Annotated in this window: 46 protein-coding genes and 1 tRNA gene (1 of these 47 running past the window's edge); 30 read left to right on the top strand and 17 right to left on the bottom strand. The window is 58.8% G+C overall.

Translation table 11 applies throughout. The features are described 5' to 3' along the window. Positions 1-218 precede the first annotated feature (218 nt). From AC07UI_RS21960 to AC07UI_RS21930, 7 genes are all read left to right on the top strand, one after another. On the top strand, positions 219-497 hold the full coding sequence (locus AC07UI_RS21960) for a hypothetical protein (RefSeq protein WP_494994481.1): 279 nt from the start codon (positions 219-221) through the stop codon (positions 495-497). Between the two features lie 244 nt (positions 498-741). Continuing rightward, on the top strand, positions 742-1,170 hold the full coding sequence (locus AC07UI_RS21955; protein ID WP_494994480.1) for a MarR family winged helix-turn-helix transcriptional regulator: 429 nt from the start codon (positions 742-744) through the stop codon (positions 1,168-1,170). Further along, a complete protein-coding gene (locus tag AC07UI_RS21950) occupies positions 1,167-3,254 on the top strand; it encodes an FUSC family protein (protein ID WP_494994479.1) in 2,088 nt (695 codons plus the stop codon). Before AC07UI_RS21955 ends, AC07UI_RS21950 begins: the two co-directional genes overlap by 4 nt. Further along, complete coding sequence (locus AC07UI_RS21945; protein ID WP_030128598.1) at positions 3,251-3,460, top strand: DUF1656 domain-containing protein; 210 nt, start codon at positions 3,251-3,253, stop codon at positions 3,458-3,460. Before AC07UI_RS21950 ends, AC07UI_RS21945 begins: the two co-directional genes overlap by 4 nt. Beyond that, positions 3,457-4,347, top strand: a complete 891-nt coding sequence (locus tag AC07UI_RS21940; RefSeq protein ID WP_494994478.1) for an efflux RND transporter periplasmic adaptor subunit — start codon at positions 3,457-3,459, stop codon at positions 4,345-4,347. The genes AC07UI_RS21945 and AC07UI_RS21940 overlap by 4 nt, the downstream gene beginning before the upstream one ends. Then, positions 4,344-5,792 (top strand): efflux transporter outer membrane subunit, encoded by a 1,449-nt coding sequence (locus AC07UI_RS21935; RefSeq protein WP_494994477.1) that lies wholly within the window; start codon positions 4,344-4,346, stop codon positions 5,790-5,792. Before AC07UI_RS21940 ends, AC07UI_RS21935 begins: the two co-directional genes overlap by 4 nt. Before the next feature lie 92 nt (positions 5,793-5,884). After that, a complete protein-coding gene (locus tag AC07UI_RS21930) occupies positions 5,885-6,517 on the top strand; it encodes an NADH:ubiquinone oxidoreductase subunit N (protein ID WP_494994476.1) in 633 nt (210 codons plus the stop codon). A 131-nt stretch (positions 6,518-6,648) separates the two neighbouring features. On the opposite strand, the gene AC07UI_RS21925 is transcribed toward AC07UI_RS21930, so the two are convergent. After that, positions 6,649-7,305 carry a DUF2931 family protein gene (locus tag AC07UI_RS21925; RefSeq protein WP_494994475.1) on the bottom strand — a complete coding sequence of 219 codons (657 nt, stop codon included), beginning with the start codon at positions 7,303-7,305 and terminating at the stop codon, positions 6,649-6,651. A gap of 2 nt (positions 7,306-7,307) precedes the next feature. Further along, positions 7,308-8,927 (bottom strand): T6SS phospholipase effector Tle1-like catalytic domain-containing protein, encoded by a 1,620-nt coding sequence (locus tag AC07UI_RS21920; RefSeq protein WP_494994474.1) that lies wholly within the window; start codon positions 8,925-8,927, stop codon positions 7,308-7,310. Between the two features lie 643 nt (positions 8,928-9,570). On the opposite strand from AC07UI_RS21920, the gene AC07UI_RS21915 reads away from it, so the two are divergent. From AC07UI_RS21915 to mqo, 4 genes are all read left to right on the top strand, one after another. Further along, positions 9,571-11,082 carry a YdgA family protein gene (locus AC07UI_RS21915; protein ID WP_494994473.1) on the top strand — a complete coding sequence of 504 codons (1,512 nt, stop codon included), beginning with the start codon at positions 9,571-9,573 and terminating at the stop codon, positions 11,080-11,082. A 325-nt stretch (positions 11,083-11,407) separates the two neighbouring features. Continuing rightward, positions 11,408-11,965, top strand: a complete 558-nt coding sequence (locus AC07UI_RS21910; RefSeq protein ID WP_494994472.1) for a YbhB/YbcL family Raf kinase inhibitor-like protein — start codon at positions 11,408-11,410, stop codon at positions 11,963-11,965. A 32-nt stretch (positions 11,966-11,997) separates the two neighbouring features. Then, on the top strand, positions 11,998-12,195 hold the full coding sequence (locus AC07UI_RS21905; protein WP_494994471.1) for a hypothetical protein: 198 nt from the start codon (positions 11,998-12,000) through the stop codon (positions 12,193-12,195). A gap of 471 nt (positions 12,196-12,666) precedes the next feature. After that, complete coding sequence (mqo, locus tag AC07UI_RS21900) at positions 12,667-14,316, top strand: malate dehydrogenase (quinone) (protein ID WP_494994488.1); 1,650 nt, start codon at positions 12,667-12,669, stop codon at positions 14,314-14,316. 140 nt (positions 14,317-14,456) lie between these two features. Here mqo and AC07UI_RS21895 read toward each other — a convergent pair whose 3' ends face one another. Both AC07UI_RS21895 and AC07UI_RS21890 read right to left on the bottom strand, forming a co-directional pair. Then, entirely contained in the window at positions 14,457-14,675 is a 219-nt protein-coding gene (locus AC07UI_RS21895; protein ID WP_494994470.1) for a hypothetical protein, read from the bottom strand. Positions 14,676-14,726: 51 nt separating this feature from the next. Continuing rightward, positions 14,727-14,803, bottom strand: a tRNA-Arg gene (locus AC07UI_RS21890). 351 nt (positions 14,804-15,154) lie between these two features. Between AC07UI_RS21890 and gabD the strand changes: the two genes are divergently transcribed. The 3 genes from gabD to AC07UI_RS21875 all read left to right on the top strand — a co-directional run bounded on the left by gabD (position 15,155) and on the right by AC07UI_RS21875 (position 19,404). Further along, positions 15,155-16,597, top strand: a complete 1,443-nt coding sequence (gabD, locus tag AC07UI_RS21885) for an NADP-dependent succinate-semialdehyde dehydrogenase (RefSeq protein WP_494994469.1) — start codon at positions 15,155-15,157, stop codon at positions 16,595-16,597. A gap of 177 nt (positions 16,598-16,774) precedes the next feature. After that, complete coding sequence (gene gabT, locus AC07UI_RS21880; protein ID WP_494994468.1) at positions 16,775-18,052, top strand: 4-aminobutyrate--2-oxoglutarate transaminase; 1,278 nt, start codon at positions 16,775-16,777, stop codon at positions 18,050-18,052. 137 nt (positions 18,053-18,189) lie between these two features. Next, on the top strand, positions 18,190-19,404 hold the full coding sequence (locus tag AC07UI_RS21875) for an HDOD domain-containing protein (RefSeq protein WP_494994467.1): 1,215 nt from the start codon (positions 18,190-18,192) through the stop codon (positions 19,402-19,404). A gap of 216 nt (positions 19,405-19,620) precedes the next feature. Here AC07UI_RS21875 and desA read toward each other — a convergent pair whose 3' ends face one another. Then, positions 19,621-20,805: a delta-9 fatty acid desaturase DesA gene (desA, locus tag AC07UI_RS21870; RefSeq protein WP_494994466.1), complete on the bottom strand. Its 1,185-nt coding sequence runs from the start codon at positions 20,803-20,805 to the stop codon at positions 19,621-19,623. Between the two features lie 146 nt (positions 20,806-20,951). Here desA and dibA point away from each other — a divergent pair, with 146 nt between their 5' ends. The 6 genes from dibA (at position 20,952) to AC07UI_RS21840 (ending at position 27,243) form a co-directional block, all read left to right on the top strand. Then, positions 20,952-22,871 (top strand): phosphodiesterase DibA, encoded by a 1,920-nt coding sequence (gene dibA, locus AC07UI_RS21865; protein ID WP_494994465.1) that lies wholly within the window; start codon positions 20,952-20,954, stop codon positions 22,869-22,871. A 313-nt stretch (positions 22,872-23,184) separates the two neighbouring features. Next, positions 23,185-23,367: a sulfur starvation response protein OscA gene (gene oscA / locus AC07UI_RS21860; protein WP_099229308.1), complete on the top strand. Its 183-nt coding sequence runs from the start codon at positions 23,185-23,187 to the stop codon at positions 23,365-23,367. A 95-nt stretch (positions 23,368-23,462) separates the two neighbouring features. Then, a complete protein-coding gene (locus AC07UI_RS21855) occupies positions 23,463-24,473 on the top strand; it encodes a sulfate ABC transporter substrate-binding protein (RefSeq protein WP_494994464.1) in 1,011 nt (336 codons plus the stop codon). A 72-nt stretch (positions 24,474-24,545) separates the two neighbouring features. Beyond that, the gene (gene cysT / locus AC07UI_RS21850; protein ID WP_483840858.1) at positions 24,546-25,364 is read left to right on the top strand and encodes a sulfate ABC transporter permease subunit CysT; all 819 of its coding nucleotides are present in this window, start codon (positions 24,546-24,548) and stop codon (positions 25,362-25,364) included. Between the two features lie 13 nt (positions 25,365-25,377). Then, positions 25,378-26,250, top strand: coding sequence for a sulfate ABC transporter permease subunit CysW (gene cysW / locus AC07UI_RS21845; protein WP_494994463.1), 873 nt, complete (start codon positions 25,378-25,380; stop codon positions 26,248-26,250). A gap of 3 nt (positions 26,251-26,253) precedes the next feature. Further along, positions 26,254-27,243 carry a sulfate/molybdate ABC transporter ATP-binding protein gene (locus AC07UI_RS21840; RefSeq protein ID WP_494994462.1) on the top strand — a complete coding sequence of 330 codons (990 nt, stop codon included), beginning with the start codon at positions 26,254-26,256 and terminating at the stop codon, positions 27,241-27,243. Between the two features lie 162 nt (positions 27,244-27,405). Here AC07UI_RS21840 and AC07UI_RS21835 read toward each other — a convergent pair whose 3' ends face one another. Beyond that, positions 27,406-27,930, bottom strand: coding sequence for an Mpo1 family 2-hydroxy fatty acid dioxygenase (locus tag AC07UI_RS21835; protein ID WP_494994461.1), 525 nt, complete (start codon positions 27,928-27,930; stop codon positions 27,406-27,408). 86 nt (positions 27,931-28,016) lie between these two features. Between AC07UI_RS21835 and AC07UI_RS21830 the strand changes: the two genes are divergently transcribed. After that, positions 28,017-28,703 carry a Crp/Fnr family transcriptional regulator gene (locus tag AC07UI_RS21830; protein WP_494994460.1) on the top strand — a complete coding sequence of 229 codons (687 nt, stop codon included), beginning with the start codon at positions 28,017-28,019 and terminating at the stop codon, positions 28,701-28,703. A gap of 88 nt (positions 28,704-28,791) precedes the next feature. Further along, complete coding sequence (locus AC07UI_RS21825; RefSeq protein ID WP_494994459.1) at positions 28,792-29,166, top strand: response regulator transcription factor; 375 nt, start codon at positions 28,792-28,794, stop codon at positions 29,164-29,166. Between the two features lie 158 nt (positions 29,167-29,324). Here AC07UI_RS21825 and AC07UI_RS21820 read toward each other — a convergent pair whose 3' ends face one another. Beyond that, entirely contained in the window at positions 29,325-30,329 is a 1,005-nt protein-coding gene (locus AC07UI_RS21820; RefSeq protein ID WP_494994458.1) for an AraC family transcriptional regulator, read from the bottom strand. A gap of 100 nt (positions 30,330-30,429) precedes the next feature. Between AC07UI_RS21820 and AC07UI_RS21815 the strand changes: the two genes are divergently transcribed. From AC07UI_RS21815 to AC07UI_RS21780, 8 genes are all read left to right on the top strand, one after another. Beyond that, positions 30,430-31,053: a hypothetical protein gene (locus AC07UI_RS21815; protein WP_494994457.1), complete on the top strand. Its 624-nt coding sequence runs from the start codon at positions 30,430-30,432 to the stop codon at positions 31,051-31,053. Between the two features lie 160 nt (positions 31,054-31,213). After that, positions 31,214-31,795, top strand: a complete 582-nt coding sequence (locus tag AC07UI_RS21810) for an alpha/beta hydrolase (RefSeq protein ID WP_494994456.1) — start codon at positions 31,214-31,216, stop codon at positions 31,793-31,795. A 55-nt stretch (positions 31,796-31,850) separates the two neighbouring features. Beyond that, positions 31,851-32,786, top strand: coding sequence for a sigma 54-interacting transcriptional regulator (locus tag AC07UI_RS21805; RefSeq protein WP_494994455.1), 936 nt, complete (start codon positions 31,851-31,853; stop codon positions 32,784-32,786). Between the two features lie 180 nt (positions 32,787-32,966). Beyond that, on the top strand, positions 32,967-33,749 hold the full coding sequence (locus AC07UI_RS21800; RefSeq protein WP_494994454.1) for a MetQ/NlpA family ABC transporter substrate-binding protein: 783 nt from the start codon (positions 32,967-32,969) through the stop codon (positions 33,747-33,749). 318 nt (positions 33,750-34,067) lie between these two features. After that, positions 34,068-35,252 (top strand): RHS repeat-associated core domain-containing protein, encoded by a 1,185-nt coding sequence (locus AC07UI_RS21795; RefSeq protein WP_494994453.1) that lies wholly within the window; start codon positions 34,068-34,070, stop codon positions 35,250-35,252. 286 nt (positions 35,253-35,538) lie between these two features. Beyond that, a complete protein-coding gene (locus AC07UI_RS21790; RefSeq protein WP_494994452.1) occupies positions 35,539-36,648 on the top strand; it encodes an efflux RND transporter periplasmic adaptor subunit in 1,110 nt (369 codons plus the stop codon). Further along, on the top strand, positions 36,645-37,715 hold the full coding sequence (locus tag AC07UI_RS21785; protein ID WP_494994451.1) for an efflux RND transporter periplasmic adaptor subunit: 1,071 nt from the start codon (positions 36,645-36,647) through the stop codon (positions 37,713-37,715). Before AC07UI_RS21790 ends, AC07UI_RS21785 begins: the two co-directional genes overlap by 4 nt. Further along, positions 37,712-40,765, top strand: a complete 3,054-nt coding sequence (locus AC07UI_RS21780; protein ID WP_494994450.1) for an efflux RND transporter permease subunit — start codon at positions 37,712-37,714, stop codon at positions 40,763-40,765. Before AC07UI_RS21785 ends, AC07UI_RS21780 begins: the two co-directional genes overlap by 4 nt. A gap of 71 nt (positions 40,766-40,836) precedes the next feature. On the opposite strand, the gene AC07UI_RS21775 is transcribed toward AC07UI_RS21780, so the two are convergent. The 10 genes from AC07UI_RS21775 to tcyN all read right to left on the bottom strand — a co-directional run. Next, positions 40,837-41,463 carry a class I SAM-dependent methyltransferase gene (locus AC07UI_RS21775; protein WP_494994449.1) on the bottom strand — a complete coding sequence of 209 codons (627 nt, stop codon included), beginning with the start codon at positions 41,461-41,463 and terminating at the stop codon, positions 40,837-40,839. 172 nt (positions 41,464-41,635) lie between these two features. After that, positions 41,636-42,013: a DUF6124 family protein gene (locus AC07UI_RS21770; protein WP_494994448.1), complete on the bottom strand. Its 378-nt coding sequence runs from the start codon at positions 42,011-42,013 to the stop codon at positions 41,636-41,638. A gap of 523 nt (positions 42,014-42,536) precedes the next feature. Then, on the bottom strand, positions 42,537-43,181 hold the full coding sequence (locus AC07UI_RS21765) for a methionine ABC transporter permease (RefSeq protein ID WP_494994447.1): 645 nt from the start codon (positions 43,179-43,181) through the stop codon (positions 42,537-42,539). After that, complete coding sequence (locus AC07UI_RS21760; protein WP_494994446.1) at positions 43,171-44,295, bottom strand: methionine ABC transporter ATP-binding protein; 1,125 nt, start codon at positions 44,293-44,295, stop codon at positions 43,171-43,173. Before AC07UI_RS21760 ends, AC07UI_RS21765 begins: the two co-directional genes overlap by 11 nt. A 2-nt stretch (positions 44,296-44,297) precedes the next feature. Next, positions 44,298-45,107 (bottom strand): MetQ/NlpA family ABC transporter substrate-binding protein, encoded by an 810-nt coding sequence (locus tag AC07UI_RS21755; protein ID WP_494994445.1) that lies wholly within the window; start codon positions 45,105-45,107, stop codon positions 44,298-44,300. Positions 45,108-45,250: 143 nt separating this feature from the next. Next, on the bottom strand, positions 45,251-46,606 hold the full coding sequence (locus AC07UI_RS21750) for an LLM class flavin-dependent oxidoreductase (RefSeq protein ID WP_494994444.1): 1,356 nt from the start codon (positions 46,604-46,606) through the stop codon (positions 45,251-45,253). Then, positions 46,606-47,799 carry an SfnB family sulfur acquisition oxidoreductase gene (locus tag AC07UI_RS21745; RefSeq protein WP_494994443.1) on the bottom strand — a complete coding sequence of 398 codons (1,194 nt, stop codon included), beginning with the start codon at positions 47,797-47,799 and terminating at the stop codon, positions 46,606-46,608. The genes AC07UI_RS21750 and AC07UI_RS21745 overlap by 1 nt, the downstream gene beginning before the upstream one ends. Positions 47,800-47,837: 38 nt before the next feature. After that, positions 47,838-49,079: an SfnB family sulfur acquisition oxidoreductase gene (locus AC07UI_RS21740; protein WP_494994442.1), complete on the bottom strand. Its 1,242-nt coding sequence runs from the start codon at positions 49,077-49,079 to the stop codon at positions 47,838-47,840. A 262-nt stretch (positions 49,080-49,341) separates the two neighbouring features. After that, positions 49,342-50,106: a hypothetical protein gene (locus AC07UI_RS21735; RefSeq protein ID WP_494994441.1), complete on the bottom strand. Its 765-nt coding sequence runs from the start codon at positions 50,104-50,106 to the stop codon at positions 49,342-49,344. Positions 50,107-50,735: 629 nt separating this feature from the next. Next, positions 50,736-51,439, bottom strand: the 3' portion of a protein-coding gene (tcyN, locus tag AC07UI_RS21730; protein WP_494994440.1) for an L-cystine ABC transporter ATP-binding protein TcyN. Its footprint extends 49 nt past the window's final position; only the last 704 of its 753 coding nucleotides appear in the window; its start codon lies off the right edge, out of view — the gene reads right to left on this strand; the stop codon is at positions 50,736-50,738.

The following is a 51,439-nucleotide window of genomic DNA, read 5'->3' as shown; positions in this document are numbered from 1 at the left end:
GCCACCGACCGTTTACGAACGGGCGATGGCGTCGAAACCACCTATCGAGGTGTCTGGAATTAGTTGACCACTACACTATGGCGGCTGTGCGCGGGAGACCTTCGAGTCTGCCGGGTTTCGTAGATGACCGGTTCGCCAACCTGCGCACAGCTGCCACCCTTTTTCGTTTGGCGACGATGAATGGAGGCTCCCAAAAAACTATCTACGAGATATACCCAATGACTCCATATCGTCCCCTGACATCCAACCCCACCGCCGCCTCCGTTCTAGCCTTCAACACCCTCGCGGCGACTCATCTTCTGCACGAAACAGCCTGTAGCCGTGTGCGCATTGGCACCGATCTGCTGGAAACCCTCACCTCAGTCACCATCCGCGATATCGACGATCAGGATCTTTATCGCTTGGTCAACGCGGCGTTTGTGTCGTTGCGTGATGGCCTGGACATAATGGAAGAAGTGCAGCATCGCCTGACCGCCCAAGCGTTGAAGGCGACCTGACGTTACCTCTGATCGTTCCCACGCTCCCGCGTGGGAATGCAGCCCGTGACGCTCCGCGTCACTGCCGAAGTGGACGCAGAGCGTCCAATGAGGCATTCCCACGCAGAGCGTGGGAACGATCGGTCGGTCTGCTTTACCAATTTGTTTCAAAACTTGACTGAATTTATTCTTCGGGCCATATTGATAGTTAGCAAACTAACAGTATGCGAGTTTCCTTTTGTCAAAAAATCTCGACGCTCTCCAGATGAACATCAGCATTGGCATGGTGGTCGCTTCGCGGCATTGGCGGCGGATCTGTCAGACCACGCTGGTCAACTATGGCGTCTCCGAAGCCTGTGCCGTCCCGTTGTTGATGATCGGGCGCCTGGGTGAGGGCGTGCGTCAGGTAACGGTGGCCCAAGCGGTGGGGATGGAGAGTCCGTCTCTGGTGCGTTTGCTCGATCAGCTGTGCAAGGCCGGCTACGTTTGCCGCACTGAAGATGCCCATGATCGTCGCGCCAAATGCTTGAGCCTGACCCAGAGCGGTCGCGAACTGGTGCAGGCGGTCGAGGCGCAGCTGGCGCGCTTGCGCCGTGAGGTGCTCGAAGGTATCGATCCCGCGGATCTAGAGGCTGCGTTGCGGGTGATCCGCGCGTTTGAATCGGCCACTCATTTACCGGTGACGACGTCTTGAACGGATTTTTTGCCGGCATGCCACCTGCGCGGGACTGGTTTTATGGCGTGCGCACCTTCGCCGCGTCGATGATCGCGCTGTACATCGCCTTGTTGATGCAGATGCCGCGCCCGTATTGGGCGATGGCCACGGTTTATATCGTTTCCAGCCCTTTCGTCGGCCCCACCAGTTCCAAGGCGCTGTACCGCGCCGTCGGTACTTTTCTTGGTGCGGCGGCGGCGTTGTTTTTTGTGCCGATGTTTGTGCAGGCGCCGCTGTTACTGGCGGTGGTGATTGCGCTCTGGACCGGCATTCTGCTGTTCCTTTCCTTGCACCTGCGCACGGCCAACAGCTACGCGCTGATGCTCGCCGGTTACACCTTGCCATTGATCGCCCTGCCGGTTGTGGATAACCCCCTGGCGGTGTGGGACGTCGCAGAAGCGCGAACCGAGGAAATTTTCCTCGGCATCGTCTGCGCTGCGGTGATCGGCAGCATGTTTTGGCCACGGCGCCTGGCGCCGGTATTCGTCGATTCGACGGGCAAGTGGTTTGCCGATGCGGCGACCTACAGCCAGCGTTTTCTGAGCCGTGCGGTGCAACCCGAGGAAGTCAGCGCCCTGCGTTCCTCGATGGTCGCAACCTTCAACAGCCTCGAACCGATGATCGGCCAATTGCCCCACGAGGGCGCGCGGCCGCAAACGGTGCGCAATACCAAAGAGTTGCGCGGGCGGATGATTCACCTGTTGCCGGTGGTGGATGCGCTGGACGATGCCTTGTATGCCCTTGAGCGGCGTACGCCAGAGCTTGTGGATAAGTTCGCGGCGCTTTTGCTTGCAACGAATGAATGGCTTGAAAACACCGTCAATGACGCGTCTGTCGAGCGCTGGCAAACGTTGCGCAGTCAGCTCCAAGCCTTGCAACCGAGCCTGGATGCGCTGGACGACCGCCGCCAGTTGTTGTTTTCCAACGCGTTGTATCGCCTCGGCGAGTGGATCGATTTGTGGCAAGACTGCCGCAGCCTGCAACAGGCGATTCACAGCGAAAGCCAGGATATCTGGCGCGCGGTCTATCGCCATTGGCGCCTGGGACGGTTGACGCCGTTTCTCGATCATGGGTTGATGCTGTATTCGGTGGCGTCGACCATTACCGCAATCATCGTCGCTTCGGTGTTGTGGATGTTGCTGGGCTGGACCGACGGTGGCAGCGCGGTGATTCTGGCGGCGGTGGCCTGTAGCTTTTTCGCCTCGATGGACGACCCGGCGCCACAGATTTACCGGTTCTTTTTCTGGACCGCGATGTCTGTGTTGTTCGCCAGCCTTTACCTGTTTTTGATCCTGCCCAATCTGCATGACTTCCCGATGCTGGTGCTGGCGTTCGCCGTGCCGTTTATCTGTGTTGGCACGCTCACGGTGCAGCCGCGTTTTTACCTCGGCATGCTGCTGACCATCGTCAACACCTCATCGTTTATCAGCATCCAGGGCGCTTACGACGCGGATTTCCTGAGCTTCGCCAATTCCAATCTGGCAGGCCCCATCGGGTTGCTGTTCGCGTTCGTCTGGACCCTGATCGCCCGGCCATTTGGCTCGGAGCTGGCGGCCAAACGCCTGACCCGCTTCAACTGGCGCGAAATTGTCAGCCTGACTGAACCGGCGACCCTGGCCGAGCATCGACACATGGGCGTGCTGGTGCTCGACCGGCTGATGCAGCACTTGCCGCGTCTGGCGATGACCGGTCAGGACACCGGCGTCGCCCTGCGCGAAGTGCGGGTGGCGTTGAATCTGCTGGACTTGCTGGCCTACATGCCACGGGTATCGGGTGCGCCGCAAGCATTGCTGCGCCTGGTGGTGGCCGAGGTCGGCGAGTACTTCAAGGCGTGCCTGAAGGCCGGTGAACGTTTGCCGGCGCCGAGTCCGCTGTTGATGACGCTTGATCGAACACGCCGTTCTCTGAGCAGCCAAGGCTTGCCAGGCGATGGCGAAACCCGTCTGCATTTGTTGCACGCACTGAGCGGTTTGCGGCTGGCGCTGTTGCCGGGCGTGGAATTCGTTGGCGCTGGCGACCTCGAAGAACCGCTTCCCCATGGCATCGATGGAGCGCCTTTATGATCGGTGATCTGGATATCAGCGGGGTGTTCCTGCCCACGTTGCTGGTGCTGATGGGCATTACGTATGTGTTGTACCTGCTGGTGCACGGGTTGCTGACGCGCTTGCACTTTTATCGTCTGGTCTGGCACCGGGCATTGTTCAACGTTGGTCTCTACGCTTTGTTGCTCGGCGCCGTGGACTCACTCAGTCGATACCTGATGACATGAAAAAACCTTTATTGACCCTCGGTCGCGTGGTTCTGACTCTGTTAGTGGTGACCTTTGCCTGTGTCGTGGTCTGGCGCATGGTGATGTATTACATGTTTGCACCATGGACGCGGGACGGGCATATCCGGGCCGACATCGTGCAGATTGCGCCGGACGTCTCGGGCCTGATCCAGCAAGTGCAAGTGCGCGATAACCAACTGGTGACGCGTGGTCAGGTGTTATTCAGCATCGACCAGGACCGTTTCAAACTGGCCCTGCGCCAGGCCAAGGCTGCCGTCGCCGACCGCCAGGAAACCCTGGCTCAGGCCCAGCGCGAGGCCAAACGCAACGGTGGCCTCGGCAACCTGGTGCCTCGTGAGCAATTGGAAGAAAGCCAGTCTCGGGTCGCCCGTGCGCAATCGGCGCTGGCCGAGGCACAAGTGACGGTGGACAGCGCGCAGCTGAACCTCGACCGATCGGTGATCCGCAGTCCGGTGGACGGCTACATCAATGACCGCGCGCCACGAGCCCAGGAATTCGTCACGGCCGGGCGGCCGGTGTTGTCGGTGGTGGACAGCAATTCCTTCCACATCGACGGTTATTTCGAAGAGACTAAACTCGACGGCATTCATGTAGGCCAGAGCGTCGATATTCGGGTGATCGGCGACCGGGCGCGGCTGCGCGGGCATGTCGAAAGCATCGTCGCCGGTATCGAGGACCGCGACCGCAGCAGCGGCTCTAACCTGCTGCCCAACGTTAACCCGGCCTTCAGCTGGGTGCGGTTGGCGCAGCGGATCCCGGTGCGTATTGCTTTCGATGAAGTGCCGGAGGATTTCCGCATGATCGCCGGGCGTACCGCTACGGTTTCGATTATCGGTGACACGCCCGAGTCGGGAGCCAGGCCATGAAATCGGCGGTGCGCTTGGCAGTGGCCGGGCTCGGCTTACTGCTTTCGGCCTGTCAGGTCGTCGGGCCGGATTATCATCTGCCGGACAATGCGGCAGTGCGCCGCGAAGACCTGCAAGGCGATCTGGCGGGGGCGGACAGTAATGTGGTCTCTGCACCGGTACCGAGCGATTGGTGGCGGCTGTATCAAGATCCGCGTCTGGATGAACTGGTGCGTCAGGCCATGGCGTCGAATACTGACTTGCGGGTGGCGGCGGCCAACCTGTCCCGGGCTCGCGCTCAGGTCGACGAAGCTCAGTCGGCCGGTGGCTGGAGCGGTGGGGTGAAGATGGGCGCGCAGCGCTTGCAGGAGTCCGGCGAGGCGTTTTTGCTGGCCGATAAAGTGCCGGTGACCAACGTCGGCGATATCGGGATCAGCACCTCGTATCAATTCGACTTGTTCGGCACCTTGCAGCGCGGGATCGAAGCGGCCAAGGCCAACGCCGATGCCACCCAAGCGGCAGCGGACACCGCGCGGATCACGTTGGTCGCGGACGTTGTACGGGCTTACACCCAGATATGCGCCGCCAACGAAGAACGGGAAATCGCCGAACATTCGCTGGACCTGCAAGCTCAAAGCACCACGCTCACTCAGCGTTTGCGTGACGCCGGGCGTGGTGACGAAACCCAGGTCACCCGTTCGCAAACCCAATTCAAATCCCTGCGCGCCGAACTCCCTCGGTACGAGGCGGCACGTCAGGCCGGGCTGTTCCGGTTGTCGATGCTGCTGGCCAAACCGGTGGAGCAATTGCCTGCCGGTACCAACAGCTGCGCGGAGCTGCCGCACATTGCACAATTGTTACCAGTCGGTGACGGCGCGACACTGCTCAAGCGTCGGCCGGACGTGCGCCAGGCTGAACGTCGCCTGGCGGCTGCGACGGCCGGGATCGGCATCGCCACCGGCGAGCTGTACCCGAATATCAGCATCGGTGCGTCCATCGGCACGGTTGGTATTCTGGAAAATCTGGGCAAACCGGCGACCAACCGCTGGGGCTTCGGCCCGTTGCTGAGCTGGACCGTGCCGTCCAATGGCTCTCGTGCACGGATCCGTGAGGCCGAAGCGTCGACCCAGGGCGCCCTGGCGCATTTTGACGGCGTGGTGCTCAACGCCATCCGCGAAACCCAGACCGGTCTGGCGCAGTATTCCGCCGTCCTGCAGCGCCGCGATGCTCTGGCCGATGCCGAGCAATCGGCACAACTGGCGGCGGATCAGACTCACCGCTTCTTCCAGGCCGGCCGTGCGTCGTTTCTGGCTGACCTGCAAGCGACCCGGACTTACACCGATGTCCGCGCCCAGCTGGCCTCGGCCAACACTCAGGTTGCCATCAGCCAGATCGATTTGTTCCTGGCGCTGGGCGGTGGTTGGGAAAGCGGACGAACGCAAGGTTCTGAGCACGCGAAACCCTGAGGCCGTTGCTATGCTTTGAACAGTTGGGTTCGCACACCTCGATTGCGCGAATTCACCGATCAAGGCTTGCGATGGTCATGGGGATTTGAATGATGAAAAGCCCTTATGCTCCCGGCTTCTGGTGCGCCATCGCTGCGGTGGTGCTGCTTTCTGCTACCTATTTCTACGGCATCATGCTGGCCCATCAGATCGACAAGGCGCTGCTTTTTCTCGACAGTGTCATCGCGTTGATCGCCGTACTGTCCATCGTGATGGTCGCCTGGGCCATGTTTCAGGGCCAGCGGGTCAAGAAAAAACAGCTCGAACAAGGCAAAACCCTGGTGCTTATCTGGGATACCAAGGTTGCGTTGCGCCGGGTCGAAACGGTGTTTGACCGTTACTTCTGGGGCAGTTACTGGCAACCGGGGCGCACCTTCCAGGAGGTCATGGGTGAACTCACCGGCACACCTCTGGAAAAAAGCCTCGAGGCCCTGAAACACCAATGCCTGGTCCTGGACAAGCAAATCGCTGACGGTCGGCACTGGCTGAACAATGCCCGCGAACTCTCCGACGTCGCCACCGCCATGGCCCGGGAACGCTATCAACTGGATTTCTGCGACCCGCGTTCGGAGTCACCCAGCGGGGCGGTGATCAATCGGGACTTTGAAGTGCTGGTGTACACCTGGACGGCGCGGCTCAAGAGCTTTGATCATCAACTGGATGAAATTGAAGTTCAGTATTCCTGAGGGAATGAGGGCCCCGAAGATCGCAACCTTCGATAGCTCCTATGGCAAACGAGTACACCCCTGTAGGCGCGGGCGTACGCAAAACCCGGAGCTGGCGTAGGTTGCGATCTTTTTGCGTTTTCAACAGAGCCTCACCAGCTCCCGTAGGGGATGCCGAAGCGTTCGATATAGCGTTTGGAGGAATCCTTGATCTTCCAGGCGTAGCGACCTTCGTTTTTTCCCATATAGGGCCCAAGCGGTTCGATGCCGACCACGGCGCGATCGGTTTTGTTGGCGTGGAAGCAGTCGTCCCAGACCCAGACCTGAATGATTCCGCCGGGGGCTAGGCCCAGGTTTAAAGATGCGCTGAATCTAGAGGTGTACTCCGGGTATTTGTGACAACGCTGTGCCGTGGAGTTGCGCATGATCTGCCGGGTTTCTTCCGAGATATCGATCCAGCCCTCGTAGACTTTTTGCTCGACAATTGATTGCCAGCGTACATAGATGCGTTTTGGCAGATCGGCGCCGATGACCGGCATACCTGAGCTGCCAACCCCTGTCCAACCTCTGGCATTCTCCGTACCATCTTCGTAGTCGCTACCTGCTGCCGTGCGTGAAGCGACATCACGAAACAGCCGACCTTGAATATCCTGTACGGATGCAATTTCAACCCACACAGTCATATGGGCCGGCTCGGTAAAACCTATGTTCCACCAGCGAGCCTTGGGGTCATTTTTTGCCGAGAGCGGGTCCGGTGTCTGGCAACCGCTCAGAGCTAACAGCGCTAGAAGCAAAAAAGGGTGTTTCATGGCTACAGCATCCATTCCGGTACATGAGGGTGTTGCACCCGCACGGCGTCCGCCGTCGGAGCGTTGACATAGATCAGCTCGAGCTTGCTGGTGCGCGGTCCGGCGAGCAGGCCCGGCGTCCAGTGGGCAGACCTATGGATGTAACGGTGCCTGAGCAGCTTCTCTTCGGCGGGCGTCGTGCTGTAGTCGCCTGAAACGAATTGATCACACAACGCTTGCAACTCGTTGGGCACGTTTTTGTCAGGCTCGGCACCGATCTCCAGAAACTGTACACCGTGCTTTTTCGCCTCCTCGTACATCACCCGCAAATACACCTTTGCCAACCCGGCGCTGACCTTACGCTGAAGCCGTAAGCCGACAAAAACCCTTTTGTGTTTCGGGGCCATACGGTCCTGTGAGTCGGCCGGTAGTAGTTCGGGTTCGGGGGTGACAAGCCTCAACATGTCCAGGGACCAGCCTTTGGCGTGCCAGTGGGCTTGCGCTTGTTGGGCGTCGCGGTAGATCGAGGTGGTTTTCACATCGGTATGCGCAGGCACGTCCAGTGCCTGCAGCGGGATGAGCATTACCCGTTCTTCGGCCTCGTCCCGGTAGCCGCCGCCGAGGTCCGAATGGGCGCCGGGCAGGCTGATTTCCGTGTGATCCGGGCCCAGGCGGTTCAGGGCGAAGTTGGCACGGTATTCGTCTCGCGCCACCAGATGCAGTACATGGCGAAAGAACTTCGGGTGCAAATGCAGCTTGACCCCCGGCGCGGCGGGGCTGCGCACATAACCCAGGTTGCTCCAGCCGCCCACCGAGGCCACGGTGTCGAACAGCCCGATAAACCCGGTATGCACGCTTTCGCCATAGATTTTGCTGAAACCGTTGGCGAAGAACTTTTTGGGCAAGGCCAGGGTTTCGTGCAGGGGGCTGCCGATTCTCGCCATCGTCAGGTAGGCAAAGTGCCGCGCGGCGGCGGCACCACGGCTGAAGCCGAATATGTCGAAGATAAGGGAGTGGATCTGGAGCTCGGGGTTTTCATCGTGGAAGTCGAAAAGCCTTTGTTTGACCTCACGAAAGGCTTGGAACACCCGGGCCTCGATACCCGTCTCACCCCGACCCAAAGCCGAGCCCAGCAAGCTGTCTGGCTCACCGGCCGTGGTACCGATTCCCTCAACATAAACTTTCTTGAACGCCAGTTTTTGCGTTTTGATATCGCGGGTACTTCGGGAATCTAGGTAAAGGTCATAAAGACCCTTCACATTCGTCACCTCATTCCCATAACTCCCGCTCGGATCCTGCATGTACGGCTTGCAACTCCCATCCAGATCCTGCGGGGCGATCGGATGATGAGCGCCACAACGCTGGCCGAGCTCCACGTTGAATGGGTTGTTGCCCGTGCCATCGAAAAACACGCCGATGCGCAAGGTGACGGTGACTTGCCGGCGTTGTTCTTCGGCCTGTTTCTCTTCCCATAGACGATTGCATTCGTCTTCATGGGCCTGTTGCCGGGCCAGCATGGCTGCGTTCTGCTGTTGCGCCGTCTCGGCGCAGAAGGCTCTGTCCTTGGTTCGTTCCGCCCGTTGTGTTGCCAACGCCTGATCACGGCACACGGCGCAATGGTATCCATCGACTTCATTTTTCATTCGGCATCCCTTTTTCAGTCGACCCATCCTTGGGCCGGAAGCCCAATGGCAGGCTTCAAGCTAAAAATGCGCCCCAAACGGTAAGGCCGGATGCCAGTTGCGGATTGATAGTCTGTGGGAAGTGCGCTGAATTCGCTGCACCTGGAGCTGACAGAAAAAACGCGTTCTAAAACGAGATTTGGCATAAATCCGGGCGAGAGGGACCAGGAGCGTCAGTTCTTATCGTCTGAACCAGGCCCGAGCCTTCGGCAGTGACTACAGGGGAAGTGACGGGGAGGGATTTTTCCGACAGTGTTTTGAGGTTGCGTTGATTTTGCGCGCGGCTAACCTTCGCGGGTCGCTGCCAATTCAGTGATCGGGTGTGGCAGCCCGGATACTTCATAAACCCAGAAGGCCGCAGGGCGTTTTTCTGTGCTGGCTGCTTTGTGGCGGCTGTGCGTGGGAGGCTTCGGCCTTTGAGCTCGAAGGCTCACGTCGCAGCGTGGGACCGATCGTCGAATGGTTGGTATTACCTTCAAAGGTTCGGTTGGCCCGTACGGCAAATGCTAATCTCCTATCACTTTTAGCGGAGTCGAGCCGCAACCCGTCAAGGGTTCAGGGAAGACCACCACACTTTCAACAACGGACATTGATCGGGCCAAACATGAACAAATCAGCAGGCGTACTGTTAGGAATCGTTGTCGCGATAGGTGCAATCAGCGCCGGCGGCGGCTGGTACACCGGCACCAAACTGGAAGGGGCGCTGCAAGCCTCGATTTCCGATGCCAACAAAGAGCTGCAAACCGCAATGGTCGGCTCCAACGGTACCGCGACCCTGGAATTGGTATCGCTGGATCGCCAGTTGTTCAGCAGTACCGCGCACTATCGCCTCAAAGGTCAGGGCGAAATGTTCGGTGCGGCCCCTGAAGGCGTTGAATTGCTGTTCGTCGACCATATCGAACACGGCCCGCTGCCGTTCTCGCGTCTGATGTCGCTGAAGCTGTACCCGGTCATGGCGACCAGTCGCTACGAGCTGGAGAAGACCCCGTTCACCGAAAAATGGTTCGCCGCCACCAAGGATGCTTCCCCGCTCAAGGGCGTGCTCAACATGGGTTACGACCGTTCTACCCACGGCACGTTCGAACTGTTGCCGCTGGAGCTGGTGCTGGACGACAAATCCAACCTGAAATTCTCCGGTATGAATGTCGATATTTCTGCCAGTGCCCAGGCGCAGAAGGTCAAAGCCAATGGCTACATGGACAGCCTCAACCTGTCGACGGTCGCTGAGGATCAGACTCCGGTTCAGGTCGAGCTCAACGGCCTGACGCTGGCCAGTAATCTTACCAAGAGCAGCTACGGCTTTTATCTGGGCCAGAACACCCTTGAGTTGACCAGCGCCAAGACGACCTTTGGCGAGAAGCAATCGGTGCTGACCCTTAAAAACTCCGAAGCAAAAAGCTCCTCTGACGAGTCCGGCACGAGCCTGGCGGGGCGCGCCGACTACAAAATTGGCGAAATCGCCTACAACGGCAAGGCTGTTGGCACGGCCAACATGGCCTGGAGCATGAAGAACGTCGATATTCCTTCTGCGATGTCGCTGATGCAGGTTTACCAGAACAAGCTGCGACCCTACGAGGTTGCCGCCGCCGCAGCGGCTGCCGCGGGTGAGCCGGCGCCAGAGCTGAAACTGACCGATGCCGAGCAGGCTCAGGTCCAGGCTGATCTGGATAAACTGCTGGCCGCCAAACCGCGGATTGCCCTGGAAAACCTCTCGCTCAATACCGCCAACGGTGAAGGCCGCGTGAGCCTGGTCGTCGACCTGAGCAAACCGCAATCGATGGAGCTGCCGCCAATGGAAGTGGGCAAGCAGCTTGTTTCGCTATTGGATTTCAATCTGCTGCTGTCCAAGCCGATGATCGCCGACGTGGCCAGTGTGCAAGCGCAGATGGACGGTCAGACCGATGCCAAGACGATTGCTGACCAAGGGGCCACGACCAGTGAAATGGTCAGCAGCATGGCGGTCGGGACTGAACTGGCAAAACTGGACGGTAACAACATCGTCTCCAAGCTGCACTACGCCAACAATCAGGTGGATTTCAACGGCCAGAAAATGACCGTCGAGCAGTTTGTCGGTTTCGTGATGAGCAAGTTCAGCGGCTCTGTCGTCGTTCAATAAGTCGTCTGTCGAGTCAGCAGCAACTGTCTTAAGCACGCAGGTTCAAGTCGAACGCCCGGTCACCGCATCAGCGGATCGACTGGGCGTTTTGCTTTGCAGGGCGAATCTGAAGAAATGTGCAGATTTGTCTTTTCCCCGTAGTCGCCATGGAAGACGGCGTCGTAGGAAAGCATGGCTGGGTCATATGGCGCCGGCCGCCAGCCCTCATTCACTGGCAGCGGCTGCTTTGTGCACTCAGAGAACATCATCTCCACTGCCACCTTACCAACAGTCCAGATATAGTCGTCAGGCCGACGACGGCCCCATCAGCGTAAGGTGCTTTGGTATGACCCGATTTGCTCTCAACCCTTGGTTTGCGGCCGTTGTAGCTGCCCTCTGCCTGCAACTGCCCGCGCAAGCCCAGGAACGCTTCACCCTCAGCATTCCCGGTGTATCGGACAACCGCCTGTTCACCCACTCAGCCGCCAGTGACGCCAGAGGCTGCGGTGGACAAAACGCTTCCCCGGCCCTGAGCTGGAATGCAGGCCCTGAAGGCACCCTCAGCTATGCCTTCGTCATGTACGACCCGGACGGCCAGAAAGGCCAGGGTGTCGATCACTGGGTACATTACGGGATCAAGGCCACCACTCACCGTATTGCGCCTGGTGTCGGCGCAAAATCTGCCCTCGAGGGGGTTGGCGGAACCAACAGCAAAAACACCACCACTTACGTCGGCCCCTGCCCACCCGTCGGCGACAGCGCTCACCACTACATCATCCAGCTCTACGCCCTGGACCTGGCCCCGGACGCCTTGCCCGCCGGCCTGACCCGCGCCCAGTTGATGGAGAAGATCAAAGACCATGTGCTGAGCAACAGCAGCGTGGTGCGGCGTTATCGGCGCTGAGGGATCATTTTTCGGCGCGTTGGAGGTGAGCCATGACGCAACGATTTGACGGCATCTCCAAACTGAAAAACTGCCCGACAATGGGCGAGGACATACGCAGAGCCATTGCTGCAAGCCGTAAGGTAGTGCATCCGGTGCAAGCGCAGGATGAGGAGACTGTTGAGCCTGAGCAGGTCGACAGGACCGAAAATACGAGTGACCTGCCTGCGAAAAAGCCCCGCCTCTGCTGAAGATCAGTCAGAAGGTGTAAACCTTGTTCAGGACGGGGCTGCTTGGCGATCATGCGGCTAATGCTATATAGCTCATGGTACTATGCCGGTGCGGCCACAGGCCGCAATCAGGTAACACGAACTGGCACGAAAGACCCCATCGTACATGTCCATGCGCGGTGGCCAAACCTCGAAGGCTTCCCGTAGAGGCCGACGGGCGCGGTTTTAGTGAGCGGGTTGGATCTATCTTTCCTGCGTCCAATGACGTACCAACAGAATCAATGTCACCTAAGTAGCTGAGCCAATAATCAACAAGAAGTCAGCGCAGGAGGGACATGAAAGTGAGGTCGATAGTGTCCTGTCGGCCTTGTATCCACCCTCTATTCCTTCTGCGTGCGGGAGTCTATGGCATATGGCATTGCATGCCGTGAGCCAGGACACCTCATGATTAAGGATTGCGGGCGGATGGCGTTCTATCTTAGGGATCACCGTATGTTGAAAAAAATGAACACGGCTCTGCTGGGCCTTGCGATGTCGATGACGCTCGTGCCCGCTCACGCGGCCGAGGCAAAAAAAGTGGATGTGCTACTCATTGGCGGCGGCATCATGAGTTCGACCCTGGGGGTTGGGCTCAATGAACTCGAACCCGGCTGGTCGATGGAAATGGTTGAACGCCTCGATGGCGTCGCCCAGGAAAGCTCGAACGGCTGGAACAATGCCGGTACCGGCCATTCTGCCCTGGCTGAGTTGAACTACACGCCAGAAGACAAGAATGGCAAGGTCGATATCTCCAAGGCCATTGAAATCAATGAGTTCTTCCAGATCACGCGTCAATTCTGGGCATGGCAAGTCAATAACAACGTCCTGAAGAATCCCCATTCCTTCATCAACTCCACGCCGCACATGAGCTTCTTGTGGGGCGATGACAATATCCAGTTCTTGAAGAAGCGCTACGACGCTCTCCAGACCAGTCCTCTGTTCGGGGGCATGCAGTATTCCGAAGACCCGGAACAAATCAAGAAATGGGTTCCGCTGATGATGGAAGGACGTGACCCGAAGCAAAAGGTCGCGGCTACCTGGACCCCAATCGGTACGGATGTCAATTTCGGCGAGATCACACGCCAGTTCGTCGGGTATCTGCAAACCAAGCCTAACTTCAACCTGAAGCTTTCGAGTGAAGTGCAAGACATCACGCGCAATAAAGACGGTTCCTGGCGTGTTTCCTACAAGAACCTGAAAGACGGCTCTGAAACCCAAACTGACGCCAAGTTCGTGTTTATTGGCGCGGGCGGCGGTGCACTGCATCTGCTGCAGAAGTCGGGCATTCCTGAAGCCAAGGAATATGCAGGCTTCCCGGTAGGCGGCTCCTTCCTGGTGACCGATAACCCGGCGATCGCTGAACAGCATATGGCCAAGGCTTATGGCAAGGCTTCCGTTGGCGCACCGCCCATGTCGGTCCCGCACCTGGATACCCGCGTGCTGGATGGCAAGCGCGTGATCCTGTTTGGCCCTTTCGCGACCTTCTCCACGAAGTTCCTGAAAGAAGGCTCCTACTTCGATCTGCTGACGAGCACGACCGCACACAACATCTGGCCTATGACCAAGGTCGGCATCGAGCAATATCCATTGGTTGAATACCTGGCCGGCCAGCTCATGCTGTCGGATGATGACCGCTTCAATGCCCTGAAGGAATACTTCCCCAACGCCAAGAAGGAAGACTGGCGTCTGTGGCAAGCAGGCCAGCGTGTCCAGATCATCAAGCGCGATGAGGAAAAGGGCGGCGTACTGAAACTGGGAACCCAGGTTGTCAGCTCCCAGGACGGCAGCATTGCAGGTTTGCTGGGTGCATCGCCAGGCGCGTCTACCGCGGTTCCGATCATGCTGAACGTGCTTGAGAGCGTGTTCAAGGACAAGGTCGCCACCCCTGCCTGGCAGGAGAAGCTGCATCAGATCATTCCGAGTTACGGTACCAAGCTCAACGATAGCGCCGATCGCGTTCATCAAGAGTGGGCGTATACCAGTCAAGTCCTCCAACTTAATCCCCCACCCGTGATCGATCAGGCGGGTGCTCCACAAAACCCGGCTCCAGTTCAGGCGAAACCTCAGCACGAGAGTAATCCCGCAGCTGATATGGCCCTGTAAAATGAAGCCCCACCAAACACAGTTTGGTGGGGCTTCTACACGGCTGGCACTATTCAAAGACTGGAGGGAAATATTCCTCAGGGCTTTGCGCTCCGGATCTGCGATCCAGGCTCACATTTTTCCAGTGCAGTTCAAAAATCTCACCACGACGCATAGCGGTCGATTTCGCTTTCGATCATGCGCGCGCAGGCTTGGGTGTCGGTTTTGGTTTCGAAGGTTTGGCGTCGGACTGGATAGCCCATACGGCGGACTTGCGCTTCCCATTGATACTCGCCGCGATTCCTGATTGTTGCCATTTCGACCATTCCCGCCACGTTCACGTGTGGAAAAATTCTGGCAAAAACGACTTTCAGGACCAAGACAGGTTTCTGTCAGGAGCGCTACTCCCTTGTCATGCAAGGGAAAGAAGATGGTGCACCAGGCGGGATTCGAACCCACGACCCCTGCCTTCGGAGGGCAGTACTCTATCCAGCTGAGCTACTGGTGCAGTGCGGGCGCCATGATACTCATATGCATCGCGGGCGTCCATGCCGCTGAATCGCCTGATTTTTCTGGGCCGCTATACGGCCGTTTGCTACGTTGATCAGAAAATTTCAGCAAAAGCGGCGTTTTCGTTCTTTTTTTCGAACAACCTATTGTCCTTTACCCCCTTTGATCCTAGGATTCGTTTGAGATTTCAAACGCTCTTGTCTGGGTGCTGAACCGCGCGAGTTTCATTATGTGCGCTATTTATGTGCTTCGGCCCGGTGAATGAATTTCCTGACGGCAGCCCTTGAGGCGCCTTTCTACAATCAATAATTCGCTCCGCTCCGCGCGGTGCTGTTAAGGAAAAGCCCACATGCAGCTCAAAGACACCCAGTTGTTCCGCCAGCAAGCCTATATCGATGGCGCTTGGGTCGATGCGGACAATGGTCAGACGATCATGGTTAACAACCCGGCAACGGGCGAAATTCTGGGTACGGTGCCGAAAATGGGTGCTGCCGAAACCCGTCGTGCCATCGAAGCTGCTGACAAAGCGCTGCCGGCCTGGCGTGCACTGACCGCCAAAGAGCGTGCGAACAAGCTGCGTCGCTGGTTCGAACTGTTGATTGAAAACCAGGACGACCTCGGTCGCCTGATGACCCTCGAGCAAGGCAAGCCATTGGCCGAAGCCAAAGGCGAAATCGTTTACGCCGCGTCGTTCATCGAGTGGTTCGCCGAAGAAGCCAAGCGCATTTACGGTGACGTGATTCCTGGCCACCAGCCGGACAAGCGCCTGATCGTGATCAAGCAGCCGATTGGTGTCACCGCCGCGATCACCCCGTGGAACTTCCCGGCCGCGATGATCACCCGTAAAGCCGGCCCGGCTCTGGCCGCCGGTTGCACCATGGTGATCAAACCTGCTTCGCAAACCCCGTTCTCCGCTCTGGCGCTGGTTGAGCTGGCACACCGTGCCGGTATCCCGAAAGGCGTGCTGAGCGTGGTCACCGGCAGCGCTGGCGATATCGGCGGCGAGCTGACCAGCAACCCGATCGTACGCAAACTGTCCTTCACCGGCTCGACCGAAATCGGTCGTCAGCTGATGGCTGAATGCGCCAAGGACATCAAGAAAGTTTCCCTGGAACTGGGCGGCAACGCGCCGTTCATCGTGTTCGACGATGCCGATCTGGATAAGGCAGTCGAAGGCGCGATCATTTCCAAGTACCGCAACAATGGTCAGACCTGCGTCTGCGCTAACCGTCTGTACATTCAGGATTCGGTCTACGACGCGTTCGCCGAAAAGCTGAAAGTGGCTGTGGCCAAGCTGAAAATCGGTAACGGTCTGGAAGACGGCACCACCACCGGTCCCCTGATCGACGAAAAAGCCGTGGCCAAGGTTCAGGAGCACATTGCTGACGCCCTCAGCAAAGGCGCGACCCTGCTGGCCGGTGGCAAGGTCATGGAAGGTAACTTCTTTGAACCGACCATCCTGACTAACGTGCCGAAAAGTGCCGCTGTGGCGAAGGAAGAAACCTTCGGTCCATTGGCGCCACTGTTCCGCTTCAAAGACGAAGCCGAAGTGATCGCGATGTCCAACGACACCGAGTTCGGTCTGGCCTCGTATTTCTATGCTCGTGACCTGGGTCGTGTGTTCCGTGTGGCTGAAGCCCTGGAATACGGCATGGTCGGCGTCAACACCGGGTTGATCTCCAACGAAGTCGCGCCGTTCGGCGGCATCAAGGCCTCGGGCCTGGGCCGTGAAGGCTCCAAGTACGGCATCGAAGATTACCTGGAAATCAAATACCTCTGCCTGGGCATCTAACCCCGGCAAAGCGTTGAGCGGAGAGGGGCACGAGAGCGCTGTCCCTTTCTGGTTTCAAACGATTTTTCTCTGTGGCCGGGAACGCTGTGGCAGTCGATCATCGCATGCTGCCGTAGTTGCCTCCCCGTCACGTATTCCTTGGACCACGCCGACCGATGAGCGGCGAATGAGGACATTATGAGCAAGACGAACGCTTCCCTGATGAAACGCCGTGAAGCCGCTGTACCACGCGGTGTTGGCCAGATTCACCCGATCTTCGCCGAGTCGGCGAAGAACGCCACCGTGACCGACGTTGAAGGTCGTGAGTTCATCGACTTCGCGGGCGGCATCGCGGTACTCAATACCGGTCACCTGCACCCGAAAGTTATCGCAGCCGTGACCGCGCAGCTGAACAAGCTGACTCACACCTGCTTTCAGGTTCTGGCCTACGAGCCGTACGTGGAACTGTGCGAAAAGATTAACGCCAAGGTTCCGGGTGACTTCGCCAAGAAAACCCTGCTGGTCACCACCGGTTCCGAAGCTGTCGAAAACGCTGTGAAAATCGCTCGTGCCGCCACTGGCCGTGCTGGCGTGATTGCCTTCACCGGCGCTTACCACGGTCGCACCATGATGACCCTGGGCCTGACCGGTAAAGTCGTGCCTTACTCGGCCGGCATGGGTCTGATGCCAGGCGGCATCTTCCGCGCGCTGTACCCGAACGAACTGCATGGCGTGAGCATCGACGATTCGATCGCCAGCATCGAGCGCATCTTCAAGAACGACGCCGAGCCTCGTGACATCGCTGCGATCATCATCGAGCCAGTCCAGGGCGAAGGCGGTTTCTACGTCGCGCCGAAGGCGTTCATGGCCCGTCTGCGTGCCCTGTGCGACCAGCACGGCATTCTGTTGATCGCTGACGAAGTGCAAACCGGCGCAGGCCGTACCGGCACTTTCTTCGCCATGGAACAGATGGGCGTCGCTGCCGACCTGACCACCTTCGCCAAATCCATCGCTGGCGGCTTCCCGTTGGCCGGTGTTTGCGGCAAGGCTGAGTACATGGATGCCATCGCTCCAGGCGGCTTGGGCGGCACCTACGCGGGTAGCCCGATTGCTTGCGCTGCGGCTTTGGCCGTGATGGAAGTGTTCGAAGAAGAGCACCTGCTGGATCGTTGCAAAGCGGTCGGCGAGCGTCTGGTGACTGGCCTGAAGGCCATTCAGGCCAAATACCCGGTCATCGGCGAAGTGCGTGCACTGGGCGCGATGATCGCGGTCGAGCTGTTCGAAAACGGCGACAGCCACAAGCCGAACGCCGCTGCTGTGGCTCAGGTTGTGGCCAAGGCACGTGACAAGGGGCTGATCCTGCTGTCGTGCGGTACTTACGGCAACGTGTTGCGCGTACTGGTGCCTCTGACTTCGCCGGACGAGCAACTGGACAAAGGTCTGGCAATCATTGAAGAGTGCTTCTCTGAGCTCTGATTGCAGTCTGTGATCTGATCGACAAAAAACCCGCTTCGGCGGGTTTTTTTATGGGTTTGTCGGCGCACCCCGGTTTTTGCGCTGTATCGAAGTGCCCGCCTTGGCTAAGGTGCGAGCATTGCCTTTGGAGCGTGCAGATGACTGCGGTTGATTTACCTGCTGTACCACGAGTGTTGATTGCCGAGGCGGACCCTTGGTCTCGTGACCTGCTCAAACAGGTGTTGTTGAACGTGCGCTGCGACGCCAGGCTGGATGTGTGTGCTGACGGGCAAGAGGCGCTGGAGCTTTTGAGCGAAACCCCTTATGACCTGGTGATCGCCGATTGGGAGTTGTCGGGCGTCGATGGCCTTGGCTTGCTGCGTAGCGTGCGTCAGCGTCGGCGTAACCCAGTGCTGCCGTTTATCCTCATGAGCAGCCGCAATGACAGCGCCAGCGTGCGTGAGGTCTTGCCGTTGGCGCCTACGGCTTATTTGACCAAGCCCTTGAACATGGAAAGCCTGAGCCAGCGTCTGCAGGATCTGCTGCTGAGCGCAGGTCAGTCAGTCTCGTGTGAGCCTGCGGCGTTGGCGCCTGGCATGAGCTTGTCGGTTTTTCTTGAGCACCGACGTGAAGTGTCTGATGGCGCGCCATTGCTGGCCGACGTGCAGTTGGCGATCAAACGCAGTCTCAACCCGGACGGGCTGGACCTGAAACGGCTGGAAGAGGAAGTCCGCACTGATCCGCAAATTACTGCGGTGCTGATCGCCGCTGCCAATAGTGCTGCGCAGCATCATGGCGACTCTGTGCAGACCCTGTCCCAGGCGCTGCACAGGCTGGGCACTGGACAAAGCATGAACCTGATTCTCGGCCTGGCGCTAAAGCGCAGTGCCCGCCTCAGTGACCCCGCGCTGGTCGATTACGCTGAGCGTTATTGGGAGCTGTCGCTGCACACGGCGCAATACGGTCGTACGCTCGCGCGCTTGCTGGACCTGGATCAGGAGCGCTGCTATTGCGCCGGCATGCTGCATCGCCTGGGTGATCTGGCGTTGCTGCGGTGCTTGCAAGAATGGAAGCAGGCTGGCGGCGAGCTGGATGATCAAGAACAGATCGGCGACGCGCTCGAAGCGTTCGGCGCCGCCTACGGATCGGCACTGCGCACGCGCTGGCGTTTACCGCTGGAGCTGCGCGAGCTGATCGCGGCGGTCTACCAGCTCGGTGGCGGGGTGTATTCGCGCGAAGCGCTGGTAATGAATATCTCGGCACAACTGGCCCGCCTGAGGCCTTCAGAGGGTCTTGAGAATATCGCCAAAAGCAAGACTGCACGCTTGCTCAAGATTGGGCTGCCGGAACTTGTGCGGCTACGCAAAGGCTAAAAGATCGCAGTCTGCGGCAGCGACGCAGAACCTGTAGGACGAGCCGGGCGAAGCTCACCGCGAAACAACCCGGTTCCTGCTCTGACGCTTGGCCTCATACATCGCCGGGGCGCAAGACCGCACGGCCACTTTGGGTGGCGAATTATTCCTTGATATAGGGGGGGCAGCCAGGTTCCGCAGGGTGCGCCCGCAAACGGGGCGCACCGATCAACGGTGTCAGGCGGAGGCGGGGCGCAACGAGTAGGTTTTCAACTGGTGGGCGAAGTCGCGCAGCGATTGAATCCCGCTGGCTTCGGCTTCGTGAACCCACTCCTTGATCGCAGCCAGCATGTCATGACCATTGGAACTGGTCTTGACCCAGATCTGTTGCAAGGCAAGGCGTTTCTCGTAAATTACCTTCAGCGCCTGGCTGTGTTCGAGCATGGTCTGAATGCGCAGGTGGTGCTTGTCATCCAGCAGGCTGGTTTCTCGCGAGAGCAGACGTTTTGCCCGGTGGAACTGGTGACGGACCGAGTGATCGACCTTTTCCAGTTCTTGTTTGACCAGCGGTGCGATGACCAATTTGCGGTACTGGGCCATGATCTGGAAGCGATTGTTGAGGATCGCCATGGCAGTGTCCATGTCCAGATGGCCTTTACCTTCGACCCGGTGGGCGATCGGCGCGACCCGCTGAACCTTGGCCAGACGCAGGAAACTGAAGACCTGGATCCAGGCCCAGCCGAGGTCGAACTCCCATTTCTTCACTGACAGTTTGGCGGAGTTAGGGTAGGTGTGATGGTTGTTGTGCAGTTCTTCGCCACCGACCAGGATGCCCCAGGGCACCAGATTGGTCGCCGCGTCGCGACATTCGAAGTTACGGTAGCCGACGGCGTGGCCCAGACCGTTGATGACGCCGGCGGCCCAGACCGGAATCCACATCATCTGGATCGCCCAGACGGTGATGCCGATGGTGCCGAACAGCAGCAGGTCGATGACGCCCATGATCGCCACGCCCAGCAGCGGGTAGCGGGTGTAGAGGTTGCGTTCGATCCAGTCGTCCGGGCAGTTCTTGCCATAGATGCGCAGCGTCTCGGGGTTTTCGGCTTCAGCGCGATACAGCTCGGCGCCCTTGCGCAAAACGGTGGAGAGACCTTTGATCACCGGGCTGTGCGGGTCATCGACGGTTTCGCATTTGGCGTGGTGCTTGCGGTGGATCGCAGTCCACTCGCGGGTGTTCTGCGCCGTGGTCAGCCACAGCCAGAAGCGGAAGAAGTGTTTCAGGCCAGCATTGAGCTCCAGAGAGCGATGGGCTGAATAGCGGTGCAGATAGACCGTGACGCCGACAATGGTCACGTGGGTCATCAACAGGGTGACTGCCACCAGTTGCCAAGGCGACAAGTCGAGAAAACCGTTGTACCACATAGGCTGTATGGCCCTCGATAAAATAAAAAACAGCGAGCGCATTATCCCTCAGCGTACAGATAAAACCAGTCACCCTTTCAGATAAGAGTGGGGGAATGTTTCTTCCGCTATAATCCCTAGCCTTTTGTAGGGATATTGACTGCCTTATGTCAGCTTCTTATCGCGCCGCTCTGCGTGCGGCGCTGCTCTATCTACTGCTGTCTGTTCTCTGGCTGCAGTTCAGTGGTTATTTATTGAACAACTTCTTCGATGAGTCGACCGATCTGGCCCGTGGGCAACTGATCAACGGCTATGTATGGGCAGTGTTCAGTGCCGGACTGATCTTCATTGCCCGTGCACGATTGCTGCGTTTTCTCGGTATCGACGCAACGTTGCGCCACCGCAGTGAGGACCGCGAGCGTTTGCGTCAGGCAGCGGCGGTGTTCGATTGCACTCGCGAGGGGGTGCTGGTCAGTGACCGTCAGGGGCTGATCGTCCATGTGAACCGTGCGTTCATGGAAATTACCGGCTATCAAACTGAAGAAGTGCTTGGCCACCAGCCGAGCATGTTCAAGTCCGGCCATCATCCGCCGACGTTCTATGAGGCGATGTTCAAGTCACTGAAAAGCACCGGCGAATGGAGCGGCGAGATCTGGAACCGGCGAAAAAACGGTGATATTTACCCGCAATGGCAGACCATCCGGGCCATTCGCGATGATCACGGTGGGCTCAGCCATTACGTCGCGGTGTTCTCTGACATCAGCGCGACCAAGGACTCCGAGCATGAGCTGGCCCACCTGGCACATCACGATCCGCTGACCGACCTGCCCAACCGTTTGCTGTTTACCGACCGGGCCGAACAGGCACTGGCCTCGGCGCAGATCCACAAGCGCGGTTGCGCCTTGTTGTTGATCGATCTGGATCACTTCAAGATCATCAACGATAGTCTCGGCCACAACGTCGGCGATCAATTGCTCAAGGCCGTGGCCGAGCGCCTGCAAGGCATGTTCGGCCCCGGGATTACCCTGGCGCGGCTGGGCGGCGACGAGTTTGCCGTGCTGGCCGAAAGTTGCCCGCAATTGATGCAGGCAGCAGCGTTGGCCCAGCGGATCATTGACGGTCTGAAAGAACCGTTCGGATTCAGCGGGCACCAACTCTTCATCAGCGCCAGCATCGGCATCAGCCTGTTCCCCAGCGATGCGTTGAGTGCCGGACAATTGCTGCGTAATGCGGATTCGGCGCTGTTCAAGGCCAAAAGTTGCGGGCGTGAAGGCTATGCCTTGTACACCGAAGAACTCACCGCCCATGCCCAGCACCGGGTGGAGATCGCCGGCCAGTTGCGCCGCGCACTCGAGCAGCAGGAACTGCGGGTTTACTACCAGCCGGTGCATGACTTGCAGTCCAGTCGATTGATTGGCGTCGAGGCCCTGGTGCGCTGGGAGCACCCGGAGCGTGGGCTGGTGGCGCCGGGTGAGTTCATTCCGATTGCCGAACGCACCGGATTGATTGCTGAGATCGACGCCTGGGTTATGCAGCAAGCCTGTCAGCAAATGTGCCAATGGTTGAAGGCAGGAGTGGCGTTGTCGTTCGTCGCGGTAAATGTCTCCAGTCGCCTGTTTGCCCGTCGCGAGCTGTATCAGCAGGTTGCCCAGGTGTTGCACGACACGGGCCTGGATCCGGCATTTCTGGAGCTGGAAGTCACCGAAAGCGCGGTGATGGACGATCCGGAAGTGGCGCTGGAGCAAATGCACCGGCTGCGCGAATTGGGGTTGCGCCTGGCGATCGATGATTTCGGCACCGGCTATTCATCGCTGTTGCGGCTTAAACGGTTGCCGGTTCACAAACTCAAGATCGATCAGGGCTTTGTCGCCGGATTGCCTTGGGATGACGACGATGCGGCCATCGTTCGGGTGATTATCGCCCTTGCGCAAAGCATGGGCATGCAAGTGCACGCCGAAGGCATCGAACAGATAGAGCAGGCGGGATTTCTGCTCGATCATGCCTGTGATCTTGGCCAGGGCTACTGGTTTGGGCGGCCGGTGCCGGCGCAGCAACTGGACTGGGCGAGGGCGCCGGTGATTCGGTAATGACGCTGGCTGAAGAGGCAGTTGATCGTTCCCATGCTCCGCGTGGGAATGCCGCCCGGGACGCTCTGCGTCCGCCGTTGATGTGACGCAGAGCGTCACTGGATGCATTCCCACGCAGGAGCGTGGGAACGATCAACTTTTAATCTTGCCCCCCCAATCCCCCCGCAAACCCGCGCCCCTTCGGCTAATTTATTTTGGTTATATAAAAATTCTTAAATAGTATTTTTAAGAATATAACCGCCTGTCTACTATTGCTCTCACGCCGTAAGCAGTGCCGCCACTGCCGGGCACATCTCATTCAAGGAGCAGCACCATGAGCGCATCTCTACGTAGCGTTGACGGCCAGGACGAAGCAGCCATTTTGCGCGAGATTCAAAGCGCATTGCGCGATCTGCGCTTCGGTGCGGTGGAAATCACCGTGCACAACGCTCAAGTGGTACAGATCGAACGCAAAGAAAAATTCCGTTTGCAGAACCCTGGTAACAAACCGGGCTGAAGCGATTAACAACGTCAAAAGATCATCCGAACGCGGCCCGATTCCAGAATCCATAAGAAAAGCCAGCACCCCCAAGAATTTCAGGAGCTTTCACTATGTCGTCGATTCGCCGTTACGCCCTGGCCGCTCTGGCCAGTGCCGTTTTTGCTGGTTCCGCGGTTGCCAAGGATTATGAGTTGCTCAACGTGTCGTATGACCCGACCCGTGAGCTGTATCAGGATTACAACGCTGAGTTCGTCAGCTTCTGGAAGAAAGATCACTCCGGTGACAACGTCAAAATCCAGCAATCTCACGGTGGCTCGGGCAAACAAGGCCGGGCGGTGATCGATGGTCTGCGTGCTGACGTGGTAACCCTGGCCCTGGCTGGTGATATCGACGAAATCGCCAAGCTCGGCAAGACCCTGCCGGCCGATTGGCAAAAACGCCTGCCGGATGCCAGCACGCCTTACACCTCGACCATCGTGTTCCTGGTGCGCAAGGGCAACCCTAAAGGGATCAAGGACTGGGGCGATCTGACCAAAAATGGCGTTGAAGTGATCACGCCCAACCCGAAAACCTCCGGCGGCGCACGCTGGAACTTCCTTGCCGCCTGGGCCTATGGCCTGAAAGCCGGCGGTAGCGAAGCCAAGGCTCAGGAATACGTCAAAGAACTCTTCAAACACGTTCCGGTGCTGGACACTGGCGCTCGTGGCTCAACCATCACCTTCGTCAACAACGGTCAGGGCGATGTGTTGCTGGCCTGGGAAAACGAAGCGTTCCTGGCGCTGAAAGAAGAGGGTGGCGCTGACAAGTTCGACATCGTCGTACCTTCGCTGTCGATCCTCGCTGAGCCGCCTGTTGCCGTCGTCGACAAGAACGCCGGGAAAAAGGGCAACGAGCAGATCGCCGAAGCCTACCTGAAACACCTGTACAGCCCGGCCGGTCAGGAAATTGCGGCGAAAAACTTCTATCGTCCGCGTGACAAGGACGTGGCCGCCAGGTACGCCAAACAGTTCCCGAAACTGGATCTGGTGACTATCGACAAGGACTTTGGCGGCTGGAAGACTGCCCAACCGAAATTCTTCAATGACGGCGGTGTGTTCGACCAGATCTACACGGCTCAGTAAGGAAAAATTGTAAGAGCGAGCCCGCATTCGTTTGCGGGCTTTGCGTGTCCGTTCAGTCAACCAAGGACTTTTATGTCGCGTCGTATCTCCCCCGTCATACCCGGCTTCGGGCTGACGCTGGGGTACACCTTGGTGTACCTCAGCCTGATTGTGCTCATCCCCCTGGCGGCGATGTTCGTGCATGCCGCTCAACTCACCTGGGATCAGTTCTGGGCAATCATCTCGGCACCACGGGTGCTGGCGGCGTTGAAGCTCAGTTTCGGTACCGCGCTGTATGCCGCGATCATCAACGGCATCATCGGCACGTTGCTGGCCTGGGTACTGGTGCGTTACACCTTTCCCGGCCGCAAGATCATCGACGCGATGATCGATCTGCCGTTCGCGCTGCCGACGGCCGTGGCCGGTATAGCGCTGACTGCGCTGTACACGCCGACCGGGCTGGTGGGCCAGTTCGCTGCCGACCTGGGTTTCAAGATTGCCTACACACCGCTCGGCATCACGCTGGCGCTGACCTTCGTCACCCTGCCGTTTGTGGTGCGTACGGTGCAGCCGGTTCTGGCCGACATTCCCCGTGAAGTCGAAGAAGCCGCCGCCTGCCTGGGTGCCAAGCCGTTGCAGGTGTTTCGCTACATCCTCGTGCCGGCCTTGTTGCCTGCATGGCTGACCGGTTTCGCCCTGGCCTTTGCCCGGGGCGTCGGCGAATACGGATCGGTGATCTTCATTGCTGGCAACATGCCGATGAAAACCGAGATCCTGCCGCTGCTGATCATGGTCAAGCTCGACCAATACGACTACACCGGCGCCACCTCCATCGGTGTGCTGATGCTGGTGGTTTCCTTCGTCCTGTTGCTGCTGATCAACTTGTTGCAGCGGCGCATCGAAACCCCATAAGGAGGCCCGGAATATGTCCAGTTCAACGCTTGCCAGCGCTTCCACGGCCAACGCTGCCCGTCGTGGCAGTGCTGTTTCCCGGCGGATTCTGATCAGCCTCGGCTGGCTGATTTTTGCCCTGTTCCTGCTGCTGCCGCTGTTTATCGTGGTGTCCCAAGGCTTGAAACTTGGCCTGGGTGCATTCTTCACCGCGATCTTCGAGCCGGATGCACTATCGGCCCTGAAACTGACGGTGATCGCCGTGCTGATTTCAGTGCCGCTCAACCTGGTGTTCGGCGTCAGTGCCGCCTGGTGCGTCAGTAAATACTCGTTTCGCGGCAAGAGCATGCTGGTGACCCTGATCGATTTGCCGTTCTCGGTCTCGCCGGTGATCGCAGGTCTGGTCTATGTGCTGATGTTCGGCGCCCAGGGAATCTTTGGCCCGTGGCTACAGGACCACGACATCCAGATTGTCTTCGCCTTGTCGGGCATCGTCCTGGCGACCATCTTCGTCACCGTACCGTTCGTGGCCCGGGAGCTGATCCCGCTGATGCAGGAGCAGGGTACTCAGGAAGAAGAAGCCGCGCGGTTGCTGGGCGCCAACGGCTGGCAGATGTTCTGGCACGTAACGGTGCCGAACATCAAATGGGGGCTGATTTATGGCGTGGTGCTCTGCACTGCGCGGGCGATGGGTGAGTTCGGGGCGGTCTCGGTGGTTTCCGGGCACATCCGCGGGGTAACCAACACCCTGCCGCTGCATGTCGAGATTCTCTATAACGAATACAACCACGTCGCCGCGTTTGCCGTTGCGAGCCTGTTGCTGATCCTGGCGCTCTTCATCCTGCTGCTCAAGCAGTGGAGCGAGAACCGTATTAACCGCCTGCGCGCCAGTGCGGCGGAGGAATAAATCATGTCGATCGAAGTCCGTAATGTCAGCAAGAACTTCCACGCCTTCAAGGCCCTGAACAGCATCAATCTGGACATCCAGAGCGGTGAACTGGTAGCGCTGCTGGGCCCGTCCGGCTGCGGCAAGACCACCTTGCTGCGGATCATCGCCGGCCTCGAAACTCCGGATGAAGGCAACATCGTCTTCCACGGCGAAGACGTCTCCGGCCACGATGTGCGTGATCGCAACGTCGGGTTCGTGTTCCAGCACTACGCCTTGTTCCGTCACATGACGGTGTTCGACAACGTCGCGTTCGGTTTGCGCATGAAGCCGAAAAACCAGCGCCCGACCGAAAGCCAGATCGCGGTCAAAGTCCACGAACTGCTGAACATGGTTCAACTGGACTGGCTCTCCGATCGCTACCCGGAACAGCTCTCCGGCGGTCAGCGTCAACGTATCGCCCTGGCTCGCGCCTTGGCGGTGGAGCCGAAAGTCCTGCTGCTGGACGAACCCTTCGGTGCGCTGGATGCCAAGGTCCGTAAAGAACTGCGCCGCTGGCTGGCGCGGTTGCACGAAGACATCAACCTGACCTCGGTGTTCGTGACCCACGACCAGGAAGAGGCGATGGAAGTCGCCGACCGCATCGTGGTGATGAACAAAGGCGTGATCGAGCAGATTGGCTCACCGGGCGACGTCTACGAAAACCCGGCCAGCGATTTTGTTTATCACTTCCTCGGCGACTCCAACCGCCTGCACATTGGCGAGGACAACCACGTATTGTTCCGCCCCCACGAAGTATCGCTGTCGCGCCATGAGCTGCAAGACCACCACGCCGCTGAAGTGCGCGACATCCGCCCGCTGGGGGCGACTACCCGGGTGACCTTGAAAGTTGAAGGTCAAAGCGAGCTGATCGAAGCTGAAGTGGTGAAAGACCACGACAGCCTGATTGGTCTGGCGCGCGGCGAGACATTGTTCTTCAAACCGAAGGTCTGGCAGAAGGTCGCCAACCTCTAAAAAGGTCATCAGATCGTTTCCACGCTCTGCGTGGTAATGCAGCCCGTGACGCCCTGCGTCACAAGAGCGGACGCAGAGCGTCCAGTGAGGCATTCCCACGCGAGAACGTGGGAACGATCATTCCACGGACTTGTAGGAGCGAGGCTTGCCCGCGATGGCGTCTTACGCCGTAGCGCGTTTCGGATTGATTCGTACGACCCCGGCCCGCGCTTCGATCTGTTCTTTGAGGTCATGGCGAAACCCCAGCATGAACGCCAATTCGGCCACGACAAATAGCGGCCCGACGATCAATCCCGATACGTCATCGACAAACGCCGGTTTGCGCCCTTCGTAGTGATGGCCGACAAACTGAATCGCCCAGCCGACCACAAACATGCCGATTGCGCTGCCGAGCCAGACCCATGTGCTGTCCTGCGCGAGAATATGACCTAGCCAAACGGACAGGCCAAGCAGGGCGGTCATTACTACCCCAAAGCGTACTTCCAGGCGTACATAAAACCACGCCGAGGCCAATGCCAGCAGCACCGCTGGAGACACCCAGAGCCCGGCCACCGGCCATTGCGGCCGTGACAGCAACACCGCAACGGCGACCACAATCAGCGGAATGCCGATAAAGTGGCTGGTGATATTGCGAGGGTCGCGGTGGTAGGCGGCGTATTGACTGAGATGGTCAACGAGGCTTTTCATTGTTGTTTCCTCCTGTAGGGAGTTCGATCATGCCCTGCGCTCAGTCTTCGCTCTGTCAGCCAGGCGACAATCATCTTGGAGTTCTCATGGATATGCAGGCCTGGCGTCCGCGTTTGTTGAGCGGTCAGTGGTTCAACCATTTGCCTGCCTTGTTCCAGGATAGTCTGCTGGCGATCGCCAGGGTGCGGCGTCTGGCGCCGGGGCAACGGCTGTTCAAGCGTGGCGATCCACCCTGTGGTTTGTACGCGGTGCTTGAAGGTGCGGTGCGCATTGGCGCAGTGAATGAGCAGGGCAAGGAGGCGCTGCTGAGCCTGGTCGAACCGCCGCACTGGTTCGGTGAAATCTGCCTGTTCGATGGCCAGCCGCGAACCCACGACGCTTATGGTGTTGGCTTGTGCGTCCTGTTGCATGTGTCTCAGGCCGCGTTGCTCGAGCTGCTGGAAGAACACCCGCAATACTGGCGGCATTTGGCACTGTTGATGAGCCACAAGCTACGCCTGACGTTCATCAACCTCGAACAGCTGAGCCTGATGCCGGCGGCTGTACGCGTGGCTCATCGCTTGCTGCTGATCGCCGAAGGTTACGGTGAGACCGAGCACTCGCGACGGGTCCTGCAATTGCCCCAGGAGCAGTTGGCGTTAATGCTCTCGCTCTCCCGGCAGACCACCAATCAGCTCCTCAAGGAGCTGCAAGGTCAGGGTATTCTCAATCTGAGTTATGGCGAGATCGAAGTTGTCGACCTGGAGAGATTACGTGCTGCGGCGCAGGGATGATTGAGTCGGCTCATCCGAAATAACCGTTAGTGATGGGCAATGACCGCCAAGGCGCCTAGCCTGTACAGATGATTAATCGAGGTGTGCCATGCGTTTGCTGTTAGTGGACGACGAGCCTGAGGTCGCGAAGCTCCTGGCTCAAGGCCTGAGCGAGGCAAGTTTTGCGGTGGATGTGGCGGTTGACGGGATGCAGGGGCGACGCTTTATCGACGAGCAGCCTGAGTATGACCTGATCGTCCTGGACGTCATGTTGCCCGGGCTCAATGCCTGGCAATTGCTGCAACAGATTCGTCGGCGCGGTGCAACGCCGGTGCTGTTTCTGACCACCAGAGACGGGATTGAGGATCGGCTGCGGGATCTTGAATTGCACGATGATGATTACTTGCTCAAGCCGTTTTCGGTGGCCGAGCTGGTGGCGCGGGTGCGTAAGTTGCTCAGACGTGGGCGTAGTGCAAACCCGTAGCAGCTGCCGAAGGCTGCGTTCGAGGCCGCAGGCCTCGTAATTCAGACGCTCAGATCTGTTTGAAGCACCGCGTTGTCTGGTTTTACGACTGCTGCGCCCGAGCGCGGACCGAGTCGAACGCAGGCTGCGCCAGCTACTACGGGATTGTCGTTGGTGCTTTATCGCAACCCATCCCGAAACTGCCCCGGTGTCATCCCGGTCCAGCGTTTGAAGGCGCGGCTGAAGCTACTGGTGTCGGCGAAGCCCAGCAGGTAACTGATCTCGCTCAATGAGCACTGCGGGTCGCGCAGGTGCAGCAGCGCCAGGTTCTCCCTACACTCGTTGAGCAAGGTATCAAAACGACAGCCCTCATCGGCCAGATGCCGTTGCAGGCTGCGCAGGCTCAGGTGCAAGGTCTGGGCGATGTGTTCGGCAGAAGGTTCGCCTTCCGGCAATTGCGCTTCAATGGCCGAGCGGACCTTGCGTTCCCAAGTCAGCGGTTGCAGTTGCACCAGGGTGTGTTTGAGCATCGTTTCGTTGTGCTCGGCCAGCTCCGGGTTGGCGTCATCCAGATGACTGTCGAAATCGCTGACGGCAAACTCCAACCGGTCCTCGTCGGCGGCGAAAAAAATCGGCGCACGGAACACCGCATGCCAATGCTTCGGGTCCGCCGGTTCCGGTCGACGCAGATACACTGCTAACGGTGCGTAATCCCGGCCCAGGCGGCTGCGGCAGGTACGGACATAGATCGCTGCGAAGGCGTCGATGGCCTCGAACGCCGGTCTCGGGCTGCCCTCAGGGACCCTCAAATGAAAACAATAGCGCTCGCCAACCTGGTTCAATTCCAGCTCCAGCGCATCGCTGACCACTTGGTGGTAACGCACGATCCGCTCGAAGACTTCCCGCAGGCTGCCGCTGGCCACCAGCGCATAACCCAGGGCGTGAAACGTGGTCGGGCTGACGAAGCGTGAGACCCGAAGGCCAATTGCCGGATCGCCGCTGGCCTTGACCGCCACTTCCCACAGACGCGTGGTGGCAGATAGCGGATAACGGGCGTTCGGGTCGTCCATCAATTGTGGGTCGAGGCCGGCTTCGCGGCACAGTGCGTCGCTGTCGAGGCCAAGGGCGTCGAGTTGCTTGCGCAGAGCGCGGGTCCAGCTGGCGAGGGAGGTGGGTTCAATCATGATGATTGGCGCTTCCGGTCAACAGGTTGGCGTTCACGGCTACAGCCCTGCGCAGGTGAGCAGGGCAGGATGCGAACATCAATAACCAGAGGATGGAAGCATGTATGGTACTTCTGCAAGTCCCACGCACCTGAATGCACAGCAACGATCAGCGCATATTCGTGAAGTGGTGCTGGCCCGCGGCACAGAATTGCGTAAACGCTACCCGATTCTTAATCATCAGGACGCCCTTGGCGCGGGTATTCTGGCCTTTGCGCTGGCCGGAATGATCGGCTCGGCGACGCTCTACCTCACCAGTCTGCTCGGCGCACCTGTCGAATGGTCGGTGAACACGTTGTCGGTGCTGCGGGTGATCGATATCGCGGCGGTGGTGATCATCGGTCCGAACGTGTTGCGTACCTTCTGCCTGCACTTTGTCAGCTCGAACATGCACTACTACGGCGACGTGGAACCGGGCAATGTGATCCAGCAGACGCAGATCCTCAACCCGTGGTGGATGTGGCCGTTGCAGACGTTTTGTTTCAACTTCGGCAGTACCCACGGCATCCATCATTTTGTAGTGAAAGAACCGTTCTACCTGCGCCAGATGACTGCGCCGGTGGCGCATAAAGTGATGGTCGAAATGGGCGTGCGCTCTAATGATTTCGGCACGTTTGGGCGGGCGAACCGGTTTGCTCGTAAAGAAGAAGTGGTGGGGGAAAAGGTACAAACCGCCCATGCTTGATGAGTTGTCCTCGAGGGCGTCTTCGCGGGCAAGCCAAGCTTGCACATTAGATTTGTTTATATTCCTTTAAGGTCTTAACAAATAGCTTCTTATTCCTTAGAGGATATAGCTCCGGTCCCTATAATCGGCCACGAACAGACACGTAGCCGGAGGGCTCCCGATGCGCAACGAATCAATTCGCTATCTGATCGTGCCGGGCTGGCAAGGATCGCCAGAAGACCATTGGCAAAGCCATTGGCAGAACAGTTTGCCAAACAGCGCGCGCGTGGAGCAGGCCGACTGGCTGACACCGCGTCGCGAAGATTGGGTCGCGGCGTTGGCCGAGGCGATTGCCGCTGATAGTACGCCGGTGATCCTGATCGCCCACAGCCTGGGTTGCATCACCGTTGCTCATTGGGCTGCACAGGCGCCAGTGAGCTTTTTACGTCAGGTCCGCGGGGCCTTGCTGGTCGCGCCAGCCGATGTCGAACGCCCTGCCTGCGTGCCGGCCTTGCGCAACTTTGCACCAATCCCGACGCACCTGTTGCCGTTCCCCAGCCAAATCGTCAGCTCGGACAACGACAGCGCCGTGAGTGCCGCCCGTGCCCTTGAGCTGGCCCGTAACTGGGGCGCCGAAGCCGGAATTCTGGCGGGTGCCGGCCACATCAATGTGAAGTCCGGCCACCAACGCTGGGAACAGGGCTTCGCCTACCTCTACCGTCTGCAAAATCGCATGGAACAGCATTCCCTGCGTCGCGCTTGAATCTTTTATTTTTTTTACGCCCCCGTCTGCCGGCGGATTTGGGCGGGAGTCTGCCATGAGCCTGCATGAAACCTTCGGTCAGCCGTTGCTGACCTTTCCCGACGCGGAAAAAAGTCCGCTGAGCATTCGCGCCAAGGCGTTGGTATTTGTCGACCCGCGTTCGCGGCAGCTGCGCCAGGAACTGGAGCAATTGGCACCACGTTCGATCTCTGTGCTGATCCGTGGTGAAACCGGCACCGGTAAAGAACTGCTGGCGCGACATATCCACCGTGCCAGCGACCGAGGTGGTCTGTTCGTCTCGGTCAACTGCGGGGCGATCAGCCCGACGTATGCCGATGCCGAGTTGTTCGGCTATGCCGCCGGCAGTTACACAGGGTCGGCCAGCAGTCGGGCCGGCTGGTTCGGTTCCGCCAATGGCGGCACCTTGTACCTGGACGAAATCGGCGACCTGCCGTTGCCGATCCAGAACAAGTTGCTCGCGGCGCTGGAGAATCATGAAGTCACCCGCGTTGGTTCCCAGCAGCCGAGCCCGGTGGATGTGCGGCTGGTGGCGGCCACGAGCATCGACCTGGCTCAGGCGGTGAATGCCGGGAAATTCCACGAGCGGCTTTATCACTACCTCAGCGAAGGCCAGCTGGAACTGCCGGCGTTGCGTGAGCGGGTCGGCGATATCCTGTCGCTGGCCGAGTATTTCCTTGGCATCTACAGCCAGCGCCTGGACCTGCCGGTACCGTTGATCAGCGAAGCGGCGCAGCAGCTGCTGGAACAACACAGCTGGCCGGGCAATACCCGTGAGCTGGAGAACGTCATTCACTTTGCGCTGCTGGTCAGCAGTGGCGACGAAATTTTGCCGGAGCATCTCAATCTGCCGGAAAGCCTGGCGCCGTTGCCGTTGATCGAGCAACAGGTAGGGCGAATTATCAGCGGCGGATCTGCTACGCAATTGGTCACCCTGAAAAGCGCGCTCGAACGGCTTGTGCGGTCCCTGTAGGTTGCGGTGTAGAGCGGTCGACGTCTGTATGAATAAAATGGAATATGAAAGTGAATAAAAGATATTGTTCGGGAATAAAAAAAATCGGTATTGTCCGCTCCACGTCAGCAATAGCATTCCACTGGCACTTCACTTGAAGCCGTCGTCGATGACGACTGTGATTTCCGATAAGGACACTGCATGAAAAAGGTTCTGTTGTTTACCGCATTGGCGGCTGCCCTGACCGCAGGTTTGGCTCAGGCCAACGAGAAACTGGTGGTTGCCGCAACCCCGGTTCCACACGCCGAGATCCTCGAGCTGGTCAAGCCGGCCCTTGCCAAAGAAGGCGTGGATCTGGAAGTCAAAGTCTTCACCGACTACGTACAACCGAACGTGCAGGTCGATCAGAAGCGTCTGGACGCCAACTACTTCCAGACCCTGCCGTACCTGAAAAGCTTCAACGACGGCAAAGGCACTAACCTGGTGACCGTGATTGGCGTTCACGTCGAACCTTTCGGCGGTTACTCGAAGAAAGTCAAAACCCTGGCTGAACTGAAGGACGGCGCGACCATCGCCATCCCGAACGAAGGCAGTAACAGCGGCCGTGCGTTGATCTTGCTGCAGAAGGCCGGTCTGATCGAATTGAAAGACCCGAAAAACGCTCTTGCCACCCCGAAAGACATCGCCAGGAACCCGCACAACTTCAAGTTCAAAGAGCTTGAATCGGCCATGCTGGCGCGTGTGCTGGATCAGGTTGACCTGGACATGATCAACACCAACTACGCGCTGGAAGCTGGTCTGAACCCGGCCAAGGACGCACTGGTCATCGAAGGTGCCGACTCGCCGTATGTGAACTTCCTGGTGGCCCGTCCAGACAACAAGGACAGCGTTGCTATCCAGAAACTCGCCAAGGCGCTGACCAGCCCGGAAGTGAAAGCCTTCATCGCGAAGAAATACAGCGGCGCAGTGCTGCCGGCGTTCTGATTCAGCGCGCGTTCTAGCGCAAAAAACCTTCAAGGTTTCAACGTCGACGGCTGGTACAGCGTCGGCGTTTTTTATTGGGTGCGATTCTTTTAGTGCCAATCGATCGTTCCCACGCTCCTGCGTGGGAATGCCTCACCGGACGCTCTGCGTCTGCTCTTGTGACGCGGAGCGTCACGGGCTGCATTCCCACGCAGAGCGTGGGAACAATCCGGGGCTTGCTGTTACGCCGTGATCAAGCGGTTACCTAGCAGTTCTGCCAGGTAGTCGATGGGTTGATGCTCGTGCAATCTAAGCCTTCTTCACACGAAGGATCAGAGCATGGCGAAGCCCGAAATACTTTTGTGCCGTTACGGCTATGACGCGCTGGACCGGCTGACCGGGCTTGTGCCGTCAGAGCAAGAAGAGGTGCAACGGTTTTATAACATTGAGCATCTGACCACTGAGCTTCAGGGCCCGGCGTCTCGGACGGTATTCCAGCAAGGCACTCAATTGCTCGCTCTACAGCAGCGACAAGGTGATGAGGTCAATAGCCAGTTGCTGGCTACCGATCAGCAACGCTCGGTCTTGCACGCCGTCGATGGGGCTCGGCGCCTGCAAAAGGTCTATACGCCTTACGGCCATCGACGCGCTGAAAGTGGCCTGAGCAGCCTCCTTGGATTCAACGGCGAGCGCCCCGATCCGGTGACCGGGCACTATCTGCTGGGCAACGGGCATCGGGCGTTCAACCCGGTGTTGATGCGTTTCAACAGCCCGGACAGGTTGAGCCCGTTTGGTCGGGGTGGGTTGAATCCGTATGCGTATTGTTTGGGGGATCCGGTTAATCGGAGTGATCCGAACGGACGGTTTTCCATCCTCGGCATCCTCGGGCTCCTTACAAGCGTCGCCAGCCTGGGAAGCTCATCAGTAGCGCTGTTCCCTTCGCTACCCTTCATCGTGTCGACAAAGGCATTGCTTACCGGTGCGACAGGTCGTTTACCTGCGAAATATTCTTTCGGCGCTGTTTCATCCGTTGTTGCCGGAACCACAGGATTATTAGGAACCATGGCAGGAACCGCGAGAGTTATTATCGGGGAGACTGATCCTGACTCGTCTGCACTGGAAGCACTGACATGGATCTCTTTAGGGCTTGGCGTAACCTCATTGTCAGCAAGATTGGGTTCCTACTGGGTGGCCCGCGATCCCAATTCAGTTCCAGCTTTGAAAGATTTCACCGCTTCGCGAGCAACGACTATAAGGCCTGGAAGCCTGGTGCTGAACACGGGCTCAGCAACTCCTGAGCAGTACACGCCTTCAGCTCCCATTTCTACAGGCACACCGACAACACCGCTGGCCTCAGTACCTCCACCCTTACCCATGGCATTGGAAAATCTTTCCAAAACGGAGCTATTCAACTTATGCCGAGGCCAACAAAATCTAGCTCGTAATGCGATTAATACGGCAGTAAAAGACTTGGAAATCGCCGCAGCTCATATTCGCGATGCCCGACGGCAGCTAAAACCTTAGTCTTCGATCCATTTCAATCCGGCCAATGCCACGCCGGTTCATCCAGCATTCCTTGCCCAACGATTTCGGTCTGACCAAAATTCTTCTCCAGCACGATGGAATTGCACTCCGGGTCTTGAGCATCGTGGGTTTCCGGCTGCGTGGCCTGGCAGTTTCCCCGATAGCCTATCAGTCAAGGGTGACAGCGATCCAATGTGGTACAGAGGTAAAGTACACAGGTTCAACCCTGTTCTAAGCTCACAATCGTATCGTCACGTGTCCGCCCGCATCACGCAAAGGAGTCTGCATGGCTGGTCCCGGATTGAAATGGGTCGTTGGCGTGGGTCTCTTTGCCCTATTGACCGCGTGCGGCGATAAAAAACCGGTCGAGCGCGAGCACCCACGGGTGTTTGTGCAAGTCGTGCAGCCTGCCGATTTTGCGGCGTCCGTGACCCTCACCGGCGATGTCCAGGCACGGGTTCAGACCGAGCTGTCGTTTCGTGTCGGCGGCAAGATCATTCAGCGGATGGTTGATGTCGGTGATCGCGTATCCGCCAGACAAGTATTGGCCAGACTCGATCCCAAAGACCTGCAAACCAACGTCGATTCGGCCCAGGCGCAGGTTGTCGCCGAACAGGCGCGGGTCAAGCAGACCAGCGCGGCGTTTGTGCGACAGCAGAAACTCTTGCCCAAGGGCTACACCAGTCGCAGCGAATACGACGCCGCCCAGGCCGCGTTGCGCAGCAGTCAGAGCGCCTTGAGCGCCGCTCAGGCGCAGTTGGCCAACGCCCGCGAGCAACTTGGCTACACCTCGCTGTTCGCCGATGCGCCGGGGGTGATTACTGCGCGTCAGGCCGAAGTCGGGCAGGTGGTGCAAGCCACGGTGCCGATTTTCAGCCTGGCCCGGGACGGCGAGCGAGATGCAGTATTCAACGTCTATGAGTCGCTGTTGGCCGAGCCGCCGACGGACAGAACGGTGGTGGTCAGCCTGCTCGACAACCCGAAGATCAAGGCCACTGGCACGGTCCGTGAAATCACCCCGGCGGTCTCCGCACAGACCGGCACGGTGCAGGTCAAGGTGACCTTGAACGAACTGCCGGCGGGCATGCAGTTGGGCTCGGTGGTCAGCGCCACGGCCAAGCCTCCGGGCAAATCCGCCGTCGAGCTGCCGTGGTCGGCCTTGACCAAAAAACTCAGCGATCCGGCCGTGTGGGTGGTGGCTGACGACGGCAGGGCGCAGTTGCACACGGTCACGGTCTCACGTTACCTGACGGGCAAAGTGATCATCAGCGAGGGGCTGGGTGGTGGTGAAAAAGTCGTGACGGCCGGTGGGCAATTGTTGCACCCCGGGATGTTGGTGGAGATCGTCGCAAGGCCCGGGAAGGGCCCGACCCAACCGCCGGGAGTCCAGCCATGAAGCGCCTGCTTGTGGTGATGTCAGCCAGTGTTTTGCTCGCTGCCTGCTCAAAAAAAGAGCCGCCCCCGGAGCCGGTGCGCCCGGTACTGTCCATTGAGGTCCAAGCGGAGTCGCAAGAAAACCTCGGACGTTTCGCCGGGAGCATTCAGGCGCGCTTTGAAAGCAATATCGGCTTCCGCGTGCCGGGGCGCATAGCTCGGCGCAACGTTGATGTGGGTAGCGAAGTCCAGAAGGGTGCCTTGCTCGCGACCCTCGACCCCACCGATCAACAGAACCAGTTGCGCGCCAGTCAGGGCGATCTGGCACGGATCGAGGCGCAATGGATCAACGCTCAGGCTAACGCCCGGCGACAGCAGGAACTGTTCAACCGTGGGGTCGGCGCCCAGGCGCAACTGGACGCCGCCCAGACCGACCTGAAAACCACCAGCGCATCGTTGGAACAAGCCAAGGCATCAGTCAGCCAGGCCCGCGATCAGCTCAATTACAGTGAACTGCGCGCTGACCACGCGGCCATCGTCACCGCCTGGAATGCCGAAGCCGGGCAGGTGGTCAGCGCCGGTCAGCAAGTGGTGACCCTGGCGCGGCCGGACATCAAGGAGGCGGTGATCGACCTGCCCGCGACCCTGGCCGAACGACTGCCCGCCGACGTGGTGTTCAAAGTGGCTGCGCAGCTCGACCCGGGCATCAACACCACTGCCACCGTGCGCGAGATCGAACCGCAGGCGCAAAGCGCGACTCGCACCCGGCGTGCGCGTTTGACCCTGGCCGAGACACCGCTGGGGTTTCGCTTGGGGACTGCCATCAGCGTGACCCTCAGTTCGGCCATCGAGCCGCGTATCGAATTGCCGCTCAGTGCCTTGCAGGAAGTCGACGGCAAGAGCCGGATCTGGGTCATCGACCCCCAGACGCAAACCGTGTCGCCCCGTGACGTCACGCTTGTCAGCCGTGACGACAGCACGGTCGTCCTGGCAACTGGCGTCAAGGCCGGTGAGCGGGTGGTCAGCGCCGGTGTGAACAGCCTCAAGCCGGGGCAGAAAGTCAAAATCGATGAGGAAAGCCCGCGATGAAAGGGAGTTTCAACTTATCCGAATGGGCCCTCAAACATCAGTCCTTTATCTGGTACCTGATGTTCGTCGCGTTGCTGATGGGCGTCTTCTCGTACATAAACCTGGGCCGCGAGGAAGACCCCTCGTTCACCATCAAAACCATGGTGATACAGACCCGTTGGCCTGGCGCGACCCAGGAAGAAACCCTCAAGCAGGTCACTGACCGCATCGAGAAAAAACTCGAAGAACTCGACTCTCTCGACTATGTGAAGAGCTACACCCGACCCGGCGAGTCGACTGTGTTTGTGTTCCTGCGCGACACCACCAGCGGCAAGGACATCCCGGAAATCTGGTACCAGGTGCGCAAGAAGATCAACGACACTCGCGGTGATTTCCCGCAGGGGTTACAGGGGCCTGGGTTCAACGATGAGTTTGGCGATGTCTACGGCTCGGTGTACGCCTTCACCGCCGACGGTCTGACGATGCGCCAGTTGCGCGACTACGTGGAACAGGTCCGAGCCGAGATTCGTGAAGTGCCGAACCTGGGCAAAGTCCAGATGATTGGCGAGCAGGACGAAGTGCTCTACCTGAACTTCTCTACACGCAAACTCGCAGCCCTCGGTATCGATCAGCGCCAGGTGGTGCAAAGCCTGCAAGCGCAAAACGCTGTGACTCCAGCCGGGGTGATCGAGGCCGGTCCTGAACGCATTTCGGTGCGCACCTCGGGGCAGTTCGCTTCGGAGAAAGACCTGGCCAACGTCAATCTGCGGCTCAATGACCGCTTCTATCGGTTGGCCGACGTCGCCGAGATCAGCCGCGGCTACGTCGACCCGGCGACGCCGATGTTCCGTTTCAACGGTCAGCCGGCCATCGGTCTGGCCATCGCCATGAAAAAGGGCGGCAATATTCAGGCCTTCGGCAAGGCCCTGCATCAACGTATGGACGACCTCACTGCCGACCTGCCGGTGGGTATAGGCGTACACAAGGTTTCCGATCAGGCCGAAGTGGTGGACGAGGCGATCGGTGGCTTTACCAGCGCCTTGTTCGAAGCCGTGGTGATCGTGCTGATCGTCAGTTTCATCAGCCTCGGCGTGCGCGCCGGACTGGTCGTGGCCTGCTCTATTCCGCTGGTGCTGGCGATGGTCTTTGTCTTCATGGAATACAGCGGTATCACCATGCAGCGGATTTCCCTCGGCGCCTTGATCATCGCCCTCGGCCTGCTGGTGGACGACGCGATGATTACTGTCGAGATGATGGTTACGCGTCTGGAAAAAGGCGAGTCCAAGGAAGACGCGGCGACCTTTGCCTATACCTCGACCGCATTCCCGATGCTCACCGGCACCCTGGTGACCGTGGCCGGCTTCGTGCCCATCGGTTTGAACGCCAGCTCCGCCGGGGAATACACCTTCACCCTGTTCGCGGTCATCGCCGTGGCGATGCTGTTGTCGTGGATTGTCGCGGTATTGTTCGCCCCGGTTATTGGCCTGCACATCCTCAGCACCGAGGTCAAACCCCACTCTGAAGAACCAGGGCGCATCGGCCGCGCCTTCAACGGCGGGCTGCTGTGGTGCATGCGCAATCGCTGGTGGGCGATTAGCCTCACCGTGCTGCTGTTCGTGCTCGCGGTGTTCTCCATGCGCTTTGTGCAGAACCAGTTCTTCCCGTCTTCGGACCGGCCGGAAATTCTTGTCGACCTGAACCTGCCGCAAAACGCCTCGATCAACGAAACCCGTCTGGCGGTAGACCGCCTCGAAGCGACCTTAAAAGACGACCCGGACATCGTCCGCTGGAGCTCCTACATCGGCGAGGGCGCGATTCGTTTCTACCTGCCCCTCGACCAGCAATTGCAGAACCCCTACTACGCGCAATTGGTGATCGTCAGCAAAGGCCTGAAAGAGCGCGCTGCGCTGACGCAACGCCTGAAAAAACGCCTGCGCGAAGATTTCGTCGGTATTGGCAGTTTTGTTCAAGCGCTGGAAATGGGCCCGCCGGTGGGCCGGCCGATCCAGTATCGGGTCAGCGGCAAAGACATCGACCAGGTGCGCAAACACGCCATTGATCTGGCGACCATGCTCGACAACAACTCGCACATCGGCGAGATGATTTATGACTGGAACGAACCGGGCAAAGTCCTGCGCATCGACATCGCCCAGGACAAGGCGCGGCAGCTGGGGTTGTCGTCGGATGATGTGGCGAAGTTGATGAACAGCATCGTCAGCGGCTCGAAGGTGACTCAGGTGCATGACGACATCTACCTGATCAACGTGGTCGGTCGTGCCATAGATGCCGAACGTGGTACGCCGGAAACCCTGCAAAATCTGCAGATTGTCACCCCGGGCGGCACCTCGATTCCGCTGCTGGCGTTCGCCAGCGTGCGTTATGAGCTTGAGCAGCCATTGGTCTGGCGCCGCGACCGTAAACCGACCATCACCATCAAGGCCGCAGTGCGCGACGAGATTCAGCCGACGGATCTGGTCAAACAGTTGAAACCTGATATCGACAAATTCGCCGCCGCGTTGCCAGTCGGCTATTCGGTCGCGACCGGCGGTACGGTAGAGGCAAGCAGCAAGGCCCAGGGGCCGATTGCCAAAGTCGTGCCGCTGATGCTGTTCCTGATGGCGACCTTCCTGATGATCCAGCTGCACAGCGTGCAGAAGCTGTTCCTGGTGGCCAGCGTCGCGCCGCTGGGGCTGATCGGCGTGGTCCTGGCGCTGATCCCCACGGGCACGCCCATGGGCTTTGTGGCGATCCTCGGGATCCTCGCGTTGATCGGTATCATCATCCGCAACTCGGTGATCCTGGTAACCCAGATCGAGGAGTATGAACGTGATGGCTATGCCCCGTGGGACGCCGTGGTGCAAGCCACCGAACACCGCCGCCGACCGATTCTGCTCACCGCCGCAGCCGCCAGTATGGGGATGATCCCTATCGCCCGCGAAGTGTTCTGGGGCCCGATGGCCTACGCGATGATCGGCGGCATCATCATCGCGACACTGCTGACGTTGTTGTTCCTGCCGGCGCTGTATGTGGCCTGGTACAAGATCAAGGAGCCGAAGAAGGTGGTGGCCTGAAGAGATTTTGATCGTTCCCACGCGCAGCAAAGGAATGCCGCCATGAAGGCTCTGCGTCCGATCCTGTCGAATCAGGCTTTGCGCCAGACACTCGCCAGCCACGGCTGTTGCTCGCGCGGTAGTCCCGCCGGCCGATAGTAATGCTCCAGCTCGACAAATCCTGCGTCATTCAACAACCTGCACCACGACTCCAGATCGTGATACGCGCCATAACGCGGGCCATTCCAGCCTTCCTGGTTTTCCCCGCGTGGGTTGGAGCTGAACAGCACGCCGCCGGGTTTCAACGTCGCGTGCAGTTGCTTCAGAATCCGAGGTAATTCCTGCCCGGGAATATGAAACAGCGCTGCGTTGGCAAAGATCCCGTCGAAACGCTCGACAGGCAGGTCGAGCTTGAGAAAGTCTTGCTGCCAGACCTCGCAACCGCTGTCTTCGCGAGCCATCTGCGCAAAACGTTCCGAGCCGTCGAGGCCGATAGCAATGTGACCCATACGCTTAAACGTTTGCAGATCGCGTCCCGGGCCACAACCGAAGTCGAGAATCGTGAACGGTGCTTCGCCCTGAATATGCCGCAACAGCGCGGCGATGTTCTGGCTGACGTCGTGGTCGCGAGTGCCTTCGCGGAAGCTCTCTGCTACCTCGTTGTAGTGGCCCAGAGTGGTGGAAGTAATCTGATCGAGGTCGGTCGGGGCGAGTTTCATGGACGTCCGCGCAGGCGAGGGTGAGTTCGCCAAATATACCTCATGGTTCAGTCGACCGCTGGCGCGGTCAATCGCGAGCAATCGAGCTTCGACCGGCTGCTCCTACAGGTGTACCCGATCACTTGTAGGAGCGAGCTTGCTCGCGATAGCGGCTGAACGGTCGCCGAAGATTTCAGATTGATGCGGCGTTACTGCGAGGTCCCAGGTGCTCGATGGACTGGTCGACCATGGCTTTAGCGATTTCGAGCAGATGCCACACGGCGAAGACCATGGCGCGTTCGGTGCCTTTGAGGTGATCCCCGCACTCGTAAGCCGTGACCGATGCACAGCGCAGCAAGTCGGCGGTGTAGAGCATCGAATCTTCGAAACTCACATCCTTGCTGACGTTGTAAAACCGCAGTTCGTCAGACGCGGATGGGTTGGCATCGGGCAGGTAGTAATCCAGGGCGCGATACAGCGCGGCACGGTCCTTGAGCAGGTCGCGGGTGAAGGCGTTGTCCATTGAAGGGGTGACGGGTGGAACGGGTGGGTCGGGGGTGATTTTGTCCATGGTGTAGCTCCTATATCGTTAATGGAGCTGCAACCCAACACTTGCACGCGAAAGGGTGGCAGCTGTGCGCAGGTGTGCAAGACCGAGGATATAGGACTCGGCAGACCCGAAGGTCTCCCACGCACAGCCACCATTGAACGATTCCACGGGCGAAAAAAATCGCCGCAAACGAAGAGTGGCTGATGCGCTATATCACTCGGACTTGCACGTCCGGTCACCGAATTGGCGATGACGGAGCGAAGGCTAGCCGCCCGATGTGATAGGCGCAAGGCCGCAGGATTTTCTAGGAAACGTCCTGCAAATGAAAGGGATTTGCCTTGCAGGCCATTGAAAACCACGAGTGCTGCGCACTCGATCGCGAGCAATCGAGCGTCGACCGGCTGCTCCTACAGGGACCGTGTTTGATCGTTCCCACGCTCCGCGTGGGAATGCAGCCCGTGACGCTCCGCGTCACAAGAGCGGACGCCGAGCGTCCATTCAGGCATTCCCACGCGGAGCGTGGGAACGATCCTGGTTGGTGAGTTCAGCGCTTGTTCAATCTGCGCGCCAGCCGATCTCCGCCCAGCTGAATCACCGCCACCAGAATCACCAACAGTACAATTACAGTGAGCATGATCTGGCTATCAAACCGCTGATATCCATACCGATAAGCAATATCGCCCAAGCCTCCTGCACCAATCGCTCCGGCCATGGCCGATGAGTTGATCATGGTCACCAGGGTGATGGTGAAACCGCCGATGATCCCTGGCAGCGCTTCCGGCAACAGCACGTGCCAGACAATGTGCCAGCGCCGGCAACCCATGGCCTGGGCGGCCTCGATCAGGCCGTGGTCGACTTCGCGCAAACTGACTTCGGCGATGCGCGCGAAGAACGGCGTGGCGGCGATGGTCAGCGGTACCACCGCCGCCCACACGCCATACGTGGTGCCAACGATCAGTCGGGTGAAGGGAATCAGCGCGACCATCAGAATCAAAAACGGAATCGAGCGGAACAGATTGACGAAGGCACCCAGCGCCCGATTCAGCATGGGCGCTTCATAGATTTCACCTTTGGAACTGGTGACCAGAATCACTGCCAGCGGAATACCCGCCAGCAGCGCGATCAGCGACGACACGCCGACCATCAGGAACGTGTCGATGACGCCTTGAAGTAAACGTTCAAACCACATAGCCCAGCACCTCGACCTGTTGTGCCCATTGCCTGGCACGCTGGCGCAACTCTGCCGCGCCGTGAGACGAGTTCGTCACCGCCAACAGCAGCTCGCCCAACGCGTGTCCTTGAATCCGCTCCACACCGCCCTGCAGCAGACGCACCCGGCCGCCGAGGGCGCTGAACAAGGCCGCCAGATCCGGTTCGTCAGCCGTGCTACCGGTGAATTGCAGGCGCAGCACTACGGCGGCTTGCGATGACTGCGGTTGCGCTTGCAGGCGGTTTTTCAGTTCATCCGGCAAGCCGTGTTGCAACGGCGCGAGCAAGGTTTTACTGACCTCGTGCTGCGGGTTGCCAAAGACTTCCCAGACCGGCCCTTGCTCGACAATTCGTCCGTGTTCGAGCACCACCACTCGATCACAGATATCGCGGATGACCGCCATTTCATGGGTGATCAGAATGATGGTCAGGCCGAGCCGGTGATTGATCTCGCGCAGCAGGCCGAGGATCGATTGAGTGGTCTGCGGGTCCAGCGCCGACGTGGCTTCGTCACAGAGCAGAATCGCCGGGTCATGGACCAGTGCCCGGGCGATCCCTACGCGCTGTTTTTGCCCACCGGAAAGCTGCGCCGGATAGGCTTTGTGCTTGTCGTGCAGGCCCACCAGTTCCAGCAATTCGCGGACTTTTTGCTCGCGTTGTTCCTTGGCTACGCCTGCGACCTTGAGTGGCAACTCGATGTTCTGCCAAACAGTCTTGGCCGACATCAGATTGAAGTGCTGAAAGATCATGCCGATGCGTCGCCTCAGCGCCACCAGACGGTCTTCATCGAACTCACCGATGTCCACCTGATCGATCAGCACCCGGCCCGAACTTGGCTGCTCCAGACGGTTGATGGTGCGGATCAGCGACGACTTGCCGGCACCGCTGCGGCCAATGATGCCGAACACTTCGCCGCGCTGGATGGCCAGATCGATGCCGTGCAAAGCGTTGACCGGGCCATGTTGGCCTTCGTAGGTTTTGCCCAGGCCGATAAAGCGCACGTGAGCACGGTTCAGCTCTGGGTGCAGCTCCGTTTTTTCCGCGCTGCGCGGTGGCGGGTCATCCTGTCTGCGTTGGGCGGTTGCTGTGCTCATGCTTAACCTTCCCAGCCGGCTTGGTAGAGCTTGCCGTGCGCTTTGTCCAAGGCCGCGCGCACGGCAGGCGAATGCTGGTAAATGTCGACGAACTTGATCAGCCGCGGATCGGTTTTGCTCTTGGGCTGGATCACGAACTGGATCACATATTCCTTGTGATCCAGGCCGTCAAACAGCAAGGCAGACTCGGCATTGAAGGTTTTCGCCAGGCGAATATAGGCCGGGTATCCCTGCACCAGATCGGCGTCGTCATAGGCACGCACCAGTTGCACGGCTTCGACCTGAAGGATTTTCAGTTTCTTCGGGTTGGCGATGATGTCGTCTTCGGTGGCCTTGTAGCCGACTCCGGGTTTGAGGGTGATTAGCCCGGCTTTGGCCAGCAGTTGCAAGCCGCGCCCGCTGTTGATCGGGTCGTTGGCAATGGCAACGCTGGCGCCTTGTGGCAGCTCGTCGAAGCTTTTGTATTTCTTCGAGTAGAGGCCGACGTTGTTGATGATCCCAGGGGCGAAGGGCACCAGGTCAAAGCCCGCGGCGGCTTTGGCGTTTTCCAGGAACGGGATGTGCTGGAAATAGTTCACATCAATATCGCCAGAGGCAAGGCTGACGTTGGGTGCGATCCAGTCGCTGAATTCCACCAGCTCGACTTTCAGGCCTTGCTTACCGGCCTCGAAGACGGCGGCTTCCAGTGGAATGGCGAACGCGGCGGTGGTGCCGACTTTTAGCGGCGCGTCGCTGGCAAAAGCCACCGAGCTGAAGAGTCCGAGGGCGAGGGCCAGTGCTTTGACTGGATGAGTGAGGACTTTGTTTTTCATGATGGGTTTCCAGTCAGTAATCAGTTTTTGAATTGGTTGATCGTTCCCACGCTCCGCGTGGGAATGCCTCACTGGACGCTCTGCGTCCGCTCTTTTGACGCAGAGCGTCACGGGCTGCATTCGCACGCCCAGCGTGGGAACGATCAGGCTTGTCGGTAGTAGGCACCGGTGTGTTGCACAGGCAAATGCGCCTTCCCGTGAAACAGCTTTTCTCGCAGGCTCCCGGTGTCATAGGCAGTCTTGTACGACCCCCTGCGCTGCAACTCGGGGATCACCAGTTCGATGAAGTCGACATAGCTTTCCGGGGTGACGATGCGGGTCAGGTTGAAGCCGTCCAGACCGGTTTCGGCGATCCAGGATTCGAGCTCGTCGGCGACCTGTTCTGGCGAGCCGACCAAGGTGATGTAGCGCCCGCCCAAGGCGTGTTGTTCAAGCAATTTGCGTCGGGTCCAGTCGTTGTTTTGCAGGGTCTTGGTGGCGGACTGGATGGCGTTGCTTTTCACGTACTGGATCGGTTCATCCAGCTCGTATTCGGCGAAGTCGATGCCCGTGGAACTGGCGAAATGCGCGACACCGGCCTCGGCACTGGCGTAGCTCAGGTATTCGGCCTGCTTGTTCCAGGCAAGCTCGCTGGTTTCGCCGACGATCACGTTCAACCCCATGAACACCTTGATGTCTTCCGGGTTGCGGCCGGCCCGGGCGGCACTGGCGCGGACCTTATCCACTTGCACCTTGGTCGACGCCTTGTTCTGCCCGCTGATAAACACGCATTCGGCATGCTGCCCGGCGAACTGCAAGCCGCGATCCGAGCTACCGGCCTGGAACAGCACCGGCGTGCGTTGCGGCGAAGGCTCGCAAAGATGGTAGCCCTCGACCTGATAGAACTCGCCGTGGTGCCGGACTTTGTGGACCTTTTCCGGCTGCGCATAGATTCGTTGCTGCGGGTCATTGAGCACCGCGTCGTTTTCCCAACTGCCTTCCCAGAGTTTGTAGAGCACTTGCAGGTATTCATCGGCCTGGTTGTAACGTTGGTCATGTTCGACCTGCTCGCTCAGGCCCATGGCCTTGGCGGCGCTGTCGAGGTAGCCGGTGACGATGTTCCAGCCGACCCGACCACGGCTCAAGTGATCGAGTGTCGACATGCGTCGGGCGAACAGATACGGCGGTTCACAGGTCAGGTTGGCGGTCAGGCCGAAGCCGAGGTTTTTCGTCACTGCGGCCATAGCCGAGACCAGCAGCAATGGGTCGTTGACCGGCAATTGGATCGACTCTTTGAGCGGCACGTTCGCCGAGTTTTGATACACGTCATAGACACCGACAATATCGGCAATGAACAACCCATCGAACAATCCGCGTTCCAGTAGTTGCGCCAGTTCGGTCCAGTATTCGATGGTTTTGTATTGGGTCGAATTGTCCCGCGGATGGGTCCACAGACCGTGGTTGATGTGCCCGATGCAATTCATGTTGAAGGCATTGAGCAGGATCTTCTTCTTGCTCATCAGATGGTCCCCCGCAGCGGCGGATTTTCATCGTTGAGGTAGTAATTACCGATGGCGTGGTATTTCCAGCGTACGGGGTCGTGCAGGGTGTGTACCCGCGCGTTGCGCCAGTGGCGGTCCAGGCCGTGCTCGGCCAGGGTTGCCTGGCTGCCGGCCAGTTCGAACAAGGTGCTGCCGGCTGCCAGGGAAATTTCGGTGCTGATGGCGCGGGCTTCGGCGATGGCAATGGATGCTGTGGCGACGGTTTGGGCGTTGGTTTCGGCTTGCGCCTTATCAAGTACTTCGCCGGCGCGCTCCAGCAGTGCCTCGGCGGCGTGCAGGCGAATGCTTAAGTGGCCGAAGCTCTTGAGGGTCAGTGGGTCTTCAGTGGCTTTGTCATTGCCCGAATCAATCCACGGCCGGGTTTTGGTTCGCACAAAGTGCAGCGCGTCTTCATAAGCGGCACGGGCGATGCCGGTGTCGATGGCCGCGTGGAGAATCTGTGCCAGCGGGCCGACTGGAGTCGGGCGCTCGAAGGCGCTCTGAAACGCGATCACATCCTCGGCCGCGACATACACGTTATCGAACACCACCGAGCCGCTGCCGGTGGTGCGTTGGCCGAAGCCGCTCCAGTCGTCGATCACGGTCAGGCCCTGGCTGTCGCGCGGCACAAAGGCCAGTTGCTGGACGCCGTTTTCATCCACCACGGAGGTCGGAATTCGCTGGGCGTAAATGGCGCCGGTGGCGTAAAACTTACGCCCATTAATGCGATAACCCTCGCCGTCGCGGTTCAGGCTGGTGACGCGGTCATGGGCGGTTTTAGTGCCCAGTTCTGCAAGCGCATTGCCAAAACGCTGGCCAGCCAGTACTTCGGCGTAGAGACGTTTTTGCTGCTCGGGACTGCCGTTTACCCGCAGCACTTCGAGGGCATAAAAATGGTTCTGCGGAATCTGCCCCAGAGACGCATCGGCTTGGGCGATCAAGGCAATGACCTTGGCCAGGGTGATATTGGATACGCCAGCACCGCCGTAGGCTTTCGGCACGCTGATACCCCACAGACCAGAGCGCGAAAACACCTCCAGTTCCGCAAGCGGCAGCCGGCGCTCGCGATCACGCCATACGCTGTCGCGTTTGAAGTCTTCGGCCAGGTCGCTGGCGACGATCAGGGCTTGTTCGTCGCTGGTTATGACCGCGACGTGTTGAGAAAGAGTCATGTGTTTCTCCAGAGATCTGCTCAATAGTGTTCTGGTCGTCAGATCCAGGAGTGCCGGGCCGGCAATGTTCCGTTCAAGTGATAGGCGCCGACGGCGTGATATTTCCAGCGCACCGGGTCGTGAAGGGTGTGTACGCGTGCGTTGCGCCAGTGGCGGTCCAGGTTGAATTCGGCGAGGGTCGCGCGGCTGCCGGCCAGTTCGAAAAGCTTTTCGCTGGCCAGCAGCGAAATTTCGGTGGTCAGCACTTTGGCTTCGGCCACGGCGATTGAGGCGCGGGCGGCGGACTCTGCGGTGACCGGCGCGGCGCGGACCTGATCCAGCACTTGCCCGGCTTTGCGCAGCAATGCTTCGGCGGCATGCAGTTCGATTTTCAGTTTGCCGATGTCGGCGATCACGTAGAGGTCATCACTGGCGCGCTCGACCTTGGCATCGATCCACGGCCGGGCACGTTCACGGACAAAACGAATGCTGTCGTCGATCGCCCCACGGGCAATGCCAGCATCGATGGCCGCCTGAATCAATTGCGACACGGCGCCCTGAATATTCGGGACTTCGGTCAACCGCCAGTTATCCACAACCAGCTCGGCTTCGACGGGGACGTTATTGAGCAGCACGGTGCCGCTGGCGGTGGTCCGCTGACCAAAGCCTGACCAGTCATCGACGACGCGCAGGCCCGGCGTGCCACGGCGGACAAATGCCATGACTTGCTTGCCTTCATCGTTCAGCGCTTTGACGGTAATCCAGTGGGCGAACAAGGCGCCGGTGGAGTAGAACTTCTGACCGCTGATGACGAAACCGTCACCTCCGGCGGTGATCCGCGCTTTGAGTTCAAGGGTGTTTTTGGTGCCGCGCTCAGGCCCTGCATTGCCGATTCGCCAGCCCTGGAGCACGCTTTGGAACAGCTGTTCTTTTTGCCGCTCGGTGGCGCTGTCCAATAGCACATTGAGAATGCCGAACTGGTTTTGCGGGATCTGTCCCAAGGCCGGGTCGGCCGCGGAAATGATTGCGAACACTTCAGCCAGGGTGACGAATGAAACCTGCGGGCCGCCGAACTCACGGGGAATGGAAATACTGCCCAGGCCGCTGCGGGTGAACTGCTCGATTTCCGACCACGGTAACTTGCGCTGCTGGTCGCGCCGCGAAGCTTGCAGGCGGGCGATGTCAGCGAGTTCATGGGCGGCTTTCAGCGCTTCGGCGTCGTTACGCAAGATCCGTGCGGGCAACAACAGCGGGGCGATGTCCAGATCACTCTGGAGGGATGCATCTGCCAAATTAGACATCAGTGCCGCTCCTTGGCTGCAAGCAATGCCCTGGCGATCTGCACTCGGGTGATTGTGTTCCTGACCATACCTACCTCACATCTCATGGAAATGCCGCGAAAACTGCGGCGAAATCAAAAACAAGAAGGTCCGGTGGTCCGGTTTATATACCCTAATCGCGTATAAAAAATTAATAAACTAACTTTTAGGAATATACATAGAAAGTCTATCATCAGCGCCCCGCCTCTGAAGCCGCAGCCTCAGAGCGGGCCGGGGTGTGAGCTCAGCGGCGTCTGGTTTCGGCGGCTTTAAGCACTGTCCTTACCGGCACTTTGCTGTATGGGTTAGTACAACCGATTTTCAATTTGCGGGCCGGCGCCCAGCGCGAGTTATTACCTACCCGGTCGAGAATGCAGTAGGTGATTTCCAGTTGATTGTCTTCCCCTGCCTCCAGAATGACTGCCGGTGGCACCCAGACGTTGATCGGTTTGCCGACCTCGTCGGCTTTGACCTTGGGCAGGTCCATGCGCACGTCACCCCAACGCAGGGTGATCTCATCCTCGGCGGCCATGTTCAGGTAAGGCTCGATGGTCAGGGGCACGCCACGTTTGATCTGGCTGGGGTTGACTCCCTGGCGGCGGATCGGCTTGGGGATGCCCAGCGGTTCAAGGCACTGGTTTTCCTCGCCACAGACCTGCGACGGCTGGCCGCCCGGGCAGTCGAGTTTGACCTGGACCCTGGTTGCCGCTGATAGCGCGGGACCGCGTCCTATCTGCATGACCCGATAATGAATCGACGCCGTTCCGCTGCGGATGAAGCTTTCCGGCACTCTCAGGCTGAGGGGTTCGCTGACGTCGGCTTGCGACAGTTGGCGAGACGCCACATAGCAGCCGTCCCAGAACAATTCGATGAGGTCGCCTTCGTCCATGCCCGCGTAGGGCTGTATATCGACCAGCAGATGAGCCGCGGCGATGACGCCTATGCCGTGTGTAAGATTGTGCGCCAGAGACGGAGCGCCAAGTTCTGGTTTTGCCGAGGTACGTGTCATGTCGTGCTCCTTGAAAGCGTGCTGCGAAATCCGTTTCGGGCAAGAACACAGCTTAAGTGTCAAACCTTTACCTGTATCACGCCACGCAAGTAACAAAGTGATAAGCCTATTAATTTTTAAGTTCAGAGCAGGTAATTGGCCCTGATATGTTTTTTTAGCTAAGGGGGCGGAAGAGTTTGTGTCAAGCCGATGGGTAAGCAAACTTATCGATCTGCACTTATTCAGAAAATCCCTACATGCAATTGGCATTTTAGTGCGTATTCCAAATGATTTTTACCCAGAAGGCTATGGTGTAAAGGCGTCGCAATGCCGGGCGATAAAGCCGGACAAACGGCAGTCATGATTGTTATGGTTTTTTGCTGAGTGTGTGTAGCCGGAGATGTGTTTGCGGGCAGCATACAATTATTAACGGTGCTGCCGAGCGGCCCATATGATTGGGGTGGGGGCGTTGTTGATTAATAAGAGTTCAGTAAGCGCTGCTTTCCTTTATGCGGCGCGACTGGGCACCTGGGGCTGAAGCAACCTAACTATCTGAAAATGAAGTGGCGAGGGAAGAGGGTAAAACTAAAAAACAAACGTGTTACAGCGAGATTCGCTCCATCCTTGGGGCGAGTTATTGGGTCCGATAATTAAATATCGACGGTCAGAAACTTGCTGAGAAACTGCCGGGTGCGTGCTTCTTTCGGATTGGCGAACAACGCTTTGGCTTCTCCTTGCTCGACGATCACACCTTTGTCGAAAAACACCACACGGTTGGCCACATCCCGGGCAAAGCTCATTTCGTGGGTGACGATCACCATGGTGCGTTTCTCTTCGGCCAGGCTACGGATGGTCGCCAGTACTTCGCCAACCAGTTCCGGGTCCAGGGCTGAGGTGGGCTCATCGAACAGGATCACCTCCGGCTCCATAGCCAGCGCCCGGGCAATCGCGACACGCTGTTGCTGCCCACCGGAAAGCCGGCGCGGGTAAGCGTCTTCCTTACCAGCCAGACCCACCTTGGCCAGCAACGAGCGGCCCAAAGCGATTGCTTTGTCCCTGGGCATTTTTTTAACCACCAGCGGGCCTTCGATAACGTTTTCCAGCGCCGTGCGATGGGGGAACAGGTTGAAGTTCTGGAACACGAAACCTACGTGCTGGCGCAACCTGCGCACCAGGCTCTGCTGCTGGTTCAACGGACGGCTGCCATCAATTTCGATATCGCCGACCTTGATCCGGCCACTGCTGGGTTCTTCGAGAAAGTTCAGGCAGCGCAGGAAGGTCGTTTTGCCCGACCCGCTGGGCCCGATAATTGCGACTACCTCACCCTCCTCGACCCGTAGGTCGATGCCGTTGA

The organism is Pseudomonas sp. GW821-FHT04C07 (assembly GCF_059420325.1).
Note: the sequence above shows the minus strand (reverse complement) of the source record. Positions and strands in the feature narration are given on the sequence as shown.

Excerpts from the sequence above, each read along its gene's own strand:
- AC07UI_RS21740 (WP_494994442.1), bottom strand. The coding sequence starts at position 49,079 with ATGTCTAATTTGGCAGATGCATCCCTCCAGAGTGATCTGGACATCGCC.
- AC07UI_RS21825 (WP_494994459.1), top strand. The coding sequence starts at position 28,792 with ATGCGTTTGCTGTTAGTGGACGACGAGCCTGAGGTCGCGAAGCTCCTG.
- AC07UI_RS21840 (WP_494994462.1), top strand. The coding sequence starts at position 26,254 with ATGTCGATCGAAGTCCGTAATGTCAGCAAGAACTTCCACGCCTTCAAG.
- AC07UI_RS21770 (WP_494994448.1), bottom strand. The coding sequence starts at position 42,013 with ATGGACAAAATCACCCCCGACCCACCCGTTCCACCCGTCACCCCTTCA.
- gabT (WP_494994468.1), top strand. The coding sequence starts at position 16,775 with ATGAGCAAGACGAACGCTTCCCTGATGAAACGCCGTGAAGCCGCTGTA.
- gabD (WP_494994469.1), top strand. The coding sequence starts at position 15,155 with ATGCAGCTCAAAGACACCCAGTTGTTCCGCCAGCAAGCCTATATCGAT.
- AC07UI_RS21835 (WP_494994461.1), bottom strand. The coding sequence starts at position 27,930 with ATGAAAAGCCTCGTTGACCATCTCAGTCAATACGCCGCCTACCACCGC.
- desA (WP_494994466.1), bottom strand. The coding sequence starts at position 20,805 with ATGTGGTACAACGGTTTTCTCGACTTGTCGCCTTGGCAACTGGTGGCA.
- AC07UI_RS21945 (WP_030128598.1), top strand. The coding sequence starts at position 3,251 with ATGATCGGTGATCTGGATATCAGCGGGGTGTTCCTGCCCACGTTGCTG.
- AC07UI_RS21775 (WP_494994449.1), bottom strand. The coding sequence starts at position 41,463 with ATGAAACTCGCCCCGACCGACCTCGATCAGATTACTTCCACCACTCTG.
- AC07UI_RS21935 (WP_494994477.1), top strand. The coding sequence starts at position 4,344 with ATGAAATCGGCGGTGCGCTTGGCAGTGGCCGGGCTCGGCTTACTGCTT.
- AC07UI_RS21855 (WP_494994464.1), top strand. The coding sequence starts at position 23,463 with ATGTCGTCGATTCGCCGTTACGCCCTGGCCGCTCTGGCCAGTGCCGTT.
- AC07UI_RS21760 (WP_494994446.1), bottom strand. The coding sequence starts at position 44,295 with ATGAGCACAGCAACCGCCCAACGCAGACAGGATGACCCGCCACCGCGC.
- AC07UI_RS21815 (WP_494994457.1), top strand. The coding sequence starts at position 30,430 with ATGTATGGTACTTCTGCAAGTCCCACGCACCTGAATGCACAGCAACGA.
- AC07UI_RS21805 (WP_494994455.1), top strand. The coding sequence starts at position 31,851 with ATGAGCCTGCATGAAACCTTCGGTCAGCCGTTGCTGACCTTTCCCGAC.
- cysT (WP_483840858.1), top strand. The coding sequence starts at position 24,546 with ATGTCGCGTCGTATCTCCCCCGTCATACCCGGCTTCGGGCTGACGCTG.
- oscA (WP_099229308.1), top strand. The coding sequence starts at position 23,185 with ATGAGCGCATCTCTACGTAGCGTTGACGGCCAGGACGAAGCAGCCATT.
- AC07UI_RS21800 (WP_494994454.1), top strand. The coding sequence starts at position 32,967 with ATGAAAAAGGTTCTGTTGTTTACCGCATTGGCGGCTGCCCTGACCGCA.
- AC07UI_RS21790 (WP_494994452.1), top strand. The coding sequence starts at position 35,539 with ATGGCTGGTCCCGGATTGAAATGGGTCGTTGGCGTGGGTCTCTTTGCC.
- AC07UI_RS21820 (WP_494994458.1), bottom strand. The coding sequence starts at position 30,329 with ATGATTGAACCCACCTCCCTCGCCAGCTGGACCCGCGCTCTGCGCAAG.
- AC07UI_RS21750 (WP_494994444.1), bottom strand. The coding sequence starts at position 46,606 with ATGAGCAAGAAGAAGATCCTGCTCAATGCCTTCAACATGAATTGCATC.
- AC07UI_RS21745 (WP_494994443.1), bottom strand. The coding sequence starts at position 47,799 with ATGACTCTTTCTCAACACGTCGCGGTCATAACCAGCGACGAACAAGCC.
- cysW (WP_494994463.1), top strand. The coding sequence starts at position 25,378 with ATGTCCAGTTCAACGCTTGCCAGCGCTTCCACGGCCAACGCTGCCCGT.
- AC07UI_RS21920 (WP_494994474.1), bottom strand. The coding sequence starts at position 8,927 with ATGAAAAATGAAGTCGATGGATACCATTGCGCCGTGTGCCGTGATCAG.
- AC07UI_RS21810 (WP_494994456.1), top strand. The coding sequence starts at position 31,214 with ATGCGCAACGAATCAATTCGCTATCTGATCGTGCCGGGCTGGCAAGGA.
- AC07UI_RS21875 (WP_494994467.1), top strand. The coding sequence starts at position 18,190 with ATGACTGCGGTTGATTTACCTGCTGTACCACGAGTGTTGATTGCCGAG.
- AC07UI_RS21830 (WP_494994460.1), top strand. The coding sequence starts at position 28,017 with ATGGATATGCAGGCCTGGCGTCCGCGTTTGTTGAGCGGTCAGTGGTTC.
- AC07UI_RS21925 (WP_494994475.1), bottom strand. The coding sequence starts at position 7,305 with ATGAAACACCCTTTTTTGCTTCTAGCGCTGTTAGCTCTGAGCGGTTGC.
- AC07UI_RS21940 (WP_494994478.1), top strand. The coding sequence starts at position 3,457 with ATGAAAAAACCTTTATTGACCCTCGGTCGCGTGGTTCTGACTCTGTTA.
- AC07UI_RS21910 (WP_494994472.1), top strand. The coding sequence starts at position 11,408 with ATGACCCGATTTGCTCTCAACCCTTGGTTTGCGGCCGTTGTAGCTGCC.
- mqo (WP_494994488.1), top strand. The coding sequence starts at position 12,667 with ATGTTGAAAAAAATGAACACGGCTCTGCTGGGCCTTGCGATGTCGATG.
- AC07UI_RS21955 (WP_494994480.1), top strand. The coding sequence starts at position 742 with ATGAACATCAGCATTGGCATGGTGGTCGCTTCGCGGCATTGGCGGCGG.
- AC07UI_RS21785 (WP_494994451.1), top strand. The coding sequence starts at position 36,645 with ATGAAGCGCCTGCTTGTGGTGATGTCAGCCAGTGTTTTGCTCGCTGCC.
- AC07UI_RS21795 (WP_494994453.1), top strand. The coding sequence starts at position 34,068 with ATGGCGAAGCCCGAAATACTTTTGTGCCGTTACGGCTATGACGCGCTG.
- dibA (WP_494994465.1), top strand. The coding sequence starts at position 20,952 with ATGTCAGCTTCTTATCGCGCCGCTCTGCGTGCGGCGCTGCTCTATCTA.
- AC07UI_RS21905 (WP_494994471.1), top strand. The coding sequence starts at position 11,998 with ATGACGCAACGATTTGACGGCATCTCCAAACTGAAAAACTGCCCGACA.
- AC07UI_RS21755 (WP_494994445.1), bottom strand. The coding sequence starts at position 45,107 with ATGAAAAACAAAGTCCTCACTCATCCAGTCAAAGCACTGGCCCTCGCC.
- AC07UI_RS21780 (WP_494994450.1), top strand. The coding sequence starts at position 37,712 with ATGAAAGGGAGTTTCAACTTATCCGAATGGGCCCTCAAACATCAGTCC.
- AC07UI_RS21930 (WP_494994476.1), top strand. The coding sequence starts at position 5,885 with ATGAAAAGCCCTTATGCTCCCGGCTTCTGGTGCGCCATCGCTGCGGTG.
- AC07UI_RS21765 (WP_494994447.1), bottom strand. The coding sequence starts at position 43,181 with ATGTGGTTTGAACGTTTACTTCAAGGCGTCATCGACACGTTCCTGATG.
- AC07UI_RS21915 (WP_494994473.1), top strand. The coding sequence starts at position 9,571 with ATGAACAAATCAGCAGGCGTACTGTTAGGAATCGTTGTCGCGATAGGT.
- AC07UI_RS21735 (WP_494994441.1), bottom strand. The coding sequence starts at position 50,106 with ATGACACGTACCTCGGCAAAACCAGAACTTGGCGCTCCGTCTCTGGCG.
- AC07UI_RS21960 (WP_494994481.1), top strand. The coding sequence starts at position 219 with ATGACTCCATATCGTCCCCTGACATCCAACCCCACCGCCGCCTCCGTT.